The organism is Blautia sp. OF03-15BH (assembly GCF_003463065.1).
In the GTDB taxonomy this organism is placed as follows: domain Bacteria; phylum Bacillota; class Clostridia; order Lachnospirales; family Lachnospiraceae; genus Limivivens.
Genome location: NZ_QSCM01000012.1, coordinates 457 through 58127, shown reverse-complemented (window position 1 = coordinate 58127; position 57671 = coordinate 457). Strand labels below are relative to the sequence as shown.

The 57671-nt window shown below is 47.7% G+C and carries 52 protein-coding genes, 2 tRNA genes, 1 rRNA gene, 1 pseudogene and 1 riboswitch (2 of these 57 only partly in view); of the genes and pseudogenes, 48 read left to right on the top strand and 8 right to left on the bottom strand.

The features are described 5' to 3' along the window. Nucleotides 1-72, top strand: the end of a protein-coding gene (locus tag DXA57_RS12515; RefSeq protein WP_117767683.1) for a galactose ABC transporter substrate-binding protein. It extends 978 nt beyond the left edge of the window; the window shows 72 of its 1050 coding nt (coding positions 979-1050); its start codon lies off the left edge, out of view; it ends in the stop codon at nt 70-72. A 261-nt stretch (nt 73-333) separates the two neighbouring features. On the opposite strand, the gene trpS is transcribed toward DXA57_RS12515, so the two are convergent. Both trpS and DXA57_RS12505 read right to left on the bottom strand, forming a co-directional pair. Beyond that, complete coding sequence (gene trpS, locus DXA57_RS12510; protein ID WP_117767682.1) at nt 334-1377, bottom strand: tryptophan--tRNA ligase; 1044 nt, start codon at nt 1375-1377, stop codon at nt 334-336. A 266-nt stretch (nt 1378-1643) separates the two neighbouring features. Beyond that, complete coding sequence (locus DXA57_RS12505) at nt 1644-3200, bottom strand: ABC-F family ATP-binding cassette domain-containing protein (RefSeq protein WP_117767681.1); 1557 nt, start codon at nt 3198-3200, stop codon at nt 1644-1646. 511 nt (nt 3201-3711) lie between these two features. Between DXA57_RS12505 and DXA57_RS12500 the strand changes: the two genes are divergently transcribed. The 5 genes from DXA57_RS12500 (at nt 3712) to DXA57_RS12480 (ending at nt 9362) form a co-directional block, all read left to right on the top strand. Further along, nucleotides 3712-5610 carry a beta-N-acetylhexosaminidase gene (locus DXA57_RS12500; RefSeq protein WP_117767680.1) on the top strand — a complete coding sequence of 633 codons (1899 nt, stop codon included), beginning with the start codon at nt 3712-3714 and terminating at the stop codon, nt 5608-5610. 126 nt (nt 5611-5736) lie between these two features. After that, nucleotides 5737-6663 (top strand): helix-turn-helix domain-containing protein, encoded by a 927-nt coding sequence (locus DXA57_RS12495; protein ID WP_117767679.1) that lies wholly within the window; start codon nt 5737-5739, stop codon nt 6661-6663. A gap of 130 nt (nt 6664-6793) precedes the next feature. Beyond that, on the top strand, nt 6794-7723 hold the full coding sequence (locus tag DXA57_RS12490; protein ID WP_117767678.1) for a nucleotidyltransferase family protein: 930 nt from the start codon (nt 6794-6796) through the stop codon (nt 7721-7723). A 1-nt stretch (nt 7724) separates the two neighbouring features. Beyond that, nucleotides 7725-8831, top strand: a complete 1107-nt coding sequence (locus tag DXA57_RS12485; protein WP_330423262.1) for a phosphotransferase enzyme family protein — start codon at nt 7725-7727, stop codon at nt 8829-8831. A gap of 174 nt (nt 8832-9005) precedes the next feature. After that, nucleotides 9006-9362, top strand: a complete 357-nt coding sequence (locus DXA57_RS12480; protein WP_243005791.1) for a PBECR3 domain-containing polyvalent protein — start codon at nt 9006-9008, stop codon at nt 9360-9362. A gap of 192 nt (nt 9363-9554) precedes the next feature. Here the strand turns inward: DXA57_RS12480 and DXA57_RS12475 are convergent, their stop codons facing one another. Both DXA57_RS12475 and DXA57_RS12470 read right to left on the bottom strand, forming a co-directional pair. Continuing rightward, nucleotides 9555-10331: a type III pantothenate kinase gene (locus DXA57_RS12475; RefSeq protein ID WP_117767676.1), complete on the bottom strand. Its 777-nt coding sequence runs from the start codon at nt 10329-10331 to the stop codon at nt 9555-9557. Between the two features lie 16 nt (nt 10332-10347). Next, nucleotides 10348-10977 (bottom strand): ECF transporter S component, encoded by a 630-nt coding sequence (locus DXA57_RS12470; protein WP_117767675.1) that lies wholly within the window; start codon nt 10975-10977, stop codon nt 10348-10350. Between the two features lie 274 nt (nt 10978-11251). Here DXA57_RS12470 and coaBC point away from each other — a divergent pair, with 274 nt between their 5' ends. The 4 genes from coaBC to DXA57_RS12450 all read left to right on the top strand — a co-directional run bounded on the left by coaBC (nt 11252) and on the right by DXA57_RS12450 (nt 14627). Then, nucleotides 11252-12445 carry a bifunctional phosphopantothenoylcysteine decarboxylase/phosphopantothenate--cysteine ligase CoaBC gene (coaBC, locus tag DXA57_RS12465; RefSeq protein WP_117767674.1) on the top strand — a complete coding sequence of 398 codons (1194 nt, stop codon included), beginning with the start codon at nt 11252-11254 and terminating at the stop codon, nt 12443-12445. Nucleotides 12446-12450: 5 nt separating this feature from the next. Continuing rightward, nucleotides 12451-12678 carry a hypothetical protein gene (locus DXA57_RS12460; protein ID WP_117767673.1) on the top strand — a complete coding sequence of 76 codons (228 nt, stop codon included), beginning with the start codon at nt 12451-12453 and terminating at the stop codon, nt 12676-12678. 20 nt (nt 12679-12698) lie between these two features. Then, entirely contained in the window at nt 12699-13670 is a 972-nt protein-coding gene (locus tag DXA57_RS12455) for an alpha/beta hydrolase (RefSeq protein ID WP_117767672.1), read from the top strand. Between the two features lie 96 nt (nt 13671-13766). Beyond that, nucleotides 13767-14627 (top strand): Mrp/NBP35 family ATP-binding protein, encoded by an 861-nt coding sequence (locus tag DXA57_RS12450; protein ID WP_117767671.1) that lies wholly within the window; start codon nt 13767-13769, stop codon nt 14625-14627. 60 nt (nt 14628-14687) lie between these two features. Here the strand turns inward: DXA57_RS12450 and DXA57_RS12445 are convergent, their stop codons facing one another. After that, nucleotides 14688-15140: a hypothetical protein gene (locus tag DXA57_RS12445; RefSeq protein ID WP_117767670.1), complete on the bottom strand. Its 453-nt coding sequence runs from the start codon at nt 15138-15140 to the stop codon at nt 14688-14690. Between the two features lie 152 nt (nt 15141-15292). Here DXA57_RS12445 and hisA point away from each other — a divergent pair, with 152 nt between their 5' ends. From hisA to DXA57_RS12390, 11 genes are all read left to right on the top strand, one after another. Further along, complete coding sequence (gene hisA, locus DXA57_RS12440) at nt 15293-16084, top strand: phosphoribosylformimino-5-aminoimidazole carboxamide ribotide isomerase (RefSeq protein ID WP_117767669.1); 792 nt, start codon at nt 15293-15295, stop codon at nt 16082-16084. Between the two features lie 180 nt (nt 16085-16264). Beyond that, a complete protein-coding gene (hpf, locus tag DXA57_RS12435; protein ID WP_117767668.1) occupies nt 16265-16792 on the top strand; it encodes a ribosome hibernation-promoting factor, HPF/YfiA family in 528 nt (175 codons plus the stop codon). 281 nt (nt 16793-17073) lie between these two features. Next, nucleotides 17074-17286, top strand: a complete 213-nt coding sequence (locus DXA57_RS12430; RefSeq protein ID WP_117767667.1) for a FeoA domain-containing protein — start codon at nt 17074-17076, stop codon at nt 17284-17286. Between the two features lie 196 nt (nt 17287-17482). Then, a complete protein-coding gene (gene secA / locus DXA57_RS12425; RefSeq protein WP_117767666.1) occupies nt 17483-20044 on the top strand; it encodes a preprotein translocase subunit SecA in 2562 nt (853 codons plus the stop codon). A 113-nt stretch (nt 20045-20157) separates the two neighbouring features. Next, nucleotides 20158-21297, top strand: coding sequence for a peptide chain release factor 2 (gene prfB / locus DXA57_RS12420; protein ID WP_117767665.1), 1140 nt, complete (start codon nt 20158-20160; stop codon nt 21295-21297). Between the two features lie 223 nt (nt 21298-21520). Continuing rightward, the gene (locus DXA57_RS12415; protein WP_117767664.1) at nt 21521-22828 is read left to right on the top strand and encodes an SPFH domain-containing protein; all 1308 of its coding nucleotides are present in this window, start codon (nt 21521-21523) and stop codon (nt 22826-22828) included. A gap of 12 nt (nt 22829-22840) precedes the next feature. After that, complete coding sequence (locus DXA57_RS12410; RefSeq protein WP_117767663.1) at nt 22841-23959, top strand: TFIIB-type zinc ribbon-containing protein; 1119 nt, start codon at nt 22841-22843, stop codon at nt 23957-23959. After that, a complete protein-coding gene (locus tag DXA57_RS12405) occupies nt 23956-24843 on the top strand; it encodes a TPM domain-containing protein (protein ID WP_117767662.1) in 888 nt (295 codons plus the stop codon). The genes DXA57_RS12410 and DXA57_RS12405 overlap by 4 nt, the downstream gene beginning before the upstream one ends. A gap of 79 nt (nt 24844-24922) precedes the next feature. Then, nucleotides 24923-25363, top strand: coding sequence for an ACT domain-containing protein (locus DXA57_RS12400; protein WP_117767661.1), 441 nt, complete (start codon nt 24923-24925; stop codon nt 25361-25363). Nucleotides 25364-25370: 7 nt separating this feature from the next. Next, entirely contained in the window at nt 25371-26597 is a 1227-nt protein-coding gene (locus DXA57_RS12395) for a homoserine dehydrogenase (protein ID WP_117767660.1), read from the top strand. A gap of 145 nt (nt 26598-26742) precedes the next feature. Further along, entirely contained in the window at nt 26743-27954 is a 1212-nt protein-coding gene (locus tag DXA57_RS12390) for an aspartate kinase (RefSeq protein ID WP_117767659.1), read from the top strand. A 56-nt stretch (nt 27955-28010) separates the two neighbouring features. Here DXA57_RS12390 and DXA57_RS12385 read toward each other — a convergent pair whose 3' ends face one another. Beyond that, nucleotides 28011-28733, bottom strand: a complete 723-nt coding sequence (locus tag DXA57_RS12385) for a DUF975 family protein (RefSeq protein WP_158571324.1) — start codon at nt 28731-28733, stop codon at nt 28011-28013. A gap of 273 nt (nt 28734-29006) precedes the next feature. Here DXA57_RS12385 and DXA57_RS12380 point away from each other — a divergent pair, with 273 nt between their 5' ends. Next, complete coding sequence (locus DXA57_RS12380) at nt 29007-29708, top strand: response regulator transcription factor (RefSeq protein ID WP_117767657.1); 702 nt, start codon at nt 29007-29009, stop codon at nt 29706-29708. A 17-nt stretch (nt 29709-29725) separates the two neighbouring features. Continuing rightward, complete coding sequence (locus DXA57_RS12375; protein WP_117767656.1) at nt 29726-31066, top strand: glycoside hydrolase family 5 protein; 1341 nt, start codon at nt 29726-29728, stop codon at nt 31064-31066. On the opposite strand, the gene DXA57_RS12370 is transcribed toward DXA57_RS12375, so the two are convergent. Continuing rightward, nucleotides 31063-32571 carry an ATP-binding protein gene (locus DXA57_RS12370; RefSeq protein ID WP_158571323.1) on the bottom strand — a complete coding sequence of 503 codons (1509 nt, stop codon included), beginning with the start codon at nt 32569-32571 and terminating at the stop codon, nt 31063-31065. The two genes, DXA57_RS12375 and DXA57_RS12370, sit on opposite strands and share 4 nt — an antisense overlap. 197 nt (nt 32572-32768) lie before the next feature. On the opposite strand from DXA57_RS12370, the gene DXA57_RS12365 reads away from it, so the two are divergent. The 7 genes from DXA57_RS12365 (at nt 32769) to DXA57_RS12335 (ending at nt 40924) form a co-directional block, all read left to right on the top strand. After that, complete coding sequence (locus tag DXA57_RS12365; RefSeq protein ID WP_158571322.1) at nt 32769-33965, top strand: ABC transporter substrate-binding protein; 1197 nt, start codon at nt 32769-32771, stop codon at nt 33963-33965. A gap of 143 nt (nt 33966-34108) precedes the next feature. Then, nucleotides 34109-35317, top strand: coding sequence for an ABC transporter substrate-binding protein (locus DXA57_RS12360; protein ID WP_158571321.1), 1209 nt, complete (start codon nt 34109-34111; stop codon nt 35315-35317). 96 nt (nt 35318-35413) lie between these two features. After that, nucleotides 35414-36319: a carbohydrate ABC transporter permease gene (locus tag DXA57_RS12355; protein WP_117767652.1), complete on the top strand. Its 906-nt coding sequence runs from the start codon at nt 35414-35416 to the stop codon at nt 36317-36319. Between the two features lie 16 nt (nt 36320-36335). After that, nucleotides 36336-37166 (top strand): carbohydrate ABC transporter permease, encoded by an 831-nt coding sequence (locus tag DXA57_RS12350; RefSeq protein ID WP_117767651.1) that lies wholly within the window; start codon nt 36336-36338, stop codon nt 37164-37166. Between the two features lie 82 nt (nt 37167-37248). Next, a complete protein-coding gene (locus tag DXA57_RS12345) occupies nt 37249-38859 on the top strand; it encodes a DUF5597 domain-containing protein (protein ID WP_158571320.1) in 1611 nt (536 codons plus the stop codon). A gap of 62 nt (nt 38860-38921) precedes the next feature. Further along, complete coding sequence (locus tag DXA57_RS12340; protein ID WP_117767649.1) at nt 38922-40598, top strand: AAA family ATPase; 1677 nt, start codon at nt 38922-38924, stop codon at nt 40596-40598. Then, nucleotides 40598-40924, top strand: coding sequence for a DUF2752 domain-containing protein (locus tag DXA57_RS12335; RefSeq protein ID WP_117767648.1), 327 nt, complete (start codon nt 40598-40600; stop codon nt 40922-40924). Before DXA57_RS12340 ends, DXA57_RS12335 begins: the two co-directional genes overlap by 1 nt. Nucleotides 40925-40974: 50 nt before the next feature. On the opposite strand, the gene DXA57_RS12330 is transcribed toward DXA57_RS12335, so the two are convergent. Next, complete coding sequence (locus DXA57_RS12330; RefSeq protein WP_117767647.1) at nt 40975-41550, bottom strand: hypothetical protein; 576 nt, start codon at nt 41548-41550, stop codon at nt 40975-40977. A 182-nt stretch (nt 41551-41732) separates the two neighbouring features. Here DXA57_RS12330 and DXA57_RS12325 point away from each other — a divergent pair, with 182 nt between their 5' ends. The 18 genes and pseudogenes from DXA57_RS12325 to DXA57_RS12240 form a co-directional block, all read left to right on the top strand. Then, nucleotides 41733-43898 carry a Tex family protein gene (locus DXA57_RS12325; protein ID WP_117767646.1) on the top strand — a complete coding sequence of 722 codons (2166 nt, stop codon included), beginning with the start codon at nt 41733-41735 and terminating at the stop codon, nt 43896-43898. Beyond that, a pseudogene (locus DXA57_RS17835) lies at nt 43895-44182 on the top strand (cysteine-rich small domain-containing protein); the annotation flags it as partial. The gene DXA57_RS12325 and the pseudogene DXA57_RS17835, both read left to right, overlap by 4 nt. Before the next feature lie 191 nt (nt 44183-44373). Beyond that, a complete protein-coding gene (locus DXA57_RS12315) occupies nt 44374-44709 on the top strand; it encodes a hypothetical protein (protein WP_117767644.1) in 336 nt (111 codons plus the stop codon). Nucleotides 44710-44833: 124 nt separating this feature from the next. Beyond that, nucleotides 44834-45790: a glycosyltransferase family 2 protein gene (locus DXA57_RS12310; RefSeq protein ID WP_117767643.1), complete on the top strand. Its 957-nt coding sequence runs from the start codon at nt 44834-44836 to the stop codon at nt 45788-45790. Nucleotides 45791-45819: 29 nt separating this feature from the next. Next, nucleotides 45820-47025, top strand: a complete 1206-nt coding sequence (locus tag DXA57_RS12305) for a MalY/PatB family protein (protein WP_117767642.1) — start codon at nt 45820-45822, stop codon at nt 47023-47025. Nucleotides 47026-47173: 148 nt separating this feature from the next. Continuing rightward, on the top strand, nt 47174-49444 hold the full coding sequence (gene lon, locus DXA57_RS12300) for an endopeptidase La (RefSeq protein ID WP_117767711.1): 2271 nt from the start codon (nt 47174-47176) through the stop codon (nt 49442-49444). A gap of 33 nt (nt 49445-49477) precedes the next feature. Next, nucleotides 49478-49596: riboswitch (FMN riboswitch) on the top strand. 137 nt (nt 49597-49733) lie between these two features. Continuing rightward, nucleotides 49734-50360: an ECF transporter S component gene (locus DXA57_RS12295; RefSeq protein ID WP_117767710.1), complete on the top strand. Its 627-nt coding sequence runs from the start codon at nt 49734-49736 to the stop codon at nt 50358-50360. 20 nt (nt 50361-50380) lie between these two features. Beyond that, the gene (locus DXA57_RS12290; protein ID WP_117767641.1) at nt 50381-50986 is read left to right on the top strand and encodes an NUDIX hydrolase; all 606 of its coding nucleotides are present in this window, start codon (nt 50381-50383) and stop codon (nt 50984-50986) included. A gap of 123 nt (nt 50987-51109) precedes the next feature. Beyond that, on the top strand, nt 51110-51538 hold the full coding sequence (tsaE, locus tag DXA57_RS12285; protein WP_117767640.1) for a tRNA (adenosine(37)-N6)-threonylcarbamoyltransferase complex ATPase subunit type 1 TsaE: 429 nt from the start codon (nt 51110-51112) through the stop codon (nt 51536-51538). Nucleotides 51539-51616: 78 nt separating this feature from the next. Then, complete coding sequence (gene tsaB / locus DXA57_RS12280; protein ID WP_117767639.1) at nt 51617-52327, top strand: tRNA (adenosine(37)-N6)-threonylcarbamoyltransferase complex dimerization subunit type 1 TsaB; 711 nt, start codon at nt 51617-51619, stop codon at nt 52325-52327. Next, entirely contained in the window at nt 52321-52803 is a 483-nt protein-coding gene (gene rimI, locus DXA57_RS12275) for a ribosomal protein S18-alanine N-acetyltransferase (protein ID WP_117767638.1), read from the top strand. Before tsaB ends, rimI begins: the two co-directional genes overlap by 7 nt. A gap of 37 nt (nt 52804-52840) precedes the next feature. Continuing rightward, nucleotides 52841-53065 (top strand): hypothetical protein, encoded by a 225-nt coding sequence (locus tag DXA57_RS12270; protein WP_117767637.1) that lies wholly within the window; start codon nt 52841-52843, stop codon nt 53063-53065. A gap of 161 nt (nt 53066-53226) precedes the next feature. Then, the gene (locus tag DXA57_RS12265) at nt 53227-54138 is read left to right on the top strand and encodes a ribonuclease Z (protein WP_117767636.1); all 912 of its coding nucleotides are present in this window, start codon (nt 53227-53229) and stop codon (nt 54136-54138) included. A gap of 3 nt (nt 54139-54141) precedes the next feature. Beyond that, entirely contained in the window at nt 54142-55170 is a 1029-nt protein-coding gene (gene tsaD, locus DXA57_RS12260) for a tRNA (adenosine(37)-N6)-threonylcarbamoyltransferase complex transferase subunit TsaD (protein WP_117767635.1), read from the top strand. 20 nt (nt 55171-55190) lie between these two features. Continuing rightward, on the top strand, nt 55191-55892 hold the full coding sequence (gene ispD, locus DXA57_RS12255; RefSeq protein WP_117767634.1) for a 2-C-methyl-D-erythritol 4-phosphate cytidylyltransferase: 702 nt from the start codon (nt 55191-55193) through the stop codon (nt 55890-55892). Between the two features lie 125 nt (nt 55893-56017). Then, a tRNA-Ser gene (locus tag DXA57_RS12250) sits at nt 56018-56103 on the top strand. A gap of 61 nt (nt 56104-56164) precedes the next feature. Beyond that, nucleotides 56165-56254 (top strand) — tRNA-Ser (locus DXA57_RS12245). Nucleotides 56255-56482: 228 nt separating this feature from the next. Continuing rightward, nucleotides 56483-57671, top strand: a 16S ribosomal RNA gene (locus DXA57_RS12240) (it continues 443 nt past the right edge of the window).

Genomic DNA, 57671 nt, shown 5'->3' with positions numbered 1-57671 from the left:
GAAAAATATGTCCGTCTGCCTTATTACCGGGTAACACTGGATAATGTGGAAGAGTATATAAAAAAATCGTAACTGTTCAGAACCACCTCCAAAATGCTGCGCATTTCGTCGGTGTGGCGTATCCGCCGAATAGATTTCCATGTAAAAGTGTTCATTCATGCAAGCATGATTCACACTTTTGCATGAAAATCTGCTTGGCTCTGAACAGTTACAAAAAATCGAAAAGAAAACAGGACGAGGGCCAGCTTCTGACAACGGAAGAGAGCGAAACAGAATAAAAAAGACACCCGGCAACCGTGTAAAAACGGATGGCGGGTGTTTTTTTAGGAAAAGTCAGCCAAAATAATCGATCTGCATGGCTTTCTTTACAGCCGTCATGGTTTCTGCTGCTTTCTTTTCAGCAACAGCGCTTCCGGCCTTCAGGATGTCGTAGATATCGGGAATCCTTGCTTCCCATGCTTTTCTGCGCTCGCGGATCGGAGCCAGCTCTGCCTGCATGACGTTGTTCAGGAATTTCTTTACTTTCACATCACCCAGACCACCTCTTCTGTAATGATCCTCCAGTTCTTCCAGATTCTTGTAATCCGGCAGGAACTCTTCGAAGTGTTCTGGACGGGAGAAGGCTTCCAGATAGATAAATACCGGGTTGCCGTCTACCTTTCCCGGATCCTCCACGCGGAGATGATTCGGGTCGGTGAACATGGACATAACTTTCTTCTTTACGTCATCTGCTTCATCGGAAAGATAGATGCAGTTTCCAAGAGATTTGCTCATTTTTGCTTTGCCGTCGATACCGGGCAGACGCAGGCAGGCCTTGTTGGAAGGAAGGACAATCTGCGGATCGGTCAGAGTCTCACCGTATACGGTGTTGAACTTGTGAACAATCTCCTTACACTGCTCCAGCATGGGCAGCTGGTCTTCTCCTACCGGTACATGGGTAGCGCCGAAAGCCGTGATATCTGCAGCCTGGCTGATGGGATAGCAGAAGAAGCCGACCGGAATGCTGGCTTCAAAATTACGCATCAGGATCTCTGCCTTTACGGTCGGGTTTCTCTGTACACGGGATACCGTCACCAGGTTCATGTAATAGAATGTGAGCTCGGTGAGCTCGGGGATCATGGACTGGATAAAGATCGTGGATTTATCAGGATCAATGCCGCAGGCCAGATAATCCAGAGCGACCTGGATGATATTCTGCCGGACTTTTTCCGGATGCTCTGCGTTGTCAGTGAGTGCCTGGGCATCTGCGATCATAATGTAGATCTCATCGTACTGACCGGAGTTCTGGAGTTTTACACGTTCAGAAAGAGAACCCACATAATGGCCTACATGAAGGCGGCCGGTGGGACGGTCTCCGGTTAAGATTACTTTTTTCATAAAATAGTTCCTCTCTTCTTGTAAAAATTCCGGAAAATTCCGGATGCTCTGGAAAAATTATATCTCAAATCAGATGGTCAGTCAACCGTAGAAAGGTGCGTAAAAAAAGGAGGGCCGAAGGTCTGCTGGAACCTTCGGCTCGAAATATGAAAAAGAGAATCTATATGGAAAAGCACTTGTCTGCTTTTCTTGTTTCTCATTATAGACAGCTCCTGTGTCCTGTCTGTGGAGAAAATTTGAAAATTCTGTGAAAAACCGGCTGATCGTCAGAAGATCTTCGTGGTCCAGCGGCTCATATCCCAGACTTCATTGACGATATCCTGATAAAATTCCGGTTCATGACAGATCAGAAGGATGCTGCCTTTGTATTCTTTGAGAGCACTTTTCAAAGCCTCCTTTGCATCCACATCCAGATGGTTGGTGGGCTCATCCAGGAGCAGGACATTGGTGTCACGGTTGATCAGCTTGCAAAGCCGTACCTTGGCCTGTTCTCCACCGCTCAGGACGCGTACCTGGCTTTCGATGTGCTTTGTGGTAAGTCCGCATTTAGCCAGTGCGGAACGGATCTCATACTGTGTGTAGGAAGGAAAATCCTGCCAGAGCTCTTCGATACAGGTGGTACGGTTGTCGCCTTTCACTTCCTGTTCAAAATAGCCGATCTGGAGATTTTCTCCCAGTTCGCACGTACCGGCAAGAGCCGGAATCAGTCCGAGGATACTTTTTAAAAGAGTGGTTTTTCCGATGCCGTTGGTACCGGTGATCGCGATCTTCTGCCCGCGTTCCATGGAAAGGTTCAGCGGTTTGGAAAGGGGTTCCTCATAGCCGGTGACAAGATCATGGGTCTCGAACAGCATACGGCCGGGTGTACGGCCATAGCGAAAATGAAATTCGGGCTTTGGCTTTTCGGCAGCCAGTTCGATGACATCCATCTTATCCAGTTTTTTCTGCCGGGACATGGCCATGTTTCTGGTGGATACACGGGCTTTGTTCCGTGCCACAAAATCCTTAAGCTCGCTGATCTCCTGTTGCTGGCGGCGATAGGCAGCCTCCAGCTGGGATTTTTTCACGGCGTAGACCTCCTGGAAGTGGTCATAATCTCCCACATAACGGTTCAGCTCCTGATTTTCCATATGATAAATGATGTTGATCACTTCATTAAGGAAAGGAATATCGTGGGAGATCAGGATGAAGGCGTTTTCGTAATCCAGAAGATAACGTTTCAGCCAGGCAATGTGCTCCTCGTCCAGATAGTTGGTAGGCTCGTCCAGAAGAAGGATATCCGGTTTCTCCAAAAGCAGCTTTGCCAGGAGGACCTTGGTACGCTGTCCGCCGCTTAAGTCTGTCACATCCCGGTCAAGACCAAGATCAAGAAGACCAAGGGCACGGGCTACCTCCTCTATCTTGGCATCGATGGTGTAGAAATCGTGGAGCGTCAGCTCATCCTGGATCGTGCCCAGTTCTTCCATAAGGGCTTCCATTTCATTTTCATCAGCTTCACCCAGATGATCGCAGATTTCGTTCATCCGTTCTTCCTTTTTTAAAAGGGGATCGAAGGCGGATTTGAGCACATCCTGAATGGTCATGCCCTTTTCCAGGACCGCATGCTGGTCCAGATAACCGGCATGGACATTTTTTGCCCACTCTACCTTGCCCTCATCAGGCATGAGTTTACCGGTGACAATGTTCATAAAAGTAGACTTTCCCTCACCGTTGGCACCCACAAGGCCGATATGTTCTCCCTTGAGGAGACGGAAGGAAACGTCATTAAAAATGGCCCGGTCGCCGAAGCCGTGGGTCAGATGTTCAACATTTAAAATACTCATAAATACTCCTTTTTTCTTTTCGGACGTTCAAAACAACAGGCCACAGACCACGCTCTGCTTTGCCTGTTCCGAACGTTCAAAACAACAGGCCACAGGTCTACGCGCTGCTTCGGTCGGTGCTAAACGAGTCCCACCGGGACTCAGCACCCCGCGCATTGCATGCGCTCTCGCTGCATTCGCAGCTTTTGTCTGAGGCTAATGGATCTACATTCCATTTCGGTCCGCGCTAAACGAGTCCCACCGGGACTCAGCGCCGTTCCGCCCATTCCGAAATAAAAAATTCATCCTATTGCAAACAAGTTTGCATAGTCTGATTTTTCATTTCGCTTATGTTCTGAACTGTTACCCGGGAATATTATAAACGGAAAAAGCGGCGGCGTAAACCCCGTTTTGACAAGACGGCCGTTTGTGCAAAAAAAGCAAAAAGAAGAGCTGATTGTCCTATAGCTTTTCCTGTGGAATACGTTTATACTAAAGTCACAAGTACAGAACTGATACAAGGAGGAAATTTATGAATTTTGTATTGACAAAAGAGCAGGAAACACTGAAAAAAGGTCTCGAGATCCTGCTGGAAGAACGTGGACATGTATATGGCGAGGGCGGAATTTCCATCACACCGGTATTTACAGAAGAAAATAAATTAAAAATTGAGAAAAAGGGTCTGGATGTGACCATCTCCTGCAAAGAGAAGGCTCATTTTTTCCGCGGTCTCGGCTATCTCTTCCAGCATCTGGAGGATGCGGATTTTGTGAAAGAGGAGACGGTTTATACAGACTGCCTGGGCGCTATGCCGGACTGTTCCAGAAACGGTGTTCCCACACCGGATATGCTGAAACGGATGATCCGTACCATGGCTCTTCTGGGCATGAACGAGCTCTTCCTTTATACAGAAGATACCTATGAGCTTCCGGAGTATCCCTACTTCGGCGCTTTCCGCGGCAGATTTACAAAAGAGGAGCTGAAAGAGTGCGATGCTTACGGCGAAATTTTCGGTATTTATCTGGTTCCCTGTATCCAGACACTGGCACATTTGAGCACTTTCCTGCGCTGGCCGGAAAGCAATGGCCTGCAGGACAACCGGGACAACCTTCTTCCGGAGGAGGAAAAGACCTATGAACTCATCGAAGCTATGCTGAAAAACTTCTCTGAGTGCGTCCGCACAAAGAAAGTACATCTGGGTATGGATGAAGCACACGGTCTGGGTCTTGGTGAATATCTGAGAAAGCATGGCTTCACAAACCGCCTTTCCATTATGAAGCGTCATCTGGCAAAGGTCGAGGAACTCTGTGCGAAATACGGTCTGGAGCCCATGATGTGGAGTGATATGTTCTTCAACCTGGCTTCAGAGGACGGTTCTTATTACGGCGTTCCGGAAGAGTATGAGTGGCCGGAGGAAGAAAAACCGGGTGATAACCTGACGATGGTTTACTGGGATTATTACAACCACGATCCGAAGACCTATGAGAGAATGCTGAGCCTTCACAAAAAACTTTCCAATAAAGTTTATTTCGCAGGCGGCGGCTGGACCTGGAACGGTCTGATCCCCAACTATGGAAAAGCCTTTGACAGCACAAGGATCGCCATGCGCGTTATGAAACAGCAGAAAGTCCGCAATGCGTTTATGACTTTCTGGATGGATGACGGCACCGAGACTCCCTTTGCAGCAGGTCTGCTTCCACTGATCCTTTTTGCAGAGGAAGGCTTTGCGGAGGAGCCGGAAGATGCTGCCATTGATGAGAAGCTTCATCTTTTCCAGGAAGCTTCCCTGGAAGAGTGGATGCTTCTCACCAAAATGGACTGCCTGCCGGGTTGTGACCCGCTGAATATTGCTGCAGTTACTCCATCCAAGCATCTGTTTTATCAGGATCCGCTGCTGGGACTTTTCGACCGTCAGTACGAGGGGTATGATCTCTACGGCCATTACGGCAAGCTGGCAAAAGAACTCCGGGCAGTGGAGGAGCGTGTGACCGTTTCCAAAGCGCTCTTTGCCTGCTACCGTTCCCTGGCAGAATTCCTTGCAGTGAAGGGCGGCATCGGTATGGATATCCGCAGAGCTTATCTGGAGGACGACAGAGACTGGCTGACCAGCATTGCCGAAGAGCAGATCCCCGTCTGCCTGGAAGAACTGGAGCAGTATCACGATTTCCGTGAGAAGATCTGGTTCCATGAGTGCAAGCCCAATGGTTATGAGACGATTGATATCCGTCAGGGCGGTCTTCATGCAAGACTGGTAAGCGCACAGAAGCGTATCCTGGCATACCTTGACGGTGAGATCACAGAGATCCCGGAGCTTCTGGAAGAACGTCTTCCCTACAAGCCCAGTGCTCCGGAAGGACTGCAGAAGCCTTTCAATATGAACAACTGGTGCAACATCGTAACTGCCGGAAATATGGGTACGGGAACCATCTGATGCTTTCTTTTGTCTGACCGGACGGCGGAAAGGAATCCCCACTTGACAGACCGAAAAAAAAACAGGTATGATAAGTGGAGAAGACGAAGAATACCGTTCTAAGAAAGTAAAGGCAGGCATGAAGATATGGAATACGAAAGCATCGTTCTGAAAGACGAGATCACAGTCAGAAAAATTTATACGATACACTATTTTGAATATATGAAAAACTTTGAGTTTCCGGGAGAAACCCATGATTTCTGGGAACTCCAGTGTGTGGACAAGGGAGAGATCAAGGTTCTGGATCATGTGCTGAAGGCAGGCCAGGTGATCTTCCATAAGCCTAATGAATTTCACAACCTGGCGGCAACAGGAACCTGTGCCCCCAATGTGGTGGTGGTTTCCTTTGCCTGCTCCTCTCAGGCAATGAAGTTTTTCGAAGGTCGTATCCTGGAAGTCAGCGAGTACGAAAGAGGACTTTTAGGTCAGATGATCTCGGAAGCACGGCGCTGTATCGAATCTCCTCTGGATGATCCCTATCTGAAAAAGATGGAGAAAAAGAAAGCTGCTCCCTTTGGCTCAGAGCAGCTGATCCGGCTGTATCTGGAGCTTCTGCTCCTCAGTATGATACGGAGAAACCTTCCCAATCCGGTAAAACCGGCGGAAGAGATCTGGGCTCCGGGCGGAGGCGGATCCGCAGCTTATATCCAGATCATGGATTACCTGAAAGCACATATCTGCGGTTATGTGACCATCGAAGATATCTGCCGGGAAAACCTGATCGGGCGTTCCCAGCTGCAGAAGATTTTCCGGGAGCAGCATAACTGCGGAGTGATCGACTTTTTCACCAAGATGAAAGTGGAATATGCCAAGGAACTGATCCGGGAGAAAAATCAGAATTTCACCCAGATTTCCGAGTTCCTGGGCTATTCCTCCATTCATTATTTTTCCCGTCAGTTCAAGAAAATTACGGGAATGACACCTTCCGAGTATACGGCATCCATCATGGCCCGCTCGGAATCTCAAAAAAATGTAACTGTTCAGAGCCAAGCAGATTTTCATGCAAAAGTGTGAATCATGCTTGCATGAATGAACACTTTTACGTGGAAATCTATTTGGCGGATACGCCACACCGACGAAATGCGCAGCATTTTGGAGGTGGTTCTGAACAGTTACAAAAAAATATAGAAAGAAGAGGATAAAGATGAGTAAGAAACCTGTACTGGTAATCATGGCAGCTGGAATGGGAAGCCGTTACGGCGGTCTCAAACAGATCGATCCGGTGGATAAAGAGGGTCATATCATTATGGATTTTTCCATTTATGATGCGAAAAGAGCCGGCTTTGAGAAAGTAATCTTTATCATCAAGAAAGCAAATGAGAAGGATTTCAAAGAGTCCATTGGCGAGCGTATGGCAAAGATCATGAACGTGGAATATGCGTTCCAGGAGCTGGAGGATCTGCCGGAAGGCTTTACCGTTCCAGAAGGTCGTGTAAAACCATTTGGAACCGCGCATGCGATTTTAAGCTGCCGGGATAAGATCGATGGTCCCTTTGCCGTGATCAATGCAGATGACTATTACGGACCTCATGCATTCCAGGAAATCTACGACTATCTTTCCACCCATGAGGATGACGACAAATACCGTTACACCATGGTAGGCTATATTCTGGAGAATACCCTGACAGAGAACGGTCATGTGGCAAGAGGTGTCTGCACCACCGATGAGAACCATCAGCTGGTAGGCATCTGCGAGCGTACCCATATCGAAAAAAGAGGCGATGTGACTGCTTATACCGAGGATGACGGAGCTACCTGGACCACCATTCCGGAAGGCAGCATTGTGTCTATGAATATGTGGGGCTTTACCAACAGCATCATGAAAGAGATCGGCAGCCGTTTCCCGAAATTCCTGGAGGAAAACCTTCCGAAGAATCCTTTGAAATGTGAATTTTTCCTTCCCAGTGTGGTAGGAGAGCTTCTGGCAGAGGAGAAAGCTACGGTAGAGGTACTGAAATCCGAAGATAAATGGTACGGCGTTACTTATAAGGAAGACAAGCCGGTGGTTGTGGCAGCGATTCAGAAATTAAAGGATGAGGGAAGATATCCTCAGAAACTTTGGGAGGAAGCATAAGGTGAATAAGGAGCAGATCACAGCAGAAGTTCTGGCAGCTTTTGCGTTGCCGGAAGGACAGCTGAAGGAACTGGCGCCCTATGGAAGCGGTCATATCAATGATACCTTCCGCGTGACTTATGAGACAGAAAAAAGACAGCGTCGTTATATCCTTCAGAGAATGAATAAGAATATTTTTGAAAAACCCGTGGAACTGATGGAAAACATTGTTCATGTAACGGAGTGGATCAAAAAGAAAAGCGAAGAAAACGGCGGTGATCCGGAAAGGGAGACTCTGACAGTCGTGTGTTCCAGAGATGGAAAGCCTTATTATCTGGACAGCGAAGGACAGTATTGGAGGATCTATCTTTTCGTAGAGGGAACCACCAGCTACGATCAGGTGGAGAAGCCTTCTGACTTTTACGAGAGTGCTGTTTCCTTCGGTCATTTCCAGCGTATGCTGGCAGATTTTCCGGCAAAATCCCTTCATGAGACCATTCCGGATTTTCATAACACGGCAAAGCGTTTTGAAACCTTTCAGAAGGCTGTGGCAGCCGATACTTGCGGAAGAGCTGCTTCTGTAAAAGAGGAGATCCAGTTTGTTCTGGATCATGAGGCTTTCGCTCACACCCTCTGTGACCTGGAGGCAGCCGGGAAGATCCCGACCCGTGTTACCCACAATGATACCAAACTCAACAACATCCTCATTGACAATGCCACCGGAAAAGGCATCTGTGTCATTGACCTGGACACAGTCATGCCGGGACTGGCAGTGAATGATTTTGGTGATTCCATCCGTTTCGGTGCCAGCACAGGAGCCGAGGACGAGCCGGATCTTTCCAAAATCTGGTGCGATCTGGACCTCTATGAGCTCTATGTCAAAGGCTTTATTGAAGGCTGCGGCGGAGCACTGACCGATATCGAACTGGACAATCTGCCCACCGGAGCCATGATGATGACCTTTGAGTGCGGTATGCGTTTCCTCACCGATTATCTGGAAGGTGACCATTATTTCAAGACCACACGGGACAACCAGAATCTGGACCGTGCCCACACACAGTTCAAACTGGTAAAAGATATGGAAGAGAAGCTTCCGAAGATGAAAGAGATCGTAAATAAATACCGCTGAGAAAAGGTAGAAAAAGCGCCGCAGAACGGAGATCAGATCCATTCTGCGGCTCTTTTTAAATAGTGTCCGCTTTGCTCATAAGATAAATGCAAAGTAAAACAAGATAAAAGACTTGATTAAAAGTGCATTTGATGTTATGATAAATTCCAGAAGGTGATTTATATAGCGGATGTTGTGGGAATTATATCAGATAAAATACAGAGACTTCTGGGATGTACGATTCCTGGAGATGAAAAGATTTATTTGGGTCAAAGCAATATTGCACATATGAAGGCGAGACACTGGGAGGATTATCAGAAATATGGTTCTTGTATACCGGAGATTATCAGGCTTCCAGATTACATTGGAAGGAATCCGGCAGATGACTCGATAGAATATGTAAAAGAGTTTAAGATTGACAGTGAATACGTGAAAGTAGCTGTAAGAGTAGCTTCGAGTGGAAAATACTATGCACGATCCTTATATGTTTTAAATCATAACAGGGTTCATAATTTTATCAAGAAGGGGACATTGAAAAGAGTAGAACCTTGACATTTTCCATGATTTTTGTATAATGAAACTGCAAATAGCATAAAGTATATGGAATGAAATCTGAGGACGGAACGGGCAGCCGTCGCCCATTGTTAGGAGATGCGGGAGTGTCACCCCGCCTGTTTCATTTTCCAATACCAAAAGAGCCGCAGAACGGAGATCAGATCCATTCTGCGGCGCTTTGTTTTACATTCAATGATTATGTTCCTGATTCTTCTTATAGATCAGGTTCAGTCCCCGAAGAAGCAGATCATCATCGAGGATGATGTTCTTTTTGCAAAGGGGAACGATGAGACTGGCAAGACCGCCGGTCGCAAGTACCGTAGCCGGTTCGCCAAGCTCTTCCTCCATGCGATCTACGATACCGTCCAGCATGGCGGCATTTCCGTAAAGAAGACCACTCTTCATGCAGTCGGCCGTGTTTGTGCCGATGATCTTTTTCGGCGCATCCAGGCTGATGCGGCTTAACTGGGAGGCATGGCTTGCCAGGCCGTCCAGAGAAACGCGGATACCGGGAATGATCATACCGCCGATGTAATTTTTCTTACGGTCCACAACGGAAGCCGTCGTGGCGGTGCCGAAATCAAAGATGATCAGCGGAACCGGATATTCATGGATGGCGGCCACGGCACCGACGATCAGGTCGGAACCGGTGACTGCCGGGTTATCCGTAAGAATATTCAGGCCGGTGCGGATGCCCGGTCCCACAACCATAGCCTGGTGGTGGGTGATCTTATGAAGCGCCTTCCGGACCGTGTTGGTCACAGGAGGCACAACAGAAGAAATAATGGAGCCTGTCAGATCTTCTGTATGGATGTGATAGAGCTCCAGAACGGTCTTAAAACCGATGGCATATTCCAGAACTGTTTTGTTGGAATCCGTGGACATTCTTTCCGTAAAAAGAATTTTGTCATCTTTGATACAGCCGATGACGATGTTTGTGTTTCCGATATCGATCGCTAAAATCATAAGACCCCTCTATTGATTATACTGACGCTTTTTTATCCTGCGGTGCGGGAATCAGTCTTGCCTTGGAAAGAGCAGCTCCGATCGCACCGGTGAGGATGGTGGAAGAGATCATTTCGCATACGGCATTGATTCCGACGAACGTGCAGATGAAGACAATCACATTTTTTCCACCCATCAGTCCCTGAACATATTCTGTATTGCCAAAAAGTACAACCAGAGCACCCATGAAGAATGCGGTGTTCAGAAATGCGGAACAAAAACCGGTCACCAGGCAGGCTGCGTAAACATTGCCGGCTTTCCGTACTGCACGGAAGATATAGCCCAGAAGCAGACCATCGAGCAGACGGGGAATGAAGCGCTGGATGAAAGCGAGAACCGGATTGATCTCAAAGAGAACCGCACCCATGGCACTGGTTCCGCCTACGCCGATACACTGAAGGAAGCTGGTAAGGCCGAAAACGGCACCTGCCGCAGCTCCGCCTGCAGGACCAAGCGTGATGGCACAGATCGCTACCGGGATGACATTGAAGGTGATCGCCAGGGGACCGATGTTCAGATATCCCAGAGGCGTGTACGCCATCAGAAGCAGCACTGCAGTCATAAGACCGAGGATTGTCAGTTGCGTTGTTTTTGTCTGTGTTTTCATATTCAATTTTCTCCTTGTTATTATTCCCTTATGGGATACAATACAATTACCGGGAAAGTATAGCACAGGAAAAAGAGCTTCGCAAGAAGGAAAATAGAAAGCACTTTGAAAAAAACATGTCATATTTCGAGAGGTATGTTATACTATGGATATCGTGCAGGGAGAACTATGCCCGTTTGCAGCAGTATCAATGCGGACACAGCCCCTGGGAACACAGCGAGATCCAAGAGAAAGCAATCCCGTTACAGGGAACCGTTTATAAAAGGAGGACGACATGCTGAAAGGAAAAACCGTAGTTCTGGGTGTGACAGGAAGTATTGCGGCTTATAAGGCAGCTAATCTGGCAAGCATGCTGGTAAAACTTCATGCCGATGTCCATGTGATCATGACGAAAAATGCCACAAACTTTATCCATCCCATTACGTTTGAAACTCTGACCAACAATAAATGTCTGGTGGATACCTTTGACCGGAATTTTCAGTACAGTGTGGAGCATGTGGCTCTGGCGAAAAAAGCCGATGTCATGATGATCGCACCGGCGACTGCAAATGTGATCGGAAAGCTTGCCGGCGGTATCGCCGATGATATGCTGACGACCACAGCGCTTGCCTGCACCTGTCCGAAGCTGATTGCACCGGCTATGAATACCCGGATGTTTGAAAATTCCATCGTTCAGGACAACCTGAAAAAGCTTACACTGAATGATTATCAGGTGATCCAGCCGGCGGTGGGCTTTCTGGCCTGTCGGGATGAGGGCGCAGGAAAGCTTCCGAAAGAAGAAGTGCTTCTGGATTATATTTTAAAAGAGATCGCTTTTGAAAAAGATATGAAAGGTCTCAAGGTTCTGGTGACGGCAGGTCCCACAATGGAAGCGATGGATCCGGTGCGTTACATCACCAATCATTCCACTGGAAAAATGGGTTATGCAGTAGCCAGAAACTGTATGCTTCGGGGAGCAGAAGTCACTCTGGTGACCGGTCAGACCAGCATCGAGAAACCGCGGTTTGTAACGGTAGTACCCATTGAGAGTGCCAGAGAGATGTTTGAGGAAGTGACCGGCCGTGCGGCAGAGCAGGATATCATCATCAAGGCGGCAGCCGTAGCAGATTACCGCCCCCAGACGGTCAGCGATGAGAAGGTGAAAAAAGGCGGCGACCATCTGACACTGGAACTGGAGAAAACAGATGACATCCTGAAATATCTGGGTGAACATAAAAAAGAAGGCCAGTTCCTCTGTGGCTTTTCCATGGAGACGGAACACATGCTGGAAAATTCCAGGGCCAAGCTCAAAAAGAAAAATCTGGACCTGATCGTAGCAAACAATCTCAAACAGGCTGGCGCCGGCTTTGGTACAGATACCAATGTGATCACGATGATCACACCGGAGGAGGAAATCTCACTGGAACTGATGTCCAAAGAAGAGGCGGCAGGAAGGATTCTGGATGAAATTCTGAAGCTCCGGAGGTGACGGCTATGAAAGAATATGAGGCAATCTTGGAGATCATCAACCAGTGTCCGCTTAACAGGGACAGAGATACCTTCTTTGAAGAGATCGAGACGGATGATCTGGATGCATTTGTGAAGAAAAAATTTGCCGGACAGGAAATGACGTATGAAAAGACGGTGGCGAAGGACGGTTCTGTCGTATTTGATCTGATGGTCAGCGGCCTTCATCAGCGTTATACGTTTACAGAGATATGAAGAAAGAGTGAGGTGATCCTATGAAGAAAAAGAACCTGGCAGCAGGCATCCTGCTTGTCGGGACAGCAGCAGTTCTTACCGGAGCGGGGGCGGTTTTCCACAACATCATCGTAAGGAAAAGACCGGATCCGACCGATCTGATCGTTTCACCGGACACCGTGAACGGTGAGGAGAGGAAAAAGCTCTGGACAGAGAGCAACCGCTGGCTGAACGAGCGAGGAAGCGAAAAGGTTTCCATCCAGTCGTTTGACGGTCTGACGTTAAGAGGTGAGTTTTTCGAAGGAGAAGGGGAGCCGGACAGTACCGTATTCCTGGTTCACGGCTACCGTTGCAACCGGCGGAGGGAATATGCGGTCATTGCCCGCTTTTATCTGGAAGCGGGTTACAATGTGCTTCTGGCAGATGACAGAGCTCACGGGGAAAGTGATGGCCGTTACATTGGTTTTGGTATTCTGGACAGAGAAGACTGTTATCGTTGGGTGCGCTTTCTGGATGAGCGCTTTCATGGAAAACAGAAGATCTTTCTCCATGGAATCTCCATGGGGGCGGCCGCGGTGCTTATGGCCTCCAATCTCTGTCTTCCCATGTCCGTACGGGGGATTGTGGAAGACTGCGGCTTTACCTCCCCGGAGGAAGAGTTCCGTCATGTGCTGAAACAGAGCGGAAAAGGCTTTTTGAGCCGTCCACTGATCTTTCTGACAAACCTGTTCTGCAGGGCTTGTGCAGGCTATGGCTTTTCAGATCTTTCTTCCGCTGACTGTATCGCAGAGAGCCGGCTTCCGGTGCTTGTGATCCACGGAGAAAAGGATGATTTCGTGCCTACGGTTATGGGCAGAAAGATCTATCAGGCAGCAGCCGGTGAAAAAGAGATCTGGATCACCAAAGGCGCAGGCCATGCGGAGAGTTATTATCTCCACAAAGAAGAATACGAGCAAAAAGTGCTGGGATTTTTCCATAGATGTATAGAAGCAGATGCTTATGCAGAAGACTAAGCGCATGTGCTAACGGATGCTTATGGATTGCTTTGCTGTAAGACGGCTTAGGCAATTCTGCATTATGAATATAAAGTGCCACAGGAGGATATAAAAATGGCAGAAAAAAGCTGCAGCAATCAGAGCTGCACAAAGGAAAGCTGTGAGGGATGTCCCTCCAAGAAGACCAGCTTTCTGGTAGAACAGAATATTTATTCGAATGTAAGACACGTCATCGGTGTGGTCAGCGGAAAAGGCGGCGTGGGTAAATCCATGGTAACGGCCACCTTAGCAAACCGTATGACAGAAAAAGGCTTCCGCGTGGGAATCCTGGATGCGGATATCACAGGTCCCTCCATTCCCAAAATGTATGGTCTTCACGGACCTGCAGTGGCTGATGACAACGGGATCATCCCTGTTGTCACAGAGAATGGGATCAAGGTTATGTCCCTGAACCTTCTGGTTCCCAACGAAGAGGATCCGGTGATCTGGAGAGGTCCGGTCATTGCCAATATGGTAAAACAGTTCTGGAGCGATGTGATCTGGGGCGAACTGGACTTCCTGTTTGTCGATATGCCGCCAGGAACCGGTGATGTGCCGCTGACGGTATTCCAGTCTCTTCCGGTAGAAGGAATCGTGATCGTTTCTTCTCCGCAGGATCTGGTACGTATGATCGTGACCAAAGCCTTCAACATGGCAAAAGCCATGAAGATCCCGGTACTTGGCATCGTGGAGAACTACAGTTATCTTGTCTGTCCGGACTGCGGAAAGAAGATTTCTGTTTTCGGTGAGAGCCATATCGATGAGATCGCTGCTTCCCTGGATACAACGGTTCTTGGAAAAATGCCCATCGATCCGGCTGTGGCTTCTCTTGCAGACGATGGAAAATTCTCCGGACAGAAAGATACGCATCTGGATCTTGCTGTGGAGACTCTTTATAAGCTTTACCGTGAAAATCCCAAAGACGACGAAGGATAAGAAAAAGAAAAAAGCGTTTTGGCAGAAAGCCGGGACGCTTTTTTCTTTTTCCGGTGAGATTCATTCGGAAAACACGCTGCCCTCCGCCCGGTCCAGTGCTTTTTCAATCGCATGCAGAAGAATAGAGGCCGTGTATTTTCCGGTGGCTTCCCAGGTGATATCTTTGGTAGACTGTTTTTCCAGGATCTGGGCTTCCAGCTCTTCCACAGCCGGACCGATTAGCGGATACATGGTGGACGTGGTTTCACTGAGATGGTTCAGGGAGATGGCTTTGATGCGGTTTGGATCAACTGTCACCGTCACATCCACCACTGTATCGCCCAGCGTCACAGGGGAAGAATAGACACCGGCGGTGTATCGTTCCGTAGAGATCGGAGTCTGCTTTTCGGGCGTTTTTTCGGAACGGAACATCAGGATCAGAAGAACGATCAGAACGATCGCCAGAAACAGAAAAATACCCGTATAGATCAGCTCCCGCATTTTCAGTACCAGGATTTTTGGCTTGGACTGCAAGTTGAAACCTCCTTATTTCAGGAATGATTCTCTCAGTGCATTCTATTTTGACAGACACGCATTTAGACCTTGCCATGAATGTTTTTCAAAACTTCTTTTCAATAAAATCAAACTGCGGTATACTGTCGAAAAAAGAACAGGAGCAGAGGAATATGAGATTTCGGCCATGCATTGATATACACAACGGAAAAGTCAAACAGATCGTCGGCGGTTCTCTGAAGGATCAGGGAGACCAGGCGGCAGAGAATTTTGTGGCAGAGCAGGATGCAGCCTGGTATGCGGCACTTTATCAGGAGAAAAAGCTGTCCGGAGGTCATGTGATCCTTTTAAACCCCGAATCCTCTCCTTATTATAAAGCCACGAAAGCACAGGCCATGAAAGCACTGGCAGTCTGGCCGGGCGGTCTTCAGATCGGCGGCGGTATCCATGACAAAAATGCGGAAGCTTTCTTAAAAGCCGGAGCTTCTCATGTCATCGTTACCAGCTTTGTATTCAAGGATGGCCGTCTGAAGGAAGAAAATCTGGAGCGGCTGGTGCATGCAGTAGGAAAAGAGCACCTGGTACTGGATTTAAGCTGCAGGAAAAAAGAAGATGCTTACTATATCGTCACGGACCGCTGGCAGAAATTTACAGAGGTAAAGCTGACGCCGGAGATATTGGATGAACTTTCTGGAAGCTGTGCAGAATTTCTGATCCATGCGGTAGATGTGGAAGGGAAAGCTTCCGGTATTGAAAAGGACCTGGCGAAAATGCTGGGAGACTGGGGAAAAATTCCCGTTACTTACGCCGGTGGTGTGGGAAACTTCGAAGATCTGCGGAGTTTAAAAGAACTGGGGCGGAACCGTCTGGATGTGACCATCGGAAGTGCCCTGGACCTCTTTGGCGGCAGCATGGGATTTGAAAAAGTACAGAAGGTCTGTGCGGACGGAATGATGCAAGCATGAACTTTTCACCCTGGTATCTTTGAATTGTTGTGACAAAGATACGAAAACTTTATAAAAAATAGAAAATTTTTGTATATTTTCTTGTAATGTGTATTCGCATATGCTATAATGTGCTCATACAGCCGGGGACGTTTTTCAAAACTCCCGGATGTGAATTTTATCGACAAAGGAGTTGAGCTTATGCGTTTTACAATTAGTGGAAAAAACATCGAGGTAACAGACGGTCTTCGCAGTGCCGTGACAGACAAGCTTGGAAAATTGGAAAGATATTTCACTCCTGAGACTGAAATCATTGTAACCATGAGTGTAGAAAAGGAAAGACAGAAGATCGAGGTGACGATCCCGGTGAAGGGCAACATCATCCGTTCCGAACAGGTCAGCAACGACATGTATGTATCCATCGACCTGGTAGAGGAAGTCATCGAACGTCAGCTTCGCAAATATAAAAACAAGATCGTGGAGAGACATCAGGACGGCGGAAACCTCCGTAAGGAGTTCATTGAGAAAGAAGTAGAGGATGACGAAGAGATCAAGATCATCCGTACCAAACATTTCGGGATCAAACCCATGTATCCGGAAGATGCCTGTGTACAGATGGAGCTTCTTGGACATAACTTCTTCGTATTCCGCAATGCAGAGAACGATGAGGTCTGCGTGGTTTATAAGAGAAAAGGCAATACCTACGGACTGATCGAGCCGGAGTGCTGATCAGCAGAACTGCACAGGAGTCTGGAACTTTACAGTAACTGTTCAGAGCAGTATGGTGTAGCTAACAGATAGATTTTTATGAAAAAGTGTTCGTTCATACAAGTATGACGAGCACTTTTTTTAAACCTGCCTGCCGCTGAATATGGAAAAATTGTTACGATTGACTAATGCGGGATAACAGGAATAAAATAGAACAAAAAGAAGAAAATAATGAAAAGAACAGTATAATAGATAAGACTAACTAAATTTTCAGACAAAACAACGAAAGGAAAGATGCAAGCATGTTATCCCTCAATGAAACAAAGGCCGGAGAAGATTATACCGTTAAATGGATGACCGGTATGCCGGAGACGATGGACTATATCCGAAGCTGCAAGGTCAGCGAAGGAGAAGACGTCCATGTGATCAGCCGGATTTTCGGAGGCGTTATCGTCGGCGTGAAAAACAGAAGGATCCTTATCAGTGACGATGCAGCCAGAAGGATCAAAGTATGAAGAAACAAAAGACAGCTTTTTTCATCAGGTTTTCGGAAGAGAATCCAGAGAAAAAAGCTGTTTTTCATTTGTGAACAGAGTCATTTATCCCGTTTACAGGATGTTCAGAAAAAATTTATTGTGAAACCTGACAGAAAGTGCTAAAATAGAAGTGTTTATGAAAAGGACGAAATATAAATTTTAGGAGATTATCAGCATGAGTATGTTTCAAAAGGTCTTCGGTACCCACAGTGAGCGCGAGGTGAAGAGAATCAAACCGCTTGTGGATCAGATCGAAGCTTTAAGACCGACGATGCAGGCACTTTCTGACGAAGACCTGCGAAATAAAACCACAGAGTTTAAAGAGCGTCTTTCCAAAGGAGAGACCCTGGATGACCTGCTTCCGGAAGCCTTTGCCGTTGTCCGTGAGGCAGATAAACGTGTACTTGGCATGGAGCCCTACCGCGTACAGCTGATCGGAGGTATCATCCTTCATCAGGGACGTATCGCCGAGATGAAGACCGGTGAAGGTAAGACTCTGGTAGCGACCCTTCCGGCTTACTTAAACGCCCTGGAGGGAAAAGGTGTTCATATCATCACCGTCAACGATTACCTGGCACACCGTGATGCCGAGGAGATGGGACAGGTCCACCGCTTCCTGGGACTGACCTGCGGCTGTATCCTGAACTCCATGGACAATGACGAGCGTCGTGCCCAGTATGCCTGTGATATCACTTATGTAACCAACAACGAGGACGGTTTCGACTACCTTCGTGACAATATGGTGATCTATAAAGAGCAGCTGGTACAGAGAGAGCTTCACTACGCCATCATCGACGAGGTGGACTCTGTCCTGATCGATGAAGCCCGGACCCCGCTGATCATTTCCGGTCAGAGCGGCAAATCCACCAAGCTTTATGAGGTCTGCGATATCCTCGCAAGACAGCTGGAGCGAGGCGAGGCCAGCGGCGAAGTGACCAAGATGACAGCTATCATGGGTGAGGAGATCACCGAGACCGGCGATTTCATCGTAAATGAAAAAGACAAGGTTGTAAACCTGACGGAACAGGGCGTTCACAAGGTGGAGAATTTCTTCCATATTGAAAACCTGGCAGATCCGGAGAATCTGGAGATCCAGCACAACATCATTCTTGCCTTAAGAGCACACAACCTCATGTTCCGTGACCGCGACTATGTGGTAAAAGACGACGAGGTTCTCATCGTTGATGAGTTTACCGGCCGTATCATGCCGGGGCGCCGTTACTCCGACGGACTCCATCAGGCCATCGAGGCAAAGGAGCATGTAAAAGTTAAGAGAGAGAGTAAGACACTGGCTACCATCACCTTCCAGAACTTCTTCAATAAATATGCGAAGAAATCCGGTATGACCGGTACCGCTCTTACCGAGGAAAAAGAGTTCCGTGAGATCTACGGCATGGACGTTGTGGAGATCCCCACCAACCGTCCGGTGATCCGTAAAGATCTGGACGATGCCGTTTACATGACGAAAAAAGAGAAATTCCGTGCAGTGGTTGAAGAGATCAAGGCCGCTCATGAGAAAGAGCAGCCGGTCCTGGTCGGCACCATTACCATCGAAACCTCTGAGCTTTTAAGCAGTATGCTGAAGAAACAGGGCATCAAGCATAATGTCCTGAATGCGAAGTTCCATGAGCTGGAGGCTGAGATTGTCAAAGATGCCGGTATTCACGGAGCCGTTACCATCGCCACCAACATGGCAGGCCGTGGTACCGATATCAAGCTGGATGACAAGGCAAAAGAGGCCGGCGGTCTGAAGATCATCGGTACGGAGCGTCATGAGTCCCGCCGTATCGATAACCAGCTGCGTGGTCGTTCCGGACGTCAGGGAGACCCGGGAGAATCCCGTTTCTATATTTCTCTGGAGGATGATCTGATGCGTCTCTTCGGTTCCGAAAGTCTGATGAACACTTTCCGGAAGCTGGGCGTGGCAGAGAATGAGCAGATCGAGCACAAGATGCTTTCCAGCGCCATTGAGAAAGCGCAGAAGAAGATCGAGAGCAACAACTACGGTATCCGTAAAAACCTTCTCGAGTATGACCAGGTCAATAACGAGCAGCGTGAGATTATCTATAAAGAGCGCCGCCGTGTTCTGGACGGAGAGAACATGCGTGATTCCGTTTACAAGATGATCGCTGATTTCGTGGATAATACCGTAGATATGTGTATTTCCGATGAGCAGGACCGTGAGGACTGGAACCTTACCGAGCTTGACACCCTGCTTCTTCCGGTGATCCCCCTTCCGAAAGTGGAGCTTCCGGAGCACCTGAAGAAAAATCAGCTGAAACAGCTCTTAAAAGAGCAGGCGACCAAGCTTTATGAATCCAAAGAGGCAGAGTTCCCGGAGGCGGAACAGCTTCGTGAGCTGGAGCGTGTCATCGTACTGAAGGTCGTAGACCGGAAGTGGATGGATCACATTGATGATATGGAGCAGCTGCGTCAGGGCATCGGCCTTCAGGCTTATGGCCAGAAGGATCCCCTTGTAGAGTATAAGATGAGTGCCTACGAGATGTTCAATGCCATGACAGCTTCCATTCAGGAAGATACCCTCCGTCTTCTCTATCACGTTCGTGTGGAGCAGAAGGCAGAACGTGAAGAGGTTGCCAAGGTGACCGGAACCAACAAAGATGAATCCGGCCCGAGAGAGCCCAAGAAGCGCATGGAAGAGAAGGTATATCCCAACGATCCCTGCCCCTGCGGAAGTGGTAAAAAATATAAACAGTGCTGCGGCAGACGCGCATAAGGAGATGATCACGCGGCAGCCCGCGTAAGATTCTGCCCGGCGGATGATAGAATTCGCCGGGCATTTTGGACGTTATCGTTTCAAGGTGCTAAAAATAGAAAGAGGTGGAACCTATGGTTGAATTAGACCAGTTTAAATATACTCTGGGCACATACAAACAGCCCCTGGAGGAGATCAAGGATTCTCTGGATCTGGTAAACAAAGAGCAGAGAGTCCAGGAGCTTGAGAGAAAAATGGAAGAGCCGGACTTCTGGGATAATCCGGAGAAATCCCAGGAAAGCATGAAGACGCTGAAAAGCCTGAAAGATGATATCGCGATCTACCATCATCTGACAGAGCTTTTTGAAGAGATCGAGCTTCTGATCGAGATGGGTTATGAGGAAAACGATCCGGCTGTCCTGCCGGATATTCAGGCAAATATGGATGAATTCATCACGGAATATGAAAATATCCGTATGAAGACGCTGCTTTCCGGAGAATACGACAACAACGCTGCCATTGTCACATTGCACGCCGGAGCCGGCGGAACCGAGTCCTGCGACTGGTGCGGTATGCTTTACCGGATGTACAGCCGCTGGGTGGATAAGAAGGGCTTTGCTATGGAAGTCCTGGATTATCTGGACGGCGATGAGGCAGGCGTTAAATCCGTCACCTTCCAGGTAAACGGTGAGAATGCCTTCGGTTATCTGAAATCAGAAAAAGGAGTGCATCGTCTGGTACGTATTTCTCCCTTCAATGCGGCAGGAAAGCGGCAGACCTCCTTTGTATCCTGTGATGTCATGCCGGATATTGAAGAAGATCTGGATGTGGAGATCAGAGATGAGGATATCCGTGTGGATACCTACCGTTCCAGCGGAGCCGGCGGACAGCACATCAATAAAACGTCTTCCGCGATCCGTATCACACATATACCGACCGGTATCGTGGTACAGTGTCAGAATGAGCGTTCCCAGTTCCAGAATAAAGACAAAGCCATGCAGATGCTGAAAGCAAAGCTGTATCTTCTCAAACAGCAGGAGAATGCAGAGAAGGTTTCCGGTATCCGCGGTGAGGTCAAGGAGATCGGCTGGGGCAACCAGATCCGTTCCTATGTCCTTCAGCCTTATACGATGGTAAAAGACCATCGTACAGGTGCAGAGACAGGAAATGTGGACAGTGTTCTGGACGGAAATATCGATCTGTTTATCAATGCATATCTGAAGTGGATCACGCTTGGTGAGTCCGCCGGAGATACCGGTACAGATATAGAATGATGCCAGGGTCAAAAGGTCAAAAAGCCGTTCATGCTTGCATGATAAGGCTTTTGAACTTGGGACCCGCCAAACATGAGAAAGTAGCGATTTACGTAGTAAATCAGCGGATTTCGAATGTTTATAGAATTGCGGGAGTTGCTTTGCAGCGGAGCAATTCGTAGGCATCAGTTGGGGGGCAAAAGACCTTCGTCATCTGAGATTTATTTAAAAGGAGGAAGCGATTATGGGTATTATCAGAGCAGCAGTGGACACTGCAAGGGGAACATTGTCAGATCAGTGGCTTGACGTTGTAGAAGCCGGTGATATGGGGGAGCAGACGCTCTTTACAGAGGGAAATATCGTAAGACAGGGTTCCAACCGGAGAGGAAACAGTGATGTGATCTCCAACGGTTCTGTGATTCATGTCTATGACAATCAGTTCATGATCCTGACGGACGGTGGAAAGATCATCGATTATTCCGCAGAGCCTGGCTACTATACGGTAGACAATGCTTCTGCTCCTTCACTTTTTAACGGAGATCTGGTGGGAGATGTTCTGAAGGATTCTTTTAACCGTTTTAAATTCGGAGGCGGAAAACCGGTTTCCATGAAAGTCTATTTCCTGAACCTTCAGGAGATCAGAGGCATCCGTTTCGGTACGAGAAATCCGGTAAACTATTTCGATAATTTCTACAATTCCGAGCTTTTCCTCAGAACGCACGGAAGCTATTCCATTAAGATCACAGATCCCATCCGTTTCTATACGGAGGTGGTTCCGAGAAATGCTTCTCATCTGGAAGTGGAAGATATCAATCAGCAGTTCCTGGATGAGTTTCTGGAGGCGCTTCAGAGTGCCATCAGCCAGATGTCCGTAGACGGCATCCGTATTTCTCATGTGACCAGTAAGACAAGAGAGCTTTCCAAATATATGGCGCAGGTTCTGGATGAAGACTGGAAGAAAGCCCGTGGTATCGAGATCCAGTCTGTCGGCATTGCCAGTGTTTCCTATGATGAGGAATCTCAGAAGCTTATCAATATGAGAAACCAGGGCGCTATGATGGGAGATCCCACCATCCGTGAGGGCTTTGTACAGAGCTCCATCGCAAAAGGACTGGAAGCAGCCGGTTCCAATGCAAACGGAGCGATGGCAGGCTATATGGGAATGGGCATGGGCATGCAGGGAGCCGGCGGTTTCATGAGTGCAGCCAGCAATACCAATATGCAGCAGATGAACCAGCAGGCACAGTATCAGCAGCAGATGAACCAGCAACAGCCCCAGTATAATCAGCAGCATGGTCAGCAGCCCCAGTATCAGCAGCAGATGCCGCCTCAGGGTCAGTATGGTCAGCAGCCGAACCAGCAGTATGGTCAGCCTCAGGGCGTGCAGCAGCCTTCCGGCGATGCCTGGAGCTGCTCCTGTGGTACGGTCAATACCGGAAATTTCTGTCCGAACTGCGGAGGACGCCGTCCGGCTCCGGCCACCTGGACCTGCTCCTGCGGTACAGTCAACACCGGAAAATTCTGCCCGAACTGTGGAAATCCCCGTCCGTAAAGGAGAGTGTTTATGTCTGTAGTCAGCTATAAATGTCCAAACTGCGGAGGAGAACTGACCTTTGATCCGCAGACACAGAAATACAAATGTGAGTACTGTTTTTCTTATTTTACCGAGGAAGAACTGGAAGCAGCCAATCCGGAAACAAAGAACGCCGGTGAGGATGCCGGAAGTGCAACGGCTGAAAAACAGGCGGCAGACAGTCCGCATGCAGCCGGTGACAGAAGCCGGAAGACTTCCGATGCAGCTGGAACAGAGGGAGAAGCTGTCCTGTATACCTGTCCCAGCTGCGGAGCGGAGATCGTGACGGATCCTACCACAGCAGCGACCTTCTGCTATTATTGTCACAATCCGGTGGTACTTTCCGGCCGCGTCAGCGGGGAATTTCTGCCGGATCTGGTCGTTCCCTTTGCCATCGACCGGAAAAAAGCGGAACAGAGCTTTCTGGATTTTGTACATAGCAAGAAATTTGTACCGAATGCTTTTTTTGAAAAAAAACAGATCGAAAAGCTTTCCGGCGTTTACTTCCCGTCATGGCTTTTCCATGTGAAGGCGGACGGCGTTTACGAGGCCAAGGGTGAGAACATCCATACCTGGACCAGCGGGGACGACGAGTACACGGAGACCGAGGAATACCATGTGGAGCGGGAGGGCGATCTGACCTTCGAGGAGCTCAGCAAAAATGCTCTGAAAAAGGCTAACAAGACTCTGGTGGAGGGCGTCTGGCCCTACAAACTGGCCGAGGCAAAGCCTTTTCATATGGGCTATCTCTCCGGCTTCCAGGCAGAGCGAAGAGATATGGAGGCCTCTGAATTTCAGGGAGAGCTTACGGATGATGTGAACAAATACGGGAAAAAGCTTCTCCGGGAGAGCGTCAAGGGCTACGATTCAGTCACTACAAAGAAATGTGACTGCATGATCAGGGAGACGGAGGAACATTATGCTCTTCTTCCGGTCTGGACCGTGACTTACAAAGGAAAAGACGGAAAAATGTATTACTATACGATGAACGGACAGTCCGGCAAGGTGGTCGGAAAACTGCCTCTGGATCGGGGAAAGCTTTTCAGACTCTTCCTGTCGGTAACGATCCCCGTATTTCTTCTGGGACTTCTGGGAGGGTATTTCATATGAGAAAAAAAGATCGATTATTTCTGACCCCGCTTCTGCTTTCCGGTCTTCTTCTCACTGCGGCACCGGGGCTTAAGCTTCCGGCCATGGCCTCCGAAAGTGAGTCAGAGACCCTGATGGAAACGGAACAGTTCGTATTTGACAAGGCGGATCTTCTTACCGATGCGGAAGAAGAGGAGCTGAATGAGAAAGCCAATGATCTGGCAGGAACCTTCCATATGAACTTCGTCATTCTCACCACAGATGATGCGGAGGGAAAAGAGGCACAAGCCTATGCAGATGATTTCTACATGGACAACGGTTTCTATGATGATGGAAAAGATGGCGGAGTCATCTATCTTATCGATATGGATAACCGCCGGGTTCAGGTAGAGACTGCGGGAGACATGAAGGATCTTTACATCACGGATGCGCGTGTGGAGGAGATCATTGATGCCGGATACGAAAATGTGAAAGACGGAGCGTATGCGGAGGCCTTCGAAGGTATGCTGAATGCCACAGCCGATTTCATTGAAGACGGCGTGGCCAGCGGAAAATTCAATTACAATGAGGATACCGGAGAATATACTTACTTTGATACGGAGGAAGAAGAAAGCCGCCGGATCACTCCTGTAGAGTTCCTCATTGCCCTGGGGATCGCCCTTGCTGCAGGTGGTGTGGCGGTAAGTACGGTGATCGGTACCTATCACCTGAAATGGGGAACGTACGAATATCCTTACAAAGATAAAGCAGGTTTAAAAGTTCGTCGCAGTAGGGATGACTTTATCGGTTCCCATGTGACACATCGGCGGATCGAGCGCGAGAGCAGCAGCAGCGATTCCGGCATGACGACTACGCATGATTCTTCCGGCGGCGGAAATTTTGGTGGCGGCGGACGGGATTTTTAGGTTGCGTTCTCTTTGAATTTGTGTTAACATCTTCCTTGTGACTACAAATGTACTTAATGGACGTACAAGGAGGACAACCATGTCAGAGAGCAAATATTTTGTTGTCAAACAGAAAGCAGTTCCGGAAGTTCTTTTGAAGGTGGTAGAGGCCAAACGTCTGCTGGAATCAGAGCGTGTCTCCACGGTGCAGGAGGCTACCGACCAGGTGGGGATCAGCAGGAGTTCGTTTTATAAATATAAAGATGACATTTTTCCCTTTCATGACAATGCCAAGGGAAAGACCATAACCTTCATGATCCAGATGGATGATGAACCTGGACTTTTGTCGGATGTGCTTCATATTGTGGCGGATTACCATGCCAATATTCTGACGATCCATCAGAGCATTCCCATTAATGGCATTGCCTCTCTTACCCTGAGTGTGGAGATCCTGCCAAATACGGGGGATCTTTCCAGTATGGTAGAGGCGATCGAGAAGCTGAATGGTATTCAGTATCTGAAAATTTTAGCAAGGGAGTAAAGGAAAGATGACACAGATAGCAGTTTTAGGCTACGGTACCGTTGGAAGCGGAGTTGTGGAGGTTTTAAAGACCAACCATGAGAGCATCTGCAGAAAAGCAGGTCAGGAAATCAACATCAAATATGTATTGGATCTTCGCGATTTTCCGGAAGACCCCATTCAGAAAAAAATCGTACATGATTACGACATCATTTTAAACGATCCGGAAGTCCGGATCGTTGTGGAGGTCATGGGAGGTGTGGAACCGGCCTATACTTTCACCAAAAAGGCACTTCTGGCAGGAAAGAGTGTCTGCACCTCCAATAAAGAGCTGGTAGCCCGTCACGGTGCAGAGCTTCTTGCCCTGGCGAAAGAGAGAAAGCTGAATTACCTTTTTGAAGCGAGCTGCGGCGGTGGAATTCCCATCATCCGTCCGTTGAATTCTTCTCTTACTGCGGATCAGATCGATGAGATCACCGGAATTTTAAATGGAACGACAAACTATATCCTGACAAAGATGATCCAGGAGGGCTCTGATTTTGATGATGTGCTGAAGCAGGCACAGGCACTTGGCTATGCGGAGCGGAATCCGGAGGCGGATGTGGAAGGCTATGATGCCTGCCGGAAGATCGCCATCCTTTCCTCCCTGGCCTTTGACGGATATGTGGATTATGAGGATATTTATACAGAAGGTATCACCAGGATCACAGCAGAGGATATCCGCTATGCCAATGCACTGGGGATGACGATCAAGCTTCTGGCCTACAGCCGTAAGGTGGACGGCCATTTTTATGCAATGGTAGCACCTTTCCTTCTGGGACCGAATGATCCTCTTTACAGCGTGAATGGCGTGTTCAATGCGATCTTTGTCCATGGCAATGTACTGGGCGATGCGATGTTTTACGGAAGCGGAGCAGGAAAACTTCCTACGGCCAGCGCAGTGGTTGCTGACGTAGTGGATGAAGTGAAGCATGAGGGAAAAAATATCCCGGTCTGCTGGGGACAGGAAAAACTGGCACTTGACGACATCAAAGGTTCCAGACGCCGTTTTCTGGTACGTGTAAAAGGGGAACCGGATAAAGATCTTTCCTCTGTGGAGGCCGTGTTTGGCCATGTGGATCCGATCAACGTTCCTGAGCTTTCCGGAGAATTTGCTTTCGTGACCGGAGTGATCTCCGAGGGTGAATACGAAGAAAAGGCAGAAAAGCTTGGTACCGTGATCTCCAGGATCCGTGTCCGTCATCTGCATGCATGATCACAACAAAAAAGACTGTCAGAAAAGTGATTTCGGACAGTCTTTTTTTGTTGTAATTATGCATAAACGTGTGATAAAATAAAGTGTATATCAGCTGCCCGCGGCAAAATGGCGGCGCAGTCCATTGTTTATTAGGAGGCGTAATATGCTGATTGTAAAAAAATTTGGCGGTACCTCCGTCGGCGACCAGGAAAGGATCATGAATGTTGCCCGGCGTTGTGCCGAAGAATATTCCAGGGGAAATGATGTGGTGCTTGTTCTTTCTGCTATGGGAAAAACCACAGATATCCTTCTGAAGACTGCACGGGAGATCAACCCGAAAGCACCAAAAAGAGAACTGGATATGCTGATGACTACCGGAGAGCAGACTTCCGTTGCTCTTATGGCCATTGCACTGGATTCACTTGGAATCCCTGCCATTTCCCTGAATGCTTTTCAGGTACGGATGGAGACCACTTCTGTGTACGGAAATGCCCGTCTGAAACGGATCGACAAGGACAGGATCCGTCATGAGCTTGCAAGCCGTAAGATCGTGATCGTGACCGGATTCCAGGGTGTGAACCGTTATGAAGACTATACCACACTGGGACGCGGTGGTTCGGATACCACAGCAGTGGCACTGGCGGCAGCACTGCATGCGGATGCCTGTGAGATCTATACGGATGTGGATGGTGTATATACGGCAGATCCCCGTATCGTTCCGGGAGCCAGAAAGATCAGTGAGATCACTTATGATGAAATGCTGGATCTTGCGACCTGTGGAGCAGGCGTTCTGCACAACCGCTCTGTGGAGATGGCAAAGAAATATGGAGTTCCCCTGGTAGTACGATCCAGTCTGAATAATTCCGAGGGAACGATTGTCAAGGAGGTAACAAACGTGGAGAGAATGTTGATCAGCGGTGTGGCGCTGGATGAGAATGCGGCCAGAATTTCTGTTATGGGTCTGAAAGATGAGCCGGGTATTGCATTTAAACTGTTTAATATCCTGGCAAAAAACAATGTGAATGTGGATATTATCCTGCAGTCTATCGGTCGTGAGAAAACCAAGGATATTTCCTTTACGGTAAATGAAGAAGATGTGGAAACTGCCATCCGCCTCATTGAGGAGAATAAAGAATGGATCACCTTCCAGCAGGTGACCAGTAATGTGGACGTTGCCAAGATTTCCATTGTGGGAGCCGGCATGACCAGCAATCCCGGTGTGGCAGCAAAGATGTTTGAGGCTCTTTACAGCGTGGGCATCAACATCAACATGATCTCCACTTCTGAGATCCGTATCACTGTTCTGGTGAAGAAGAAAGACGGAGAGAAGGCGATGAATGCCATTCATGACGCGTTCTTTGGAAATGTAGACTGATAAAAGAAGCCGAAGTTTACTCCCTGGAAAACGGGAAAAAACTTCGGCTTTTCTTTTTAGAATTCCTGACTGTGTTCGTTGATAAGATCCCGGTAAAATTCCACCTCTGTCATGCTCATATAAGGAACAATCCAGAGGAAACCGATGCCCAGACTTACGACGCCCAGAAGCGAGATTCCGAAGAAGCTGATCAGCAGATAAAAATACCGGATCCGGTTGCCTTTCATCAGCTCTTTGCTCTGCTGCATGATCTCCTTGCAGGAAAGATAGGGATTATCCAGATAAAGCAGGAAGATCTGAGAATAGTCGAGCGTCAGTTTCAGGATCAGGAAAAGGCTTACGAGCAGAAGCAGTACCATAATGATCCGTGAAACGAGAAGCTGGTAAAACAGGGCAAAGATGATGCTGCCTCCGAAGAACGGGAGCATGCAGGCAAGTGTCAGCAGAAACAGCCTTACTGCAAGCAGGATCACATGATCCGGCATCGTCTGAAAAGGATAGATGAGATCCTTTAACTGTGCCTGTTTTCCACGGGCCATGTTCAACAACAGATATTCATAACCTGTCTGCAGAAGCGTGGAAAAGATAGCTGCAATGAGCATGGTCAGATAGGAGATCACGATTCCTGTGGTATTCTTTGGAACAACAAGGCTTATGAGTCCTTCCAGCACCAGGATGGCTGCAGTGGTCAGGATCGATGCACCGATGGGCAGGCTGTAATGTCCAAGAAGCGTTCCGCGGGCTCTGGCTTTTAACTGGTTGGAGGTTTCCTTTATCATAAATACGACTCCATTTCTTTCTAAAGTGTCCGGCAGCAATGAATTGCTGTAAGACCGGCTGGTGTTTGCTTTGCGCAACCCCGAATAGTAACAGTATATCATATATGGGGAAAAAATCAATGTATGGAGTATTGGAAAGCTTTCTTTCGCAGACGGATTTTGTGCTAAGATAAAAGAGAGAGCTTTGAGGAGTAGGATATTTTTTCATCCCCCCTTTTCTTGGGTTCCAATGGTACAATGAGAGCAGGTAAAATTTTGATAGGGGAAATGCAAATGATCCGTGTTTTAGTAGTAGATGACATGCAGCCAATCTGCAGAAGATATGAAAAACTGATCAATCAAGAAGAAGATATGGAAGTGGTGGGGCTGGCTTTTTCCGGGGCGGAAGCGTTGGAAATGGTGCGAACTCTGGAGCCGAACGTAGTGCTCATGGATATCGAGATGGAGGCCAAGACTTCCGGTCTGGATGCTTCGAGAGACATTTTACAGATATATCCGGAGATGAAAATTATCATCCTTACGGTTTATGAGGAGGATGAGTTTGTATTTCAGGCGTTTCAGCTGGGTGTTACAGACTATCTTATCAAAAATTCGGGAAAAGAGGAGATCATTTCCTGCATCAAGGATGCTTACGCCGGAAACTCGCCGATCCGGCCTGTCATCGCGGAGAAGATCCGAAGGGAATTTCAGCGGGTGAAAACCAGCGAGCAGAGCTTTCTTTACTGCCTGCACATCATAGCGGAGATGACTCAGACAGAAATTGATATTTTGAGTCTTTTGAGTCAGGGCTATACGAGAACCGAGATCTGCAAGATCCGCTGCGTGGAGCTTTCCACCGTGAAGACCCAGATCAAAAGCATCCTGAAAAAATTTAACAAAAGTACGACGGCGGAAGTAATCCAGCAGATGAACGAACTGCAGATTTTTGATTATATCCGTAACATCAGTAAAAACATGCCCTTGGATAAGAAATAGAACGGAGGAGAGATCAGATGAAGAAAGAATTTGTAAAAGTAAACAGTATGGAATTTACAAAAGCTGGAAAACCGATCCTTTTTCGTGGAATGGGAATCGGAAGCTGGCTGAATATGGAGCATTTTATGCTGGGGATCCCGACACCGGATAACCAGATCCGGAAGACGGTGAAAGAGGTCTTTGGGAAAGAGACGGCAGATGGTTTTTTTGACTGTTTTATCCGTAGCTTTATCAGCGATTCAGACTTTGCATTTTTAAAAAAATGCGGCGTCAATATTCTTCGGGTGCCTTTTAATTATCGCCTCTTCATCGACGATCAGAACCCTTCGGAATATAAAAAAGAAGGGCTTCTCTATCTCGATTATTTGATGGATTTCTGTGAAAACTATCAGATCTATCTGCTTTTAGACCTTCATACGGCGCCGGGCGGACAGAATCCGGACTGGCATTCCGATAACAATACGGGAATCCCCGAGTTTTGGCATTACAAAGTGTTCCGGGATCAGATCGCGGCCCTCTGGGGTTATATTGCAGAACATTATAAGGGGAAGGAATATCTTCTGGGTTACGATGTGTTGAATGAGCCCTATCTTATCGATGCTCCTGATGTGCTGACGGAGTTTTATCTGGAAGTGACAGAGTCCATCCGAAAAAGCGACCCGAATCACATCATTTTCCTGGAGGGAGATCATTTTGCCATGCAGTTTGACTGCATTCATGAGATAAAAGATGAAAATACGGCGCTGACTTTTCATTATTATCCGACTGTATGGGAGCCGAAGCTTTTTGAGGATACTTATGACAAGGCGGCCCGCTGCAGGAAATTTCAGAAGATTCTGGATCAGATCGCCGGAATCCGGGAAAAATTTCATCGTCCCATCCTCTGTGGGGAGGCCGGCTATGATATTGACAAAAATAACCTGCCTCACACGCTGGAACTTCTGGATGAGACTCTCACAATGTTCAACGAGGCGGAGATTTCCTGGACTCTCTGGTGTTATAAGGATGCCCAGTTTATGGGAATGGTCTATCCAAAAGATGAGTCTTCCTGGATGCAGTTTGTGGAGAAGATCCATCAGAACTGGACACATTATAAGGAGATGGGGCAGGCAAATGAACTTATGGAGCGGATTAAAGCCTGGCCGGAATTTGAGAAGGCGACGGACGAACTCTGCTATTTCATGCAGTTTCGTCAGCGCGGCATTCTCTACCGCTTCCAGACCGAATGCATCCTGAAACCGCTCATCAAAGAGTACACATCGGAGGAGATTCTTGAACTTCCGAAATCCTTCCTGTTTTCTAACTGCGGATATTACGAGGAATATGCAAAGCTTCTGAAAGAAAAAGTGCTGCCTTAAGGCAGCATTTTTTTCAAATTCGGTAAAAGAATGCGGAAGGTGGTTCCCTTGCCTTCTTTGCTCTCCACAGTGATCTTCCCATTGTGGGCCTTGATGATCTGGTAGGTCATGGTCATGCCGATGCCCCAATGGGCCGCAATGGGCTGAGAACTGAAGAAGGGCTCGAAAATATGAGGAAGATTTTTTTCGGGGATTCCGGGACCCGTATCAGTAACGGAAAGAGCGATCCAGTTGTCGATAGAGCGAAACGTGAAATTCAGATTTTTTCGCTCGGGCGGAAGGGGAGCCATGGCGTCCAGGGCGTTGATTACAATGTTATGTACCGCCTGTTCAAAATGGTTTGGATCTACCAATGCTTTTGGTATGGAACCTGAGGATTTTACAGAGACTTTGTATTCTTTGAGTTCCGGAGACATGCGTTCCAGCATTTTTGCGATCAGCTTCTCCAGATCCGTCTGCTCCATGGTGAGCTGGGCCAGCTTTGTACTTCGGTGCAATTTGTCAATGCGGCCGTAGAGATTCTGGCAGCGCTCAATGAGATGGTTTAGGTCTTCCTGATTTTCCTCGGGCACATCCAGAAGTTGGGCTTCTGCTTCGATGGCAAGCAGCTCATTTTTCATGTAATGACAGAATGCTTTGGAGGAAGTATTTACTGCATCGATCTGTCCTGAGATTGTAAAATCTGCCTGATTCATCTTTCGATTGAGTTTGGCCAGGGCGATGGAGCAGACGCACATCAGAACAGAAGCAAAGAAGAGATAATAGGGAATGAGTGTATAGAGACGGGCGTGTTCATACAGCGGGAGCGATTTATAAGTGGTGTAGCCGGAAACGATGGAAAAACGGATCATGTAGTTTGGAAGATGACCGAAAAGTGCCAGATAGGAGATCATGATCAGAGTGTAACTGATGGTCTCTCCGTAGGCAAAGGATTTAAAATGTGGGAAAGCATAAATCTGCCGGTTGGCCCGGAAGAGATTCAGTGTGCTTGCCACTACAATGAAATCGTTCAGTGCTGCCGTAAAAAAGTGAGTAATCTGAAGAAAGAGCGAAAACTGCTGACTGTTCATAAGATAAGGATAAAAGAAGAGATAGATCATTTTCTGGAGAAAAGGATCATAGATGAAATATTCCAGGATCAGAAAATGAACGACTGCTTTTCTGAGCTTTTTCACGCAGGGGCTGGCGGCTGTGTTCATATAATTCATAGAAAAAAGACAGCCAAAGAGGATGGTCAGAAGGCTGAACAGGTTCATGCAGCGTATGATCGTATCTTTGGACACAGGGAAGAACATGAAGGTCTGCCAGATACTCTTCGGCATCAGGAAATAGTTCTCAATGATATTATAATAGCGGATATCTCTGGACAGATAGAAAATCATGGAAAGGATGGCCAGGGCATAAAGAAGCACCGTGCCCAGCAGATATTTTGCGGAAGCGTGCTGGTCACGCTGAAAAATGAGAAACATGATAAAAATGATAAAAACAGTAAAAAAATAGAGCATAATGCACCTCATTGTATTTCCGGACAGAATCAATTAAAATAAAAGGTACAGACTTGTTGAACAGCTACAGTATATCATGGAAACGGGGAAGGGTAAAGATGATACGGAGAGAGAAAATCAGGAAAAATATGAGGACTGTCGGGAGGCTTTTGATCGTATTGCTTCTTCTTTGTACAGGCTGCGGAAATTCCGGACAAATGGCAGAAAGTGAAAAAGAGAAAGTGCAGAGGGAAGACGAAGTATCGTTAAAATTCAGTATCTGGAGCGATGAGGAAAGTTATGTGCGTGATGTGATCGAGGCGTACAATGCTTTAAAAGGGTATGAGGCGATCTCTCTTGAAGTGGTCCCAAACAGTCAGCATGAAGACTGGGTGAATCATTACAATGATGCTTATGCGACAGATATTATAGGGATCAGAGGGAACGGTCAGCTTTTACAGTTTCAGAAACAGAAAAAACTTCTGGGATTATCACGGTTTATTAAAGAAAGTAATCTTGATATTCGAAATTATGGAACAATGATAAATGAAATTACCTGTAACGGAGAATATTATGCGCTTCCAACAAGAAGCACCTGCTGGGCGCTTTACTATAATCGGAAGCTTTTTCAGGAACGTGGCGTCCCTGAACCGGAGCAGATGACCTGGGAAGAATATATTGAACTGGCAGAGCGTATGACAGAGAAGCGTACGGAAATCTGGGGAGGTTATTATCCTCCGTGGATCTATAATATTCCGGCGATCCAACAAGGCTATTATCTTCTGGATGACGAGTTGGAACCAACGTGGGAAAGTTTAGAACTGATGCAGAAAATATATGCTTCAGGCAGCCATTTTCCGTATGATCGTGTGAAGGATCGGGGAGATTTCTGCAGAGAGGATTTTGAAAAAGGAAATATTGCCATGCTTGTCTGTGGTGAATGGCTGGCTAACATGTTTCTGGAAGATCAGGCTGAGGGGATAGAGGTTCCGGAGTGGGGGATCGCACCATTGCCGGTGCCGGATGGTGTGGAAGCAGGAACTTCCATTGGCATGTATCAATTCGCAGGGATTACGTCTGTCTGCCGTGATCCGGAAGCTGCTTTTGAGTTTCTGCAATTTCTCTGTGGACCTCAGGGGGCACAGATCTACGCAAGAAACGGGATCATTCCGGGATACTCGAATGAAGAGATTCAGGCGATTTATCTGGATGCGGTTGGAACAGAAGATGCCAGGATCTTTTTTGATGCCAAAAGAATTCAAGAACAGCCAGTATGGGAAGGTTATGACCAGTTGACGGAGCTTTTTAAAGAGGATGCCTGTGAACTTCTGGAAGGAAATTGTGAGTTGGATGAAATTATGGAACGATTTCAGGAGCAAAGAGAAGAAGTGTTTGGCAAGATGCACAATGAATAAGGAAAATACAAGAAAAAACAAGGCAGGATGATAAAAAATACTCCTATGAAAAGAAAGCGATCTGAGCTATGATTTTTATATCAGATAGGAACCGAAGAGAACGAAGAACTTCGGTTAGCAGAGAAAACAGGGAGGTAAGGTTTATGAAGAAGAGATTTTTGGTATTGACACTGGGCGCAGCAATGATGATGGGAATGGCTGTCCATGCGGATGGCGAAAAGACGGTGATCAACTTTTATGAGCATTCCGACAGTGAGAAGATCGCAACTGATCTTGTGGAGGCTTACAATGCAAGCCAGGATGACGTGGAAGTAAAACTTTCCATCATTGCCAATGATGATTATGATGACAAGATCAAAGTGATGCTTTCCGGCGGCGCTGATATCGACTGTTTCTGGGTAAGAGGCGGTGATCAGTTAAGGCAGATGGCCAACGGTGGCGCTGTACTGGCTCTGGACGATATGATCGATGCGGCAGGCGTGAACTTCTCCGACTACGGACAGATGGGAGAGGCTTATCAGACAGGCGGAAAGACTTATGGTCTCTGCACATCCAAATCCTGTTGGCTCCTGTGGTACAATAAGGATCTTTTTGATGCAGCAGGCGAGGAGTATCCGCTGGATCTTACCTGGGATGAGTACGCAGATCTCTGTGCAAAACTGAACAAAGATGATCTCCACGGCGGTCTCTGTGTAAACTGGATCATGAATACCGGTTCCGCAGCAGCAGGTGAGTACCTGACGGACGAGAACCTGACTAGAACCAAAGAGTATGTAGAGTTCCTGAACCGAATTTATAATGAAGATAATTCCAACCTGAGTCTCGAAGAAATGTCCGGTTCCTTTGATGTAAACAGTGTTTTCGCAGAGGGTGAGACCTACATGATGCTGAACGGTGACTGGAATTTCCTGCTCTTCCCGGATGCAGACCCTGATTTCGAGTGGTGCGCAGCTCCCCTTCCGCATTTCGAAGATCTGGAAGTAAACTCCACAGTAGGTTCCACTTCCGCATTCTGCATTAACTCCTCCAGCAAAAATGCACAGGCAGCTTTTGATTTCATTAAATTCTGCTGTTACAGTGACGAAGGTGCAAAAATTTATGCAAAGAATGCTCAGGTTCCGGCATATCCTTGTGATGAAGCACTTGAGATTTATAAGGAGAATGTGACCACTCCTGGTACGGAATATGTATTTGCAGCAAAAGTAAACAGTGAAGATGGAAATGAAGATTATTACAATGAGCTGAAAGACGCTTACAAAGCAGAGATCACGGAGTATCTGATCGGTAACTGCACGATTGATGAAGCTTTTGATAATTATAAAGTAAGAAGAGACGAGATCATCAATAAGTAAGTATAAAAAGAAATGGGATTCTGGCCCGGCATTTCAGACGGCTGAGATGCCGGGCTTTCTATAAGCTGTCGCAGCGAGGCTTGGGAGGTGGGATTCATGGCAGCACAGAAAACAAAGAAAAAATCGAGCCGCATGAACCGGAGAGAGTGGATTGCAGGTTATCTGTTTCTTTTACCAAACTTTATCGGCTTTCTGGCTTTTACAGGCATTCCGGTAATCATTGGTTTTATTATCAGTCTTACGGATTATACGGGCTTTGGAAAGCCAAATTTTATAGGCTTTGCCAATTATGCGAAGATGTTTACAGACACGGATTTTAAGGTGGCGTTGCAGAATAACCTGTTTTATTCTCTGACCAGCGTTCCTTTAACTGTTTTATTTGCACTTTTGCTGGCACTGATGCTGAACCGGAAAATGTACGGCGGCAGCGCTTTTCAGACGATTTATTTTTTCCCGAATCTGACTTCTATGGTAGCGGTAGGCTGTGTATGGTTGCAGATTTTTGACAGCAAAAAAGGACCGGTGAATCAGTTCCTGATGAATCTTGGGATGGAGCATCCGCCAAAATGGTTCTGGGGTGTGGGAACCGCTTTGATCACTGTGGTTATTGTGGTTGTCTGGAAACAGGCAGGTTACTATATGGTGATGTTTATGGGAGGTTTGAAGAATATTTCACCCGATCTTTACGAAGCGGCCAAGATTGACGGAGCAAACTCCTGGCAGGCTTTCTGGCATGTGACCTGGCCGATGCTTTCTCCGACGACGTTTATGGTTACGATTCTGACATTTATTGCATCCTTCCAGGTATTTGATATCATCAATGTCACAACGGAAGGAGGGCCGGGCCGGGCGACGGAGGTTCTGGTCATGCGTATCTATAAAGAGGCCTTCAAATACGGCAGAATGGGATACGGTTCTGCCATCGGATATTTTCTGTTTCTGATCATTTTCGTTATCACGCTGATCCAGTGGCATGGACAGAAGAAATGGGTTGTTGAGTAGAAAGGGGTGAAGAACCATGAAAAATACGAAAACGAGAGTGACGGGCATCGTGATGTTTCTGCTGGCTTTGTTTGTCGCCTTTATCATGATCGTTCCCTTTGTCTGGATGGTCAGCGCATCCTTCAAGCTGAAAAAAGAAATTTTCAGTGTGCCGATCCGCTGGATTCCGGAGACGTTTCATATGGATAACTATGAAACAATCATGCAGAAGATCCCATTCCCGCGCTATTTTTTTAACACGTTTAAGCTGACCGTGAGCATTACGGCTCTTCAGGTGATCACCTGTTCCATGGCGGCCTTTGCATTTTCCAAATTACATTTTCCGGGAAGAGACAAGCTGTTCCTGGCTTATCTTGGAACCATGATGGTTCCCTGGCATGCCATTATGATCCCGCAGTTTATCGTGATCCAGAAACTGGGGCTTTATGATAATCACCTTTCGCTGATCCTGACAGGAGCTTTCAATGTGTTTGGTGTTTTCATCCTGCGACAGAATATGCTGAGTATTCCGGACAGTTTATGCGAAGCAGCCAAAATCGACGGCTGTGGCCCTTTTGGAATTTTCACCAAAATCGTGCTTCCGTTAACTAAGAGTGGACTGGCTACGTTGATCATCCTGACATTTAATAATGTCTGGAATGATTATATGGGCCCCATGATCTATCTGGACAGTGATAAAAACCGGACGATCCAATTGGGACTGGCAACCTTTAAAAGAGAGTTCGATACCAACTACGGAGCCATCATGGCAGGTACCGTAATTTCTCTGATCCCCATTGTCATTGTTTATGTGATCGCCCAGAAATATATTGTGGAAGGCATCGCATATTCGGGTGTAAAAGGCTAAAGAAAATAAGACAGAGAAGAACAACAGCGGACGGAGGCAGGAAAAGGCTTCTGACCGCTGTCTTTGTATGAGGAGGATAAGTATGGGATTTACATTTTTTCAGGATGAGAATGGAAAGGATTTTTTTCCAGTGGGACTGCAGGCGCATAATTCTTCTACCGGAACGGAGCTGATCGGAAAAGCCATTCAGGCGGTGAAAGCCTACGGTGGAAACTGCCTGGAAGCGCCGGTATACTGGTACCGCCTGGAGCCGGAGAAGGATGTCTACGAGATGGAGCTGGTGAAGGAACTCGTCGATGAGACGAGGGCAGAGGGGTTAAAACTGATCATTCTCTGGTTTGGTATGAGCAAAAACGGTCATCCGAACTATGTACCGGAGTATGTGAAAATGAATCCGGGAACTTATCGGCTGGTTATCGGGCCGGACGGAGGGACGCTGCCTGCTCTTTCCCCACACTGCGAAGAAACTCTTGAGAGAGATAAAAAAGCATTTCAGAAACTGATGGAATTTCTGAAAGTTTATGATGAAAAAGAACGGACCGTTCTGGCAGTACAGATTGAAAATGAGATGGGCTGTGCGGGAACGGACCGGGACTACTCGAAGGAAGCGGAGAGAGACTACTGGGAACCACTTCCAGAGGCACTGAAAAATGTGCATCTGGAGGACGATGGACGGGAACTGCTGAAGGGGAAAGAAAGGATTTCTCCCTGGAAAAAGCAGTTTGGAAGGTACGCGCACGAAGCTTTTCTGGCCTGGTATCATGCCGTCTATGTGGAACAGCTGGCCAAAGCCGGAAAAGCCGTTTTTCCCATTCCTCTGTATACCAACGTGATGGTGGGCGAGAACGGCTTTGAGGAAGCCGGAATCTGCTACAATGCCGGAGCCGCCGTGGGTCGTGTCCTCGATATCTGGAAAGCCGGAGCCCTCTCTCTGGATCTGATCTGCCCGGATATTTATAATGAGAACCGCCGGGAATTCTTAAGGATCTGCGGGCGCTATAACCGGTCGGACAATCCGCTTTTCATTCCGGAGTCACCGATCGGAGGTCAGGCAAACGCCATGAATGCCATTCTTGCAGTGGGAGAGATGGATGCTGTGGGTATCTGCTGTTTTGGAGCGGAGAGTGCCCTGGATGAAATGGGAGAGCTGAATGAGGATTGCCGGGATATGGCACTGACGATGAGGACACTTGCCTCTGTGACTCCGCTGCTCATGAAATACCGGAAGACCGGAAAGATTCATGCCATTGCGGAGGATGAATTTGAGACAAGTCATTATCTGAAGCTGGAAAATTATCATGTGGTGGTTCATTATCTCCATTCCCACCCGATGAATCTGGGATATATGGAGGATGTAAGTTCAGAGAAAGGGAAGAAGAAACGGGAGGTCAGAGGTCGGGGACTTTTGATCCAGACCGGGGAGCATGAGTTTTTCTTGGCCGGAGCCGGAATCGCCCTGGATTTCATCAAAAGACCGGACCCGTCTTCAGAAAACAGCTATCCACAGCTTACCTCCCGCTATGCGGGGCAACTGAACTTTCTGTCCGTGGAAGAAGGACATTTTGAAGGCGATATCTGGGTGAGAGACCGCTGCCGGAACGGCGACGAGACCAACTTCTCCCAGTATGTCCTGGAAGGACAGGTGATCCGCATCCGGCTGAATCCCTATACGGGTATGGAAGAAGTTCACTGAACTTGTCTCCCACCCCTTTTTGTGCTATCATCAGAACATGAGAAGAAAGGAGCGCGGTTGTCATGTTGAACTTAAATATTCCTGTAGGCATTTCAGATTTTTGGGAAATCCGGAAAAACAATTATTATTATGTGGATAAGACCGCGCTGATCAGCGAGCTTTTGAAGACGGCAGGGACGAAGGTGACACTGGTCACCCGGCCACGGCGTTTTGGAAAAACCCTGGGAATGAGCATGCTGGCTGATTTTTTTGATATCAGGATGGACAGCAGAGAGATTTTTGACGGGCTGGAGATAGCGAAAGATACGTATCTGTGTGAGAAATGGAGAAATAAATACCCTACGATCTTCCTTTCTTTCAAAGATGTGGATGGTCTTACTTTTTCCAGCGCTTATGACATGCTCTCTGTGACGATCACGGAGCTTTATAAGGAGCATCTCTATCTTCTTGAGAGTGAGAGAATCAGTGTGTATGACAAAGAGATCATCAGCCGGATCGCGAAAGAGGAGGCGTCAAAGACAGACATCAGAAAAAGCCTGGAACTTCTGATTCGTGTCATGCAACAGCATTATGGGAAAGAAGTGATCGTTCTTCTAGATGAATATGATGTTCCGTTGGCAAAAGCCAGCAGCAACGGGTATTATGAAGAGATGCTGGAAATCATTCGGAGTATGATGGGAATGGCTTTAAAAGATAATCGTTCCCTGAAGTTTGCAGTGATTACCGGTTGTTTAAAAATTGCAAAGGAGAGTATCTTTACTGGAATGAACAATTTGGTCTCCGATACGATCACAGATTCCAGATTAAACGAATATTTTGGTTTTACACAGGAAGATGTGGACCGTATGCTGCATGAGGCGGAGGCAGGAGAGTACGCTGCGGATATAAAGGCGTGGTATGACGGTTATCACTTTGGTGACTTTGATGTTTACTGTCCTTGGGATGTGATGAATTATTTGCGGGATCTTCAATATAATCCCGAGGCGAAACCTCGTGGGTACTGGCAGAATACCAGCGATAATGCGATTATCCGTTCATTTATCGATTATGCCGGCAGTAACATTACCCGGAAGTTGGAGACGCTTCTCGCAGGAGGCTTTATTATTCAGAGCATTGATGAAAATCTCACCTATGATTACCTTCACTCTTCAGAAGAAAATCTCTGGAGTGTCTTATATCTTACCGGATATCTGACCAAAATGAGAGAATCCGAGCTTTCGCAAAAATTACCGGATGAAACCTTTGCACTGACAATTCCAAATGCCGAGATTCGGGAAATTTTTGAAAAAACGGTGGTTCGCTGGTTCTCAGACAGTGCGAAAAACTGGAACAGGAAAGCACTCTTTGAGGCTGTCTGGAAGGGCGACAGTGAGAAGCTTACCAGAGAGATGAATCTGCTTCTTCGGAAGACGATCAGTTATCACGATTATCGGGAAGACTTTTACCATGCCTTTCTGGCTGGGATTTTTGCCGGAGCAGGCTATACTGTAGAGTCCAACCGGGAACACGGAGAGGGCAGAAGCGATGTGGTAGTCTATGATTCCGTAAATGGAAAAGCAGCAGTTTTTGAAGCAAAATATGCGAAAACGCTGGAAAAAATGGAAGCAGGCTGTGAAGAAGCACTGAAACAGATAGACAGCCGCAGATATGCGGAAGAGTTGGAAGATGAGTACGACAGCGTCCTTTGTTATGGAATTGCTTTTTTCAAGAAACGCTGTCTGGTAAGGAGAAAAGAGTAATGTTCCGGTTTCCGCCCTGCCTTTTCCATCTGGCTACCGGCTATTACTGTCCCGGCTGCGGCGGCACGAGGGCGATAACGTCCCTTCTTCACGGTCAGATTCTTAACTCCTTTCTCTATCACCCGGTTGTCCTCTATGCGGCGGGGCTTTTTCTGCGAATTTTCGTTGTTTCCGGTCTGGAGACTGTAAGAAGCGGCCATTTTTCCTGTAGCCAGAAGCTGAAAAAATATGACATTTTCTGGATCCTTTTTCTTACGATCGCCCATTTCCTGCTCATCAACGCCTTAAAGGCTTTTTGGGGCCTGGATCTTCTGGAACAGATATGAAAAATCCCCTGTTTCCTTGCAAAAACAAGGAGCAGGGGATTTTTTTCATGTTAGATCGCCGGCCCCGGGGATGGAGAAGAACTCTGGCCGCCATAGGGATTGGAGCCGTAGGGGCTTGTTTCGTAGGGAGAGCTGCCGCTGTAGGGATCGCTGACATAGGGCGTGTCGTCGATGTAGGGAATCTCGGTCTCCGGCGTCTGCTGTTCACCGCCAGAAGAATTTCCATCTTCATCGTCACCGAAGAAATCTTTCAGGATATTGCTCTCGCCGTTATCCTGCGCTTCCGTTTCACTTCCGGAATTATAATATTCCATATAATCCTTCATTCTCTGCTGAAATTCAGGAGAAGAGAAAAGATCCTTATAATGATAGACCGTGTAGGAAGTAAGTCCGACCGTCAACACCAGACCGGCAGCAGAGATGCAAAGACCGGTTTTTGCACGGGTGGACATATGTTCCTTACGGCCTCTGGAAAGGAGAGCCAGCAGGATGCCGATAGCGGCACAGGGAATGGAAAGGTAGAAGCAGGTGCTTCCGATCAGGGCCAGGATGCCTAAGATGATGGCAGCCGTTTCCATACCGCTGTGAGCAGGCTCCGGGTTCTGATTGTAATCGTGATCGTTCATAAAAAAACCTCGTATTTTTCTGTAGAGTAAGGGTAATGCCTGTGACCAGTATACCGCAACCCTTCCGTCTCTTCAAGGGGAAAATCCCTTTAGGAACTTTACAATACTACAGCCTGCGTGGTAAAATGAGCCGTGAATCAGTCAGACAAAAAACAGAAAAGGAATTATTTCGAGGTGTAACAATGGAAATCAATAAGCAACTGGCAAAAGAACTGGAGGTTCAGGAGTGGCAGGTAGACGCTGCCGTGAAGCTCATCGATGAGGGAAACACGATCCCCTTCATTTCCCGTTACCGGAAAGAAGCCACCGGTTCCCTGAATGACGAAATTTTAAGAAAACTTTTTGAACGGCTGACCTATCTTCGAAATCTGGAAGAGAAAAAGCAGCAGGTTCTTTCTGTGATAGAAGAGCAGGGCAAACTGACACCGGAGCTGAAAAAACAGATCCTGGCAGCAGAGACCCTCGTGGTGGTGGATGATCTCTACCGCCCCTACCGTCCGAAACGGCGGACCAGAGCTACAATCGCAAAGGAAAAAGGTCTGGAGCCTCTGGCAAATCTCATCCGCCTGCAGCTGACAAAGCGTCCATTGGAGGAAGATGCAAAAGCTTTCCTTTCTGAGAAAAAAGAAGTCCTCACGGTGGAGGATGCCTTGAACGGAGCCAGAGACATTCTGGCAGAGGCCATTTCTGACGAGGCGGATTACCGGATCCATATCCGTGACCTCACAATGAAAGAGGGAACGCTCATTTCCACGGCGCGGGACGAGAAAGCCCAGTCCGTCTATGAGAATTACTACAGCTACGAAGAGCCGGTATCCAAAGTGGCAGGTCACCGGATCCTGGCGATCAACCGTGGTGAAAAGGAAAAATTCCTGACCGTAAAAGTGGGCGCTCCTGAGGAGCGGATCCTTCGTTATCTTGAAAAAATGGTGATCTCCAATGGAAATCCCCACACTACACCTGTGTTAAAAGAGGTCATTGCTGACAGCTACGGTCGTCTCATCGCCCCGGCCATCGAGCGTGAGATCCGCAACGTTCTGACGGAGAAGGCGGAGGATGGAGCTATCACAGTCTTCGGCAAAAACCTGACCCAGCTTCTGATGCAGCCGCCAATCGCAGGCCAGGTGGTCCTGGGCTGGGATCCGGCTTTCCGTACCGGCTGTAAACTGGCCGTTGTGGATGCCACCGGAAAAGTGCTGGATACCACGGTGATCTATCCAACAGCCCCCACGACGGAAAAGAAGATCCATGATGCCAAGGAGACACTGAAAAAGCTCATCTCCAAATATCATGTGACCCTGTTTTCCGTAGGAAACGGAACCGCATCCCGTGAGTCCGAGCAGATCATCGTGGAGCTCTTAAAAGAGATTCCGGAAAAAGTCCAGTATGTCATTGTTAATGAAGCCGGTGCGTCTGTTTATTCCGCCAGTGCCCTGGCTACGGAAGAGTTCCCGAATTTTGATGTGGGACAGAGAAGTGCCGCTTCTATCGCACGCCGTCTTCAGGACCCGCTGGCAGAACTTGTAAAAATCGATCCGAAATCCATCGGTGTAGGTCAGTATCAGCACGACTGTAATCAGAAAAAGCTGGGCGAAACCCTGACCGGTGTGGTGGAAGACTGCGTAAATAAGGTTGGCGTGGACTTAAATACCGCTTCTGCTTCCCTTCTGGGCTATGTTTCCGGTATCAGCAAGGCCATTGCGAAGAACATTGTCGCATACCGTGAGGAAAACGGCCGCTTCGGAACGAGAAAAGAGCTTCTCAAAGTTGCCAAACTGGGTCCGAAAGCCTACGAGCAGTGTGCCGGTTTCCTTCGGATCCCCGGTGGGGAGAATCTTTTGGATAACACCGGTGTTCATCCGGAGTCCTATGAGGCAGCAGAGAAACTTCTGAAGAGTCTTGGCTATAGTGCAGAGGATGTAAAGGGCGGAAATCTGAAAGATCTTGGCCGGAAGATCAGAGACTATAAGAAGACAGCAGAAACTCTTGGCATCGGTGAACCGACGCTCCGTGACATTGTCAAAGAGCTGGAGAAGCCCGGACGTGATCCCCGTGATGAGATGCCGCGTCCCATCCTTCGAAGCGATGTTATGGATATGAAGGATCTGAAACCTGGTATGATCTTAAAAGGAACGGTCCGCAATGTTATCGACTTTGGTGCGTTTGTGGATATCGGTGTTCATCAGGACGGTCTGGTGCACATTTCTCAGATGAGTGACAAGAAATTTGTCAAGCATCCGCTGGATGTAGTGAGTGTTGGAGATATTGTGGATGTCAGAGTACTGGATGTGGATCTGACTAAGAAGCGGATCTCTCTTTCCATGAAGCTGGGAGAGGAAAAACGATGAGCGAAAAGCCTTATTGGGAGGGAAAAGAGTATTCCTTCGTCTGTCATAAAGAATGTGAATATTTTCCCTGCCATAAAACCAACGATCCGGACAATTTCAACTGTCTGTTCTGTTACTGTCCGCTGTATGCGCTGGGGGATGCCTGCGGCGGTAATTTCCGTTTCACAGAGAAAGGTATTAAGGATTGTACCAACTGTCTCCTTCCCCATGTGCGGAAAAACTATGGCTATGTGACGGGAAAATACAGTGAGATCATGGAAGTTGCCGGGAAAAACCGGAAGGAAAACAGGGAGCTGATCCGGAAAACAGCGGAAGAACTGAAAGCTTTGACAGAGGAAGGCCTCACAGAGGAATCTGCTGAAAGCCGGAAAGACCGCCTGGAAAAAATCCGGGAACTGACGGAAAGACTTGTGGCTGCCAGTGGCGCGGATGCGTGTGAAAAATGATTCGAATACCCTTAAAAGGGGGTGAAAATATGCTGATTTTTATGAAACTCTGTTGTCTTTTCGTTATGGAAGTTTTTGCAGCAGTCATTTTTCTGGAAGGGATCCTTCAGTGGAAACAGAAAGAACCGGTGCGATTCTGGTCGGAAGAAGCAGCAGTGGAGGAAAGCCGTGTGAAAAATGTGGAAATCTATAACCGGGTTCATGGTTCGCTGTGGATAATTTTAGGCGGCGTTTCCATGGTCTCCCTGATCGTCAATTATCTGACGGGAACAGCGCATACCGGTTTCACGGTTCTCTGCGGGATCGTGGTCATGTTTCTGGTACACCAGATCTCATTGCTTTGCATGATGGAAAGATCAAAATAGGAAAAAGTTTTCGGCGGGCCAAAAGCCCGCCGCTTTCCTTAAATTTCCCTAAAAACATTGTAAGCCGCCTGCAAACGGATTATACTGAAGGAAAAGCAGAAAAAGACAGGAGGAAAAGCATCAGATGAATCCGACAGTCAGTATCATCGTCCCTGTGTATAACGGGGAACTTTTTCTGAAACGCTGTGTGGACAGCATTTTGAAACAGGATTATAAAGATTTTGAACTGATCCTGGCAGATGACGGAAGTACAGACGGTTCCGCCGCTATCTGTGATGAATATGCGGCATCAGATCCACGGGTTCTGGTGATCCATAAAGAAAATTCCGGTGTTTCCGATACCAGAAACCGGGCTATGCGCCATGCAAAAGGAACGTATCTCCAGTTTGTGGACTGTGACGACTGGCTTACTGTGGATGCCACAGGGCTTATGACGAAGGCTGCCATGGAGCATGAAAGCGATCTGGTGATTGCCGACTTTTATCGGGTTTCCGGAAAAAAAGTTTCCCGAAAAGGCGACATTGAGGAAGAGAGGGAACTGAACCGCGAAGAATTTGCCGGGTTTATGATGGAAAAACCGGCCGATTTTTATTACGGTGTTCTCTGGAACAAGCTTTTCCGCCGGGAACTGGTAGAAAAATATCACCTTTATATGGATACCGGAATCAGCTGGTGTGAGGATTTTATGTTTAATCTGGAATATATCCGTCAGGCGGAGCGGTTTTATGTGCTCCGTTCTCCGGTCTATTATTATGTGAAGACCAAAGGTTCTCTGGCCAGTCAGGGAATGAGTCTTTCCAAAACGATCCAGATGAAACGTATGGTCTTTGAGTATTACAACAGTTTTTACAAACATGTGCTGGAAGAGGAGGAATATGAGAAAAACCGCTTACAGGTTTATCGTTTTCTGGTGGATGCGGCACGCGACGGCATCGTTCCTCCGGTGATCTTTCCAGGCTCTGTCCGGTTGGGGGAGGAACAGCAGTGTCTGGATAAATGTCTTTCTGACAAACACAGAAAACGAGAAAAACGTCCGCTTTACAGAAACAGAAAAAAAGCTTATACTGAGAAATGGCAATAACTATTTTGGGAGAAGGAGTACAAACGAAAATGAAGTATGATTTTACGACAATCTATGACCGCCACGGAATGGATGCCCTGGCAGTCGATGCGATGGGAGACGGTCATGCACCGGATCTTCCGAAGGAGGGATTTGATGCCATTCCCATGTGGGTGGCCGATATGAATTTTGCTACCGTTCCTACCGTACAGGAAGAAATGATCAAGAGGATCCAGCATCCGCTGTTCGGTTATTTTCCGGCATCAGAGGAATATTTTGATTCTATTATCCGCTGGCAGAAGATCCGGAATGGTGTTGATGGTCTGAGCAGAGAGCATATCGGTTATGAGAACGGCGTCCTCGGCGGAGTGATTTCCGCGCTTGGTGCTTTTGCAGTTCCGGGAGACAGTGTGCTGCTTCACAGTCCTACTTATGTTGGTTTTACACGCTGCATCACTGACAGCGGTTTCCATATCGTACACAGCCCGTTGAAAAAAGACGAAAACGGCGTATGGCGTATGGATTATGAGGATATGGATGCAAAACTGAAGGCAAATAAGATCCATGTGGCAGTTTTCTGCAGCCCCCACAATCCCTGCGGCCGTGTCTGGGAAAAATGGGAGATCGAGAAAGCCATGGAAGTCTACAGAGCGAATGACTGCGTGGTGATTTCCGATGAGATCTGGTCTGACCTGATCCTTCCCGGAAACCATCATACGCCGACTCAGAGCGTCAGCGAGGATGCCAGCAACCGTACGATTGCTTTTTATGCGCCGACCAAGACATTCAATCTGGCCGGACTGGTGGGAAGTTATCATATCGTTTATAATAAATATCTCCGGGACCGCCTGATCTCCAAGGCTGAGAAAACAGAGTATAATTCCATGAACGTTCTTTCCATGCATGCCCTTATCGGTGCTTACCGGCCGGAAGGCTATGAGTGGGTGGACGAACTTTGTCAGGTCATTGACGGAAACATGGAGTTCGCCTGCAATTATATCAGAGAACACTTTGAGGGCGTCCGTGTGAGCCGTCCCCAGGGAACCTACATGCTTTTCGTGGATTTTGAAGGCTGGTGCCAAAAGACTGGAAAAAGCATGGATCAGCTGATCAAGGCCGGCTGGGATGTTGGTGTAGCATGGCAGGATGGCAGACCCTTCCATGGCGAATATTGCATCCGTATCAATCTGGCACTTCCTCTTTCCAGAGTGAAAGAAGCTTTTGACCGCCTGAATAAATACGTGATCAACGCATAAAGAAAACGAACAGAAAGACAGACTGGAGATAGAAAATCCAGCCTGTCTTTTTTTGCTTGCATTTTTCGTCAAAGAGGTATACAATACAACAAATAAATATCAGCACTCAACTTAAACGAGTGCTAACAAAAAGGAGGAGTGACAGATGATGTTTACAATGCCGGTCTATGATATGATGCTGCTTCCGGGTGTAACGTTCTATTTTAAAAATGATATTTTTCAGCAGATGGGCAGTCAGGATGCCAAAACCGGAGATGATGTCCTTTTCCTGATGCAAAGATCGGATAAAGACAGAAAAGACCTGACAGCAGAGGATTTTTATCCCATTGGTATTTCTGGAAAACTGGATTCTCAAGACAGTGAGGGAAATATCAGGATACGGACATTGGCAAGAGTGGATGTTTCCGATCTGGAAATGACAGAGGATGGAGTCCTGGCCAATGCAAGTATCCGGCCGGAAACGGAAGATATCAGCGCCGAGGAAGAAAAAGAAATTTTTGAACGGGTAAAAAATGTCCTTTTAAATTATATCAGCCAGTTCCAGTGGGGCGTGCTGGCTCAGAATTACATTCTTCACTGGAAAAATCTGGAAGAGATGCTTTGTGCAGTTTCCGGTTATGTCCACATTCCCTGGGAGGATAAATACCATATCCTGGAGACGGATTCCAGAAAAGAACGCTGCGAGCTCATCGAAAAAGCCATCCGGGAGGCAATTGAGGTGAACCGGGTAGGCATGGAGGCGGAAAATGCCCAGAAAGAGGACCATGACCGTCTTTATCGGGAGGCCGCTCTGAAAAAACAGATCGAACTTCTGCAGCAGGAGCTTGATGATATGCATCCGGAAAATATTTCCGATGTGCGTCGCTTTGAACAGAAGATCGAAGCTTCCGGTATGAGCGGAGAAGCCAGAAAAGAAGCGGAAAAGATCCTGAACCGAATGAAACAGGAGGGACAGGAGGGCCATGAGTATGGGATCCATTATGAGTATCTGGACTTTATGACTTCCCTTTCCTGGAAGCAGGAACCTGCTGCCAAGATCGATCTGAACGAGGCAGAAAAAATACTGGATGAGGATCACTACGGGCTTCGTAAGGTGAAAGAAAGGATCATCCAGCAGCTTGCAGTCATGGCGTTGAATAAGAAGCAGTCCGGTTCCGTCCTGCTTTTTGTGGGAGCTCCCGGTACGGGTAAAACCAGCATCGGCCAGAGCATTGCCAGAGCTCTTGGGAGAAAATGTGTCCGGATCAGCCTGGGCGGTGTTCGTGATGAGGCTGAGATCCGTGGTCACAGAAGAACCTATGTGGGAGCGATGCCGGGCCGGATCATGCAGGGCATGCAGAGGGCCGGAGTCATGAATCCGGTGATGGTCCTGGATGAAGTGGATAAGCTTTCCAAAGATTATTCCGGAGATCCGGCCAGTGCCCTTCTGGAAGTGCTGGATCCGGAACAGAACAATACCTTCGCAGATCACTATATGAATGTGCCCTATGACCTTTCAAACGTGTTCTTTGTCTGCACAGCGAACTCGGCAGATACGATTCCGGAACCGCTTTTGAACCGTATGGAAGTGATCCAGTTTCCTGGCTATACGGCAGTGGAGAAATTTCAGATCGCCAGAAGACATCTTCTTCCGAAGGCCATGAAAAAAGCCGGGATCAAAACGCAGAATCTCAAAGTTACAGACGGTGCCATCAAGCGGCTGATCAGCGGTTACACGGCGGAAGCAGGAGTACGCGGACTGAAAAAGCAGCTGGATGTTCTTTGCCGGAGTGCGGCAGTAAAACTGGTAAAGGGAGAACAGAAGAGCATTACCGTCAGTGAAAAACGGCTGCCGGCTTTCCTGGGGCGTCACGAGATCCGGCATGAGCATGTACTTGCAAATAAGGAGCCGGGTGTTGTGACAGGTCTGGCCTGGACAGCAGCAGGAGGTGAGATCCTTTTCATCGAAACCTCTCTGTCTCCGGGAAAAGGCAATCTCATTCTTACCGGTCAGCTGGGGGATGTGATGAAGGAATCTGCCCGGATTGCCTTAAGTCTGGTCAAACACATGTATCCGAAAGAGGCGGCCCTGCTCGAAGATCACGATCTTCACATTCATGTTCCTGCCGGTGCCGTTCCAAAAGACGGTCCCTCTGCCGGTATCACCCTGACTACGGCTCTGGTTTCTCTTCTGACAGGAAAGCCGGTAAGTCCGGAGTTTGCCATGACTGGAGAAGTCTCACTGACAGGCCGTATCATGCCCATCGGAGGTCTTCCGGAAAAACTGATGGCAGCGGAGCGCGCCGGAGTAAAGACAGTCTTCATCCCTGAGGAAAACGAAGAAGATCTGGAAGAGGTGGCAAAAGAAGTCAAAGAAAAACTTACGATCCTTCCGGTGGGAAAAGTTACAGATGTCCTGGAAAGAGTCTTGCAATCTTAAAAAAACAGGTATATAATAAGCGCGAACAGAAAAAAGATTCTTCGGGGCGAGGTGTGATTCCTCACCGGCGGTAAAGTCCGCGACCCGCGATTAGCGGTTGATTTGGTGCAATTCCAAAACCGACAGTATAGTCTGGATGAGAGAAGAATGCTGCAGAAGCTGCTGTATGTGTATGAGTCCCGGGTATCTTTCCGATACCCGGTTTCTTTTTTTCAGCGGTTATGCAGTCATAGCGGAGACTCTCTTTTCTGAAATACGGGTTTGCCCGAAAGAGAAAAGGAGACAAAAAATGAGTTCCAACACAGCAGCAAAAACATCTGCAAACAGTATCACAAAAACAAGGATGATGGTTCAGATCGCCATGCTTTCCGCGATATCGGTAATCCTGATGCTTTTCGATATCCCGCTTCCCTTTGCACCTTCTTTTTATAAGATCGATCTCAGTGAGGTGCCCATTCTCATCGGCTGTTTTGCCATGGGACCGGCAGCAGGAGTTGCAATCGAAGCATTAAAGATCCTTCTGAACTTCATCATCAGCGGTACGATAACAGCAGGTGTTGGTGAAGTGGCAAACTTTGCCATCGGCTGTTCCATGGTACTGCCGGCAGGTCTGATCTACCGTTATCACAAGACCAGAAAACAGGCGATCATCGGAATGGCAACAGGAACCGTATCCATGGCAGTCATTGGAGGACTTTTGAATGCATTTGTTCTTCTGCCTGCTTATGCAGCACTTTTCGGAGGCATGGATGCCATTATCGGAATGGGAACGGCTGTCAATAAAAATATCACCGGACTTCAGAGCTTTGTGCTTCTGTCCGTGGTACCTTTTAACCTTGTAAAAGGTGTGGTCGTCTCTCTCGTGACCTTCCTTCTTTACAAACATGTGAGCCGGGTTCTGATCCATCAGGCGTAAATAAAGGAGAAACGGAAGCTATGCCGGAAATTAAAAATGTAACAAGAAAAACAGAAAATCCATATGTGAATCTCTATGAGCTGGAGACAAAAGACCGTGTCGGCCATGACAAAAAGTATTATGTGGCTTCCCGTGCAAAGACCGTTGCGGATCTGAAGCTTTCCACACATAATGAAAAGCCTGACGGTGTGATCATCTACGGACTTTCCAGAGAAAAAGACAAGGTTCTTTTGGTCCGTCAGTACCGCTACAGTCTGGACGAATACATTTATGAATTTCCGGCTGGGCTTGTAGATCCCGGAGAGGATTTCCGTCAGGCAGCTGTCCGTGAGGTAAAAGAGGAGACCGGCCTGACACTGGAGCCGCTCCAGCTGGAAAATGGTTATGAGCGTCCTTATTTTACCACTGTGGGAATGACAGATGAGTGCTGTTCCACTGTCTTTGGTTATGTCAGCGGAATTTTAAGCAGCGAAGGCGAGGAGGATACAGAAGACATCGAAGCTCTTCTTGTTGACCGGGAAGAAGCGAAAAGGATCCTCAAAGAGGAACGGGTGGCTATCATGGATGCCTATATGCTCATGCATTTTGTGGCAGATGACGATCCCTTTGCATTTCTGGAAAAATGAAAAAGTACCGTGAAAGCCCGTCTTTCACGGTACTTTTTTTGTGGCGCGGTTGACAAAGAATCTTCAGATGGGGTATTCTTTACTCGTATCAATCAGTAAAAAACCGCAGAAAGGTGAAAATATATGGTAATCGAGACAAGAAGCCCTGAGGAAACGTTTCAGTTTGGCGAAAAGCTGGGCCGTGAGGCGAAACCGGGGCAGATTTATACATTGAACGGCGATCTTGGTACAGGAAAGACTGTTTTCACGCAGGGCTTTGCAGCAGGGCTTGGCATTACAGAGCCGGTAAACAGCCCGACTTTTACGATCGTACAGATTTACGAAGAAGGACGCATGCCCTTTTATCATTTTGATGTATACCGCATCGGGGATGTGGAAGAGATGGATGAGGTCGGCTATGAAGACTGCTTTTATGGAGAAGGCGTCTGCCTCATTGAGTGGGCAGAACTGATTGAGGAGATCCTGCCGGAGCATGTCATTGCAGTGACCATCGAAAAAGACCTGGAACAGGGATTTGATTACAGAAAAATCACACTTACCGGTCTTGACTGAGAGAACGGGACTTTGCTTGCATCACTTTTCACGATGTAGTATAATTCATCTGACTTTTAAGATTAGAGGTAACTTTTTATGAAAATATTAGCTCTTGACAGTTCTGGTCTTGTGGCCTCTGTAGCAGTGGTGGAAGATGAAAAACTGCTTGCAGAATATACGGTAAATTACAAGAAAACGCATTCTCAGACCCTGCTCCCTATGCTGGATGAGATCGGGAAAATGATTGATCTGGATCTTTCTGCCATAGATGCGATTGCTGTGGCCGCAGGCCCGGGATCCTTTACCGGTCTTCGGATCGGTTCCGCTACGGCAAAAGGTCTGGGACTTGCTCTGGATAAACCACTCATCGCAGTGCCGACCGTTGATGCACTGGCTTATAACCTTTATGGTACGGACAAGCTGGTCTGCCCGATCATGGATGCCAGACGGAACCAGGTTTATACGGGTGTTTATGCTTTTGATGACAGGACATTGAAGGTTTTGAAACCTCAGATGGCAGTTTCTGTGGAAGAACTGACAGAAATGCTGAATGAAATGGGACAGGAGGTCCTTTTCCTCGGAGATGGTGTCCCGGTTTATCAGAAGCTTATCGATGAAAGAATGAAAGTACCCTTTCATTACGTCCCGGCACACTTGAATAAGCAAAGAGCGGCAGCAGTGGCAGCTCTGGCAGAGATTTATTTCCGGGAAGGAAAAACAGAACATGCCAGAGATCACCAGCCGGATTATCTCAGGCTTTCCCAGGCAGAACGCGAACGGGCGGCAGCGGAGAACGGCTCATGCTGATCCTTCGACAGATGGAAGAAAAAGATCTTCCACAGGTGGCAGCCATTGAGGCTTCTGTTTTTTCGCAGCCCTGGAGTGAGCAGGGGTTTTGCGATGCCCTCATGCAGAAGGACTGCCTTTATCTGGTGGCAGCGGAAGAGGAGAAGATCCTGGGCTATTGCGGTCTTTATCAATCCTTTGAAGAGGCGGATATCACCAATGTGGCGGTAATGGAAACAGAGAGGGGAAAAGGTGTGGCCCGTGCCATGCTGACGGAACTTCTGGAGCAGGGAAAAATGCGCGGTATTGCACATTTTACGCTGGAAGTCCGGGTAAGCAATGCAGGTGCGATCCATCTTTACGAAGGACTGGGCTTTGCTTCTGCAGGTGTACGCAAAAATTTTTATGATTGTCCGAAAGAGGATGCAATGATCATGTGGCGTCATGAAGCACTGGATGGAATTCCCACTGTACGCAGCCGGTCTGACTGTTTATAATGGAGCAGTAGAACGGAATGCAAAAGGGAGGATACCGATGAGAAAAGAACATGTGATTTACTGTAACCGTTGTGGGAGACAACTGAAAGGGACAGACGGTACCCCTGTGGAGGAAGGGCTTCATGTAGAAAAAAGCTGGGGATATTTTTCGGGAAAAGACGGAGAGATCCATAGTTTTGATCTCTGTGAGTCCTGTTACGATCTTTTGGTGCAGGATTTTCAGATCCCACCGGAGAAAAAAGAACAGAAAATTTTGATCTGAACGCAGAATAAGCAATCTCCTGCTTCAGGTGAGCGGAGTACTAAGCGGTGGGGCGGGGGATGCTGACGGTCCGGGAAAAAGAGGAAACGGGCTGTGATTACGAAAAAACGAGGAAAACAGGTGGAAATAAGAGATTCTGCCTGCAGATGAGGAGAGTATAAATGCTTGATGTATGTTTATTGGGAAGCGGCGGAATGATGCCTCTTCCCTATCGGTGGCTGACAGCCCTGATGATGAGATATAATGGCAGCAGTGTGCTCATCGATTGTGGTGAAGGCACACAGATCGCCATCAAGGAAAAAGGCTGGAGTTTTAAACCGATCGATGTGATCTGTTTTACTCATTATCACGGCGATCATATCAGCGGTCTCCCGGGGCTTCTTCTGACCATGGGAAATGCAGACCGTCAGGAACCGCTGACTCTCATCGGACCCAAAGGACTGGAACGTGTGGTATCGGCGCTCAGAGTCATTGCACCGGAACTGCCCTTTGAAATCCGTTATAAAGAGATACACGGACCGGAAGAAACCTTTGAGATGGATGGTTATCGTCTGAAAGCTTTCCGTGTCAATCATAATGTGCTTTGCTATGGTTATACCTTTGAGATCGACCGGAACGGACGGTTTGATGCGGTCAGAGCAAAAGAACAGGGCATTCCTTTAAGATTGTGGAATCCGCTTCAGAAAGGACAGACGATAGAGTTTGAAGGGAAAGTGTATACTCCGGACATGGTGCTTGGTCCATCCAGAAAAGGACTGAAGCTTACCTATACGACAGATACCAGACCGACCAAATCCATTGCGGAAAATGCGGCCGGATCGGATCTTTTTATCTGTGAAGGCATGTATGGAGAGCCGGATAAGGAGCAGAAAGCCGTTGAATACAAACATATGACATTCAAAGAAGCGGCACGTCTGGCAAAAGAAGCTCAGGTGAAGGAGCTCTGGCTGACACATTACAGTCCCTCTCTGACAAGACCGGAAGAATTTATGGACAGCGTGCGGAACATATTTCCGAACGCCTGGCCCGGAAAAGACGGAAAATCTGTAGACCTTACGTTTGAGGAGGATTAAAAAGTGAAAGAAAAAAAGGATATCGTGATTCTCGGGATCGAGAGTTCCTGCGATGAGACGGCTGCATCTATAGTCAGAAACGGCAGAGAGGTTTTGTCTAATGTGATCTCATCTCAGATTGCCCTTCATACGCTTTACGGTGGTGTGGTTCCCGAGATCGCTTCCAGAAAACATATCGAAAAAATCAATGTGGTGATCGAGCAGGCTCTTTCAGAAGCACAGATGACGCTGGATGATCTGGATGCCATTGGTGTTACCTATGGTCCCGGCCTTGTAGGAGCACTTCTTGTAGGAGTGTCTGAGGCAAAGGCGATCGCATATGCCAAAAAACTGCCTCTTATCGGTGTACATCATATCGAAGGTCATATTTCTGCCAATTATATAGAAAATAAAGATCTGGAACCACCTTTTGCCTGTCTGGTGGTATCCGGAGGGCATACCCACCTGGTTATCGTGAAGGATTATGGGAAATATGAGATCGTAGGACGGACAAGAGATGATGCGGCAGGAGAAGCTTTTGACAAAGTGGCCCGTGCCATCGGTCTGGGTTATCCGGGTGGTCCGAAGATCGATCGGGTTTCCAAAGAGGGAAATCCGGATGCGATCGCATTCCCGAGGGCGAAAGTGGCTGACTCTGCCTACGATTTTAGCTTCAGCGGACTGAAATCTGCCGTTTTGAATTATCTGAACGGCTGTAAGATGAAAAATATTCCCATTGTTCAGGCGGACGTGGCGGCTTCCTTTCAGAAAGCAGTTGTGGACGTTCTGGTTGATCATGCCATGCATGCAGTAGAAGAGTATGGCTTTAAAAAATTTGCCATCGCAGGTGGTGTGGCTTCCAACTCGGCTCTTCGTGCAGCCATGGAAGAAGCCTGCAGAAAACGTGGTGTGGCATTTTACCATCCCTCACCTGTTTTCTGTACGGACAATGCGGCTATGATTGGATCTGCGGCTTATTATGAGTATCTTGCCGGTACCAGAAGCGGCTGGGATCTGAATGCAGTGCCGAATCTGAAACTGGGTGAACGCTAAATGCACAAAAGGAGGGATGAATGATGAAAAACGTAGGAATCGTACTGGCAGCGGGCCGCGGGAAACGAATGCATACGACAGTACAGAAACAATATCTGCTTCTTTGCGGAAAACCTGTTCTTTACTATTCTCTGAAGGTTTTTCAAGATTGTCCTTTTATAGATGAGCTCATCCTGGTGACGGGAAAAGACGAGATCGACTATTGTCAGGAAGAAATTGTCAGAAAATTCAATCTGGATAAGGTAAAGAAGATCGTTCCGGGAGGAAAAGAACGCTATCACTCCGTATACGAAGGTTTGAAAGCTGCCGGAGAGTGTGGACTTGTCTTTATCCATGACGGAGCAAGACCTTTTGTGGATCAGGGAATCCTTGAACGGACGCGGAATGCGGCAGAAGCATTCCGTGCCTGTGTGGCCGGTATGCCGGTAAAGGACACGATCAAGCTCAGCGATGGCAGTGGAACTGCGGTGGAAACGCCCCGGAGAGATCTGGTGTGGATGGTCCAGACACCGCAGGTCTTTGACTGTGCGCTGATCCGTGAGGCTTACCGGAAGCTGATGGAGTCAGATGGAACTCTGGCGGTTACGGATGATGCGATGGTACTGGAAACAATGGAAGGGAAAAAGGTTCATCTGGTAGAAGGCTCTTATCGGAATATTAAGATCACAACACCAGAAGATCTGCTCGTTGGAGAGGCATTTTTGAAGGCGGAAAACGCATAAATACGGCCATTTTCACCATTGTGAAAACTTTTTTGAAAAAAAGTGAAATTTCCTGTTGACAAAAATGAGAAATACTGGTATCATACCAAATGTGCCGATGAGAAACAACAAAACAGCACTGACCTGGAGAGGTATCGAAGTGGTCATAACGAGGCGGTCTTGAAAACCGTTTGTCCGCAAGGGCGCGTGGGTTCGAATCCCACCCTCTCCGCTCAACGGACAAATTTCCGATAAATATTTGAACAAGCACTACTTAGTAAGTAGGGCAACTTGGAGAAGTACCCAAGCTGGCCGAAGGGGCTCCCCTGGAAAGGGAGTAGGTCGTTAACAGCGGCGCGAGGGTTCAAATCCCTCCTTCTCCGTTTCACAGAAAAAGATTTAAAAAACTTCAAAAAAGTTCTTGACAAATCAAAACTTCTGTGATACACTTTAAGAGCTGCCGCAACAGCGATGGCGAAGATAAGAACCTTGATAACTGAACAGTGACATATCCTTGAAAGTTCAAAAGAATTTAGTTCTTAAAGAACAAAACCAAAGTAAATAAAACGGGATAAAATTTAGCCAAGCGAAAATTTGATCCTGGACAAACTTTTTTAGAGAGTTTGATCCTGGCTCAGGATGAACGCTGGCGGCGTGCTTAACACATGCAAGTCGAGCGAAGCACTTATGGAGATTCTTCGGATGATCCATTTGTGACTGAGCGGCGGACGGGTGAGTAACGCGTGAGTAACCTGCCTCATACAGGGGAATAACAGTTAGAAATGACTGCTAATGCCGCATAAGCGCACAGGACCGCATGGTCTGGTGTGAAAAACTCCGGTGGTATGAGATGGACTCGCGTCTGATTAGCTAGTTGGTGAGGTAACGGCCCACCAAGGCGACGATCAGTAGCCGGCCTGAGAGGGTGAACGGCCACATTGGGACTGAGACACGGCCCAAACTCCTACGGGAGGCAGCAGTGGGGAATATTGCACAATGGGGGAAACCCTGATGCAGCGACGCCGCGTGAGTGAAGAAGTATTTCGGTATGTAAAGCTCTATCAGCAGGGAAGAAAATGACGGTACCTGACTAAGAAGCCCCGGCTAACTACGTGCCAGCAGCCGCGGTAATACGTAGGGGGCAAGCGTTATCCGGATTTACTGGGTGTAAAGGGAGCGTAGACGGCTTTGCAAGTCTGACGTGAAAATCCGGGGCTCAACCCCGGAACTGCGTTGGAAACTGTGAGGCTTGAGTGCCGGAGAGGTAAGCGGAATTCCTAGTGTAGCGGTGAAATGCGTAGATATTAGGAGGAACACCAGTGGCGAAGGCGGCTTACTGGACGGCAACTGACGTTGAGGCTCGAAAGCGTGGGGAGCAAACAGGATTAGATACCCTGGTAGTCCACGCCGTAAACGATGAATACTAGGTGTTGGGGGACAAAGTCCTTCGGTGCCGCCGCAAACGCATTAAGTATTCCACCTGGGGAGTACGTTCGCAAGAATGAAACTCAAAGGAATTGACGGGGACCCGCACAAGCGGTGGAGCATGTGGTTTAATTCGAAGCAACGCGAAGAACCTTACCAAGTCTTGACATCGATTCGCCGGGACTGTAATGAGTCCTTTCCCTTCGGGGACGAAGAAGACAGGTGGTGCATGGTTGTCGTCAGCTCGTGTCGTGAGATGTTGGGTTAAGTCCCGCAACGAGCGCAACCCTTATCTTCAGTAGCCAGCAAGTGAAGTTGGGCACTCTGGAGAGACTGCCAGGGACAACCTGGAGGAAGGTGGGGATGACGTCAAAT

Bases quoted from the DNA above. Each gene is read 5' to 3' on its own strand.
- trpS (WP_117767682.1), bottom strand. From the start codon at position 1,377: ATGAAAAAAGTAATCTTAACCGGAGACCGTCCCACCGGCCGCCTTCAT.
- DXA57_RS12505 (WP_117767681.1), bottom strand. From the start codon at position 3,200: ATGAGTATTTTAAATGTTGAACATCTGACCCACGGCTTCGGCGACCGG.
- DXA57_RS12500 (WP_117767680.1), top strand. From the start codon at position 3,712: ATGAATTTTGTATTGACAAAAGAGCAGGAAACACTGAAAAAAGGTCTC.
- DXA57_RS12495 (WP_117767679.1), top strand. From the start codon at position 5,737: ATGGAATACGAAAGCATCGTTCTGAAAGACGAGATCACAGTCAGAAAA.
- DXA57_RS12490 (WP_117767678.1), top strand. From the start codon at position 6,794: ATGAGTAAGAAACCTGTACTGGTAATCATGGCAGCTGGAATGGGAAGC.
- DXA57_RS12475 (WP_117767676.1), bottom strand. From the start codon at position 10,331: ATGATTTTAGCGATCGATATCGGAAACACAAACATCGTCATCGGCTGT.
- DXA57_RS12470 (WP_117767675.1), bottom strand. From the start codon at position 10,977: ATGAAAACACAGACAAAAACAACGCAACTGACAATCCTCGGTCTTATG.
- coaBC (WP_117767674.1), top strand. From the start codon at position 11,252: ATGCTGAAAGGAAAAACCGTAGTTCTGGGTGTGACAGGAAGTATTGCG.
- DXA57_RS12460 (WP_117767673.1), top strand. From the start codon at position 12,451: ATGAAAGAATATGAGGCAATCTTGGAGATCATCAACCAGTGTCCGCTT.
- DXA57_RS12455 (WP_117767672.1), top strand. From the start codon at position 12,699: ATGAAGAAAAAGAACCTGGCAGCAGGCATCCTGCTTGTCGGGACAGCA.
- DXA57_RS12450 (WP_117767671.1), top strand. From the start codon at position 13,767: ATGGCAGAAAAAAGCTGCAGCAATCAGAGCTGCACAAAGGAAAGCTGT.
- hisA (WP_117767669.1), top strand. From the start codon at position 15,293: ATGAGATTTCGGCCATGCATTGATATACACAACGGAAAAGTCAAACAG.
- hpf (WP_117767668.1), top strand. From the start codon at position 16,265: ATGCGTTTTACAATTAGTGGAAAAAACATCGAGGTAACAGACGGTCTT.
- DXA57_RS12430 (WP_117767667.1), top strand. From the start codon at position 17,074: ATGTTATCCCTCAATGAAACAAAGGCCGGAGAAGATTATACCGTTAAA.
- secA (WP_117767666.1), top strand. From the start codon at position 17,483: ATGAGTATGTTTCAAAAGGTCTTCGGTACCCACAGTGAGCGCGAGGTG.
- prfB (WP_117767665.1), top strand. From the start codon at position 20,158: ATGGTTGAATTAGACCAGTTTAAATATACTCTGGGCACATACAAACAG.
- DXA57_RS12415 (WP_117767664.1), top strand. From the start codon at position 21,521: ATGGGTATTATCAGAGCAGCAGTGGACACTGCAAGGGGAACATTGTCA.
- DXA57_RS12410 (WP_117767663.1), top strand. From the start codon at position 22,841: ATGTCTGTAGTCAGCTATAAATGTCCAAACTGCGGAGGAGAACTGACC.
- DXA57_RS12405 (WP_117767662.1), top strand. From the start codon at position 23,956: ATGAGAAAAAAAGATCGATTATTTCTGACCCCGCTTCTGCTTTCCGGT.
- DXA57_RS12400 (WP_117767661.1), top strand. From the start codon at position 24,923: ATGTCAGAGAGCAAATATTTTGTTGTCAAACAGAAAGCAGTTCCGGAA.
- DXA57_RS12395 (WP_117767660.1), top strand. From the start codon at position 25,371: ATGACACAGATAGCAGTTTTAGGCTACGGTACCGTTGGAAGCGGAGTT.
- DXA57_RS12390 (WP_117767659.1), top strand. From the start codon at position 26,743: ATGCTGATTGTAAAAAAATTTGGCGGTACCTCCGTCGGCGACCAGGAA.
- DXA57_RS12385 (WP_158571324.1), bottom strand. From the start codon at position 28,733: ATGATAAAGGAAACCTCCAACCAGTTAAAAGCCAGAGCCCGCGGAACG.
- DXA57_RS12380 (WP_117767657.1), top strand. From the start codon at position 29,007: ATGATCCGTGTTTTAGTAGTAGATGACATGCAGCCAATCTGCAGAAGA.
- DXA57_RS12375 (WP_117767656.1), top strand. From the start codon at position 29,726: ATGAAGAAAGAATTTGTAAAAGTAAACAGTATGGAATTTACAAAAGCT.
- DXA57_RS12370 (WP_158571323.1), bottom strand. From the start codon at position 32,571: ATGCTCTATTTTTTTACTGTTTTTATCATTTTTATCATGTTTCTCATT.
- DXA57_RS12365 (WP_158571322.1), top strand. From the start codon at position 32,769: ATGGCAGAAAGTGAAAAAGAGAAAGTGCAGAGGGAAGACGAAGTATCG.
- DXA57_RS12360 (WP_158571321.1), top strand. From the start codon at position 34,109: ATGAAGAAGAGATTTTTGGTATTGACACTGGGCGCAGCAATGATGATG.
- DXA57_RS12355 (WP_117767652.1), top strand. From the start codon at position 35,414: ATGGCAGCACAGAAAACAAAGAAAAAATCGAGCCGCATGAACCGGAGA.
- DXA57_RS12350 (WP_117767651.1), top strand. From the start codon at position 36,336: ATGAAAAATACGAAAACGAGAGTGACGGGCATCGTGATGTTTCTGCTG.
- DXA57_RS12345 (WP_158571320.1), top strand. From the start codon at position 37,249: ATGGGATTTACATTTTTTCAGGATGAGAATGGAAAGGATTTTTTTCCA.
- DXA57_RS12340 (WP_117767649.1), top strand. From the start codon at position 38,922: ATGTTGAACTTAAATATTCCTGTAGGCATTTCAGATTTTTGGGAAATC.
- DXA57_RS12335 (WP_117767648.1), top strand. From the start codon at position 40,598: ATGTTCCGGTTTCCGCCCTGCCTTTTCCATCTGGCTACCGGCTATTAC.
- DXA57_RS12330 (WP_117767647.1), bottom strand. From the start codon at position 41,550: ATGAACGATCACGATTACAATCAGAACCCGGAGCCTGCTCACAGCGGT.
- DXA57_RS12325 (WP_117767646.1), top strand. From the start codon at position 41,733: ATGGAAATCAATAAGCAACTGGCAAAAGAACTGGAGGTTCAGGAGTGG.
- DXA57_RS12315 (WP_117767644.1), top strand. From the start codon at position 44,374: ATGCTGATTTTTATGAAACTCTGTTGTCTTTTCGTTATGGAAGTTTTT.
- DXA57_RS12310 (WP_117767643.1), top strand. From the start codon at position 44,834: ATGAATCCGACAGTCAGTATCATCGTCCCTGTGTATAACGGGGAACTT.
- DXA57_RS12305 (WP_117767642.1), top strand. From the start codon at position 45,820: ATGAAGTATGATTTTACGACAATCTATGACCGCCACGGAATGGATGCC.
- lon (WP_117767711.1), top strand. From the start codon at position 47,174: ATGTTTACAATGCCGGTCTATGATATGATGCTGCTTCCGGGTGTAACG.
- DXA57_RS12295 (WP_117767710.1), top strand. From the start codon at position 49,734: ATGAGTTCCAACACAGCAGCAAAAACATCTGCAAACAGTATCACAAAA.
- DXA57_RS12290 (WP_117767641.1), top strand. From the start codon at position 50,381: ATGCCGGAAATTAAAAATGTAACAAGAAAAACAGAAAATCCATATGTG.
- tsaE (WP_117767640.1), top strand. From the start codon at position 51,110: ATGGTAATCGAGACAAGAAGCCCTGAGGAAACGTTTCAGTTTGGCGAA.
- tsaB (WP_117767639.1), top strand. From the start codon at position 51,617: ATGAAAATATTAGCTCTTGACAGTTCTGGTCTTGTGGCCTCTGTAGCA.
- rimI (WP_117767638.1), top strand. From the start codon at position 52,321: ATGCTGATCCTTCGACAGATGGAAGAAAAAGATCTTCCACAGGTGGCA.
- DXA57_RS12270 (WP_117767637.1), top strand. From the start codon at position 52,841: ATGAGAAAAGAACATGTGATTTACTGTAACCGTTGTGGGAGACAACTG.
- DXA57_RS12265 (WP_117767636.1), top strand. From the start codon at position 53,227: ATGCTTGATGTATGTTTATTGGGAAGCGGCGGAATGATGCCTCTTCCC.
- ispD (WP_117767634.1), top strand. From the start codon at position 55,191: ATGATGAAAAACGTAGGAATCGTACTGGCAGCGGGCCGCGGGAAACGA.